This window comes from Vibrio sp. V09_P4A23P171, assembly GCF_963875615.1.
GTDB classification, from domain to species: Bacteria; Pseudomonadota; Gammaproteobacteria; order Enterobacterales; family Vibrionaceae; genus Vibrio; species Vibrio anguillarum.
Window position 1 is genome coordinate 1 of record NZ_CAWNMR010000005.1, and the last position, 57671, is coordinate 57671.

Here is a 57671-nt window from a genome sequence, read left to right on the forward strand (position 1 = left end):
CCATTGATGGTGATGGTCACTTGTTGCTCTGTGCCGTCTTCCGATTTCACCGTGAAGGTTTCAGTCAGAGTCTGGTTCTCGTTCAACGCGTCGACCTTCTCGTTGCTGTTATCCAGCACGTAGGTCCACTTGCCGTTCGCATCCACACTGAACGTGCCGTACTGGCCCGGCGCATCGGTTTGCGCCTGGAACTCGTTGTCGGTGTTGTCCACGTCTTTTGAGGTCAAGGTGCCCGTCGCGGTGTTATCCGCCGCGTCTTCGGTCACGCTGCCGCTATCATCGCCTGTGATTTTCGCGCCGTCGTTCGCACCATTGATGCCCGTCACAATTGACCCTAAAGCACTTTGAGAATAGCTTTCTAATAGCGTTAAACTCTGTGTTTCAGAGAGGCCTAGCGCGGTGAGTGCTGACGTGGAGAATTCTGTTGCGGCTATGGTTTCCGAAGCGTCGCGAGCGATGCTGACTGAGCCCGTCGGGCTTGAACCGTTCGATTCACCCGCTGCAGTTGCAAGATCTTCGCCTAGCTGTGTTGGGTCTTGGCCTTGCTCTAATGCTGCGAAAATTTCATTGATGTCATTAGTTATATCTACGTTGCGACCATCGGCGTTAACTCTTGATATTTGTACATCATTATTATTGCCTACATCGTCTTGGGTAGCGTTACTGGCACTGATGATTATTTCACCAGGCAAGGTTTTTTCTCCTGGCTGAAGCACCCGTACATTGCCATTTGCATCCACAACGATCATCTGACCGAAAGTTAATGTTGTACCTAAAGAAAAAGAACCAAGTTCCATATAATGCCTCTAATAACTTCCGAATTCACAACGATGCGACTGTTTACATTCCTACATCTTTGCTACGTAATTTGTCATTTCTAATGGTAATAAATTAGCATTTAACACCTGTAATACAAAGGAAAAACCATTTTTACACCTTCTTATGTGACGTAGGTGGAGACTTAAGTCACACATTTATAGTTTGAATCAATATCACACTAAAGATGTACTTTATTATAAGAACAATCAACAATGTTTAATAAATGTTAATTGATGATTTGGTGTATGATTCTTTGCTAAAATCACGAATGTAATGAATATGTTGCTGTTTACTGATGAGAATTTAATGTTATTTTGTTGCGTTTTTCCATCAAGCGTCTCGATAATGCAACAGCTAATGCCGTACTATTGCGGCTTAAAAGAAGTAGAAGTCCCTAGAGGAGTGCCCAAGTGAATTGGATGAACATGAAAACGTTGAGCTACGCCATCGCACTCAGCTTCCCGATCTCTGTATATAGCCAGACTCTTGAGCAAGCGGTGTCAATAACGCTTGCAACCAATCCAAATATTAAAAGTGCATATAACGAATATGTGAGTAAGCGCTATAATAGCGAAGCCTCTTCTGGTGCTTACCTTCCAAGGATCGATCTCGATGCTGGTATTGGCTACGAAGCGGTTGATTTAGCCTCTGGTACTGAAAATGAACTTACTCGTAAAGAAGCCACCATTACCTTAACCCAACTGATTTGGGATGGTTCTTCGACTTTAAACGATATTGATCGTACTTCGGCTGATGCCGAATCGGTTCGTTTCCAACTCTTAGCTGACGCTCAAGATATCGCATTAGAGGTCACTAAGGTGTATCTCGATGCAACGAAAGCGTTTGAAATACTGACACTTTCTGAAAGCAACCTCTCAGTACATAAGAAAATATATCGTGATATACAAAAGCGTGTGGAATCAGGCATTGGTTCAACCGCTGATCTTTCTCAGGTTGAAGCTCGTTTAGCTAAAGCCCATGGCAATCTTTTAGCTGCACAGAATAATCTGTTTGATATACATACCCAGTTTAAACGGTTGGTAGGTCAACCTCCTCAAGATTTAATTTTCCCTAGAGCAGACCATTCTGCTTTGCCTTTTACCGTTGATGACGCTTTAGAAAAGGCCTACCAAGATCACCCGGTCATCAAAGTAGCGCAAGCCGATGTTGATTCTGCAAAGTTTCAATATAAACAAACTCAGGGAACAAATTACCCAACATTATCTTTCGAAGCTGCACAAACATGGCGTGATGATGCCGGTGGGATAGAAGGTAGCAGCGATGAATTCTCGGCCATGATTAGGATGCGTTACAACCTGTACAATGGTGGTTCAGATTCTGCGCGCACCGACAGTGCTGCCTACCAAATGAACAAAGCGAAAGATTTAAGAGATCGGACTTATCGTAGTGTTGAAGAGGGGTTGCGTTTATCTTGGAGCGCTCTCGATTTGACATTACAACAGAAAGAATTTTTAGCCGATCATGTTGATTCTGCTTCAGATACGGTTATTGCTTATGAAAAACAATATAAGCTCGGCAAGCGAACACTATTGGATGTGTTGAATACTGAAAATGAGCTTTTCGAAGCAAGAAAAGGTTATCTCGATGCCAAATACGATGAACAGTATGCAAAATACCGTGTTATGAATGCAACTGGGTCATTGTTGAGTTCGTTGAGAGTGGATACACCCAAAGAGTGGCATGATGCGGTGGAGTACTAACATGTTGAAATACTTATGGCCAATGATAGCGAGCTTACTCTTTATCACCTCGACGGCTTCATCTGCTAGAGATGATTATCCATATATTGATATGCCACTCGCTGATCAAATAGACGATTTACGTGACGATGATTTTGACGGCGTGATTAATGCCAGAGATTTGTGCCCCGAAACACCATTGAAGTCAGAGATCGATAATGATGGTTGTGGCACTTTCATTAAAACCGAAGAGCAACTCCAGCTTAGAATTCTGTTTGCGAATGATTCAGCAATAGTCAACCCTGTGTTTCTAAGTCAAATACGGTCAATGGCCAATTTTCTCAAGCAATACCCTTCAGCTTCGATTGAATTACAAGGTTATGCCAGTAAGGTTGGGAATCCAGGTTATAACTTAGAGTTATCGAAAAACCGAGCTTATAATGTCGAGAAGGCGCTTGTTAGTTACGGCATTAGCCATACTCGTGTCCGTATTGTTGGTTTTGGTGATACTGAACTGACAGAAAATGGTGATGATGATATTAGCCATGCGATGAATAGAAAAGTTGTCGCCACTGTCGTCGGCCACAAAGGTTCGGTGAAAGAAGAGTGGACCATTTTCACCAAACGCGAGCGTTGAAATCGATATTTATCGAGGATTGGGGCGTTTTCGCCCCTTTTTTCTGTCTAAAATTGTAATGAGTTTACTAGCACAAAATGCTATCCTTGCGCGTCATCACCTTATGAGATAAAGATAATGAGCAAATTAACTGCTGACCTTCAAGCAAACTTAGAATTGTTTATTGAACAAACAAAAGAGACCCAACTAGTATGGGGCTTAAAAAATGAAGATGGTTGGCTGGCATGCGACTCGACAGAATTTGAAAGTAGTGAAGTTATGCCCTTTTGGTCAACCAAAGAAGATGCACAAACTCACAACGTTGAAGAGTGGTCTGACTTCGAAGTGTTAGAAATCCCTCTCGATATTTTCGTAGAAGATTGGTTGATTACCCTTGATGAAGATGGTGTATTAATTGGCACCAACTGGAATGCAAGCTTAGAAGGTAAAGAAGTAGAACCTGCAGATTTGGCCAAAATGTATCTTTAGTACCTTGAACTATTTAGTACCTTGAGCTAAATAATGGGTGTTCTATTTGCACGCTATTCCATTCGCAAACACTAGAACACCCGTTTAAATTTCACTTGATCTATACGTTGATTATTAGATACATCATAAAGTTACAGATTGCTTTTGGTGAAGCGCATTCATCACCAACGCTTTGTTTACTAAATAATCGTTTAAACCCGCTTTACGTAGCTCACATGATGGGCAATCGCCACAACCATCACCAATAATACCGTTATAACAAGTCAGTGTTTCGTGTCTTATGAGTTCGAGAGCATCATGTTGATCCGCCAATGCCCAAGTTTCTGCTTTGTTTAGCCACATTAAAGGAGTACGAATGTTGAATGGGCGATCCATCCCTTGCACCAAAGCACTGTTCATCGCTTTAACAAAGTCATTTCGGCAATCCGGATAACCAGAAAAATCGGTTTCACAAACACCGGTAATTACCTCATCTGCACCTATTTGATACGCGTAAATACCCGCAAGGGTCAAAAACAGAATGTTACGCCCCGGCACAAACGAGTTCGGTAACCCATTCTCTTGTAACTCGTTTGATACTGGAATATCGTCACGAGTGAGTGAACTGATCGCCAACTCATTGAGTAAGCTTACATCCATGACTTTATGTGCAGCTACACCTAACTTTTTCACTAAGGTGCTGGCAACCTCAATCTCGAGTTTATGGCGTTGGCCATAATCAAAGGTGATGGCGTGCACTTCATCAAACTCTTTTAATGCCTGAACCAAACAGGTTGTTGAATCTTGGCCACCACTAAATACCACAACGGCTTTTTTCATTTTCCTCTCCTCAGGCAATACTTAAATATTTATGCGTTTGAATCGATAAACGCCAGTTCCTCGCAATGCATGTTTCAATGCACAATTGGGTTGCCCGCTCTTTCTGACTAATAGGCTGTAAAGCAATCACTGTTGAATCAGGAACTTGCGCTCGCAGCAATAACGTATCTAGCTGTTCAATATCTTTAGCCGTTGCGACGGGGTGCTTGATCTCATTTGCTCTTAACAGAGCTGAATCGAGTACAGGCAGTTTGCCCTTCATTGCAATTTTTGGTGACACTGTCACCCATGTATTTACCGAGGTTTGAACCGGGAATGTGCCGCTGGTTTCAATTTGAATGTGACATCCCATTGCCTCAAATGCTTGCGCAAGTGGACGCAGATCATAAATACACGGTTCACCACCCGTAATTACAATATGTTTAGCATGATAACCCTGTGTTTTATAGATCGACACCATCTCTTCTGCACTGACTGAGCACCAAGTTGGGCTATCTTGGGTTTTGGCTAGCACGTCATTGATTGGGCGTTCATCTTGCGGCGTTGCATCCCACGTCTGCTTTGTATCGCACCAAGCGCATCCCACTGGGCATTCTTGCAAACGAATAAAAACCGCAGGAACGCCGGTATGCACGCCTTCACCTTGAATGGTCTCAAACATTTCATTAATTTTGTACAACGTAAACTCAGCCTAACTCAATATCAAAAAATGCAGGTCGCTGACCTTAATAGATGCCTTGCCTTAGGTCAAACTAAACCCATCACGTGCGTAAAAATTTGACTAAATCAGTGGCGATCACATCTCAACTTGCATAAGCTGCTGGCTTTCTTCTTCACTTAATTTAGGTAAGTCATGTATAAACTCATCGCTTTAGATATGGACGGTACTCTTCTCAATAGCCAAAAACAGATCACAGCCAGAACAAAACAGGCTATAGCCAAAGCTCGTGAAAAAGGAGTTAGAGTTGTGCTGGCGTCTGGACGTCCCATTGATGGCATGCGCGATAAGTTGCAAGAACTGCATTTAAACTCAAATGAGGATTTTGTCCTTTACTACAACGGCTCAATGGTTCAAAACATTGGCAGTGGTGAAATTATTCATCACAAAATTATCGATGGCCGCTCTGCAAAATTAGTCGCTAACCTTGCTAACCAACTTAACGTGAATACACACGCCTTTAGCCAAGTTCATGGTCTGATCACGCCTAAAATCAGTGAATATACCGAGCTTGAAGCAAGAATCAACGGACTGCCGATCACGGAAATGGATTTTGAACAGCTTGAAGATGATCATCCCATCATCAAAGCAATGATTGTGGCAGAGCCGAGCTTGCTACAAAAAGCCATTGAACAACTTCCTCCGGAACTCTATCAGCAGTTTACTATTGTACAAAGTGCACCATTTTTTCTGGAATTCCTAAACACACAGAGTAATAAAGGCGTCGGTGTCAAAGCGATTGCTGAGCACTTGGGGATCGAGGCTAAACACATTATTTGTATGGGAGATGCTGAAAATGATCATCACATGCTGCAATACGCAGGACTTGGAATTGCAATGGCAAATGCGATGGAACAAACGAAGCAGCTAGCCGACTATATTACACTCAGTAACGACGACGATGGTGTGGCAGTTGCTATAGAAAAATTTGTACTCGGTGAGTCTCACAAATAGGCATTAAAGACGCCTCAGTCGAGGCGTCTTTAATCGGGATGTGGACTAAACAACCAGGTTAAGCACGGCATTTTCTCATGAACCATGCAAAGATGAGCATGAGTAGTGGCAAGCGGAGCGTCTCAACCATTAAAGAGAAAATACTGCTGTATGAAACGAGCGTGGCACCAAATAACACCACTTGATTGAGTGCTAATAACAAAATGATCAGCAGCCACATTCGTTGAAAAGTGATGTGTAGTGGTTCAGTGCTCTTTGTCATAACTAAAGCCGATGCCGTCAGCAAAATGGCTAACCAAGCGGTGAAACTAGGCAAGGGCCAGATCATAACCAGCAGTGCAACCGTGATCGTTAAACCCCACCATACCCCACGCGAACCCAGCAGTGTTCTGACGTCGGTATAAGATTGTTCATCTAAACGAACAATATGCCACGCAACCAGAGCGCCCAACAATCCACCTATCACCATATCGCTGATGAAGGCTTCCCCAATATAGAATTTGGCCAACATTAATAGCCCCATCAACACGATAAAACCCACAAACATTCGGTTGAAATCGAGATGATCAAAAGCTCGCAATAGTGATATCCCTACACCAAACCAAACTGCAATCGGTAAACTTGGAAAACCGTACCCGTAACTTTGGCAAAGTTCCAACAGTGGTATATAGGCATGAGGTCTTGGTAATGCAAATCCTTGCTGAGCCACCAATGACAATAATGAACTCACGGTAACCACAAAAAATATCTTATAAACAGACTCTTTACCCAGATAACAGGCAATCACTGGAAACAAAACTATCAGCAATAAAGGATCCGTCAGTTTGGTGATCCATACTGCGATTTGATAAATCGACGAACTCAGCGTATACGGCCATTCCGCGACCGTATTCTGCAATTTCATCATCCAGCCTAATTCGATTTGGTGAAACCGAGGCGCAGCAGAAACCAGATTCTCTACATAAATCACGGGTTGGCTATCCGCTTCTTGATACATGGTTTTGATCCGATCCCATTGCTCAGGGTAACGATACTGACTTGCATCAATACGATACGGATCGATCAGCATTGCGCTAGCAACCTCGACACCATAATGAGGAGCAAACCAAATAGGCAACTCATGTCCATTACGGCTATTTTTTGACTTAAAAGCAATCACATCGGAATCACTGCGACAGCTGTAAACGACAGCCGTATCCGTATACCCCAACGTGCGCCCTACCGTTACAACAAGGCCCGTTTCTTCCCATGTTTCTCTTTGCGCGGCCAATTCTGGAGATTCACCGGGAGATATCGTCCCTCCTGGCAATGAAATCTGCTTGGTGATCACCTCGTTAACGAGCACGATCTTATGATCGGCTTTAACTAGGCATAGGGCACCACGAATATTATCTGGTAGCGTTACCGGTTGTTGAGCAACACCAACACTTGACCAGAACAACGACAGCAAACAGACACTCAACAATGAAAACTGTTTTAACACATTAAAAATCCATGATTATTATTATCGAATTACTTGCTATCGATTGACTTTCTTAACCAATGTATATGCGATGAAAAACCAGAACGTTGATAAAAAGACTGCGCTCCTTGGTTAAAATCCCACACTTCGACAAAGACTTGGGTAATACCGTACTCTTTTAATGTCTGTTCCATTTTTTGAAACAGCTGCTGTGCGATATGCTGCTGACGATATTGTGGCTCAACGTAAAGCTCATCAATACTGCCCATTGGTACCGCTTTGCTCACGCTTGAAATTAACTCGCAAAAGTGACCCGATATAAATCCCACAATTTGACTGTCTATTTTGGCAACGTAAACCAAACATTCCGGATCATCTAAATAACGAGCAATACTTTTTTCTTGTTCAATCTCTTCTGCTGTTTTGAAATGCTCAGGGCAAGCAAGGTGATGCTCATGATGAAGGTCATACATCAACTGATTCAGTTGCGGTAAATCACGATCACAAGCAGGAGTTATGATAACTAACGACATATTTCGCGCTCTGAATGAATAAAGCTTTGGCCGTGATTCTATAAGATAGTGATTAAAAAATATATCTTCATGCGTAGTGTTTTTGGTCGATTGAGCGCTAATCTCGTCTTAGAACTAAGACAGATGAACTAAGAGAAACAAATAAAATGCGGATTGCAAATTGGCAATAAAAACGCCTCATTCATCTGAGGCGCCTCAATTAATCGTCAACTATAGGTAGCCGCTAGTGATGGAGCGCTTTTTCTAACTCACTCAAGCTCATTGGGTCATCAATTGTTGAAGGGACAGCATACTCTTCGCCATCGGCAATTTGTCGAATGACTCGACGCAGAATTTTACCAGAGCGCGTTTTGGGTAAACGATCAACAATTAACGCATGCTTAAAGCACGCTACCGCACCAATTTCACTGCGCACTTTGTTAACAAGTTCTTGTTCCAACTCGCGCTCATCCACCTTAACGCCATCTTTGAGTACCACCAACCCTAGCGGCAACTGCCCTTTCAGCTCGTCATACACTCCGACTACAGCACATTCGGCAACCGCAGGATGAGCACCGACGATTTCTTCCATCTCCCCCGTAGATAAACGATGGCCTGCAACGTTTATCACATCATCAATTCGCCCCATGATGAAGAGATAACCCTCTTCATCTAAATAGCCACCATCACCAGAAACATAGTAACCGTCAAATTGAGCAAGGTAACCGGACTCAAATCGTTCGTGATCACGCCATACCGTCGCTAAACAACTTGGTGGTAAGGGGCGTTTCAACGCCACAAACCCTTGTTGATTGGCGGGCATCACTTCACCTAGCTCATTGAGAATCTCGACCTGATAACCGGGAATCGGTTTCGTTGCTGACCCCGCTTTAATTGGCATTGACTCAAGCCCTATCGGATTTCCAGCAATCGCCCAACCGGTTTCGGTTTGCCACCAATGGTCAACTACTGGCTTTTGAGTGTGCTGTTCTACCCATTCAAGTGTCGGCGGGTCAAGACGTTCTCCGGCCATAAAAATAGTGGTTAAAGTGGATAAATCATAATGTTTGAGTAGATCGCCATTGGGATCTTCTTTTTTGATGGCGCGAAAGGCGGTAGGCGCAGAAAAAAGTACGTCCACCTTATACTCTTGGCACACTCGCCAAAATGCAGCCGGATCGGGTGTGCGTACCGGTTTACCTTCATACAAAATAGTGGTGCAACCGTGAATCAAGGGCGCATAAACAATGTAAGAGTGACCGACTACCCACCCCACGTCCGACGCAGCCCAAAAAACACCTTGTTGAGGCATATTGTAGATGGTTGACATGGAGTACTTCATCGCGACTGCATGACCACCGTTGTCGCGCACCACCCCTTTGGGTTTGCCTGTCGTACCTGATGTGTAAAGAATATAAAGCGGATCGGTCGCCAAAACCGGCACACAATCATGCGACGGTGCTTCTTTAACGGCTCGATTCCACTCTAGATCTCGCTCATTATTTAAGTCAGCCACATGCTCCGAGCGTTGTAACACCACCACTTTTTCCGGCTTCCATTTGCTGTCTAAAATGGCACGGTCAACTAAGGGTTTGTAGGGTAAAATCTTATTGATTTCGATACCGCAAGATGCCGTCATAATCACTTTCGGTTCAGCATCTTCAATACGTACCGCTAATTCATTGGGTGCAAAACCGCCAAAAACGACAGAGTGAATCGCGCCAAGCCGTGCACAAGCGAGCATCGCCATCACTGCTTCCGGGATCATTGGCATATAAATGATCACCCGATCGCCTTTAGCAACACCTTGCATTGCCAGCATTCCCGCCACTTTCGCTACCTGATCTCGTAATTGTGTATAGCTGTATTGACGCTTTCTTCCGGTCACTGGGGAATCATAAATCAGCGCGGTTTGTTCACCTCGCCCCTCTTCACAATGATAATCTAGCGCCAACCAACAGGTATTGAGTACACCATCGGTAAACCAGCGTTCAATGCCATGCTCATCTTTTTGTAAGATAGTTTGGGGAAACTCAAACCACTCAATCTGCCGAGCTTGAGCCTGCCAAAATGATTCAGGTTCAGATTGAGCCCATTGATATTCCTTTAAATATGCCGACATAACATTTCCCTTAACATGATTTGAGGCTTAACGATGGACTCGCACCCAACCTTCCATTAACACCCGCGCGCTGCGGCTCATACTGGCTTTCTCTATTCCCCAATGACCCTCTCGTAAAACGGCTTTAGCACCCACTTTCAGCGTACCGGATGGATGACCAAAAGTGACCGATTCTTTTGCTCCACCGCCCGCCAACATATTCACTAACGTCCCAGGGACACTGGCCGCTGAAGCGATGGCCACGGCGGCCGTTCCCATCATCGCATGATGCAGTTTTCCCATAGACAGCGCGCGCACCACAATATCGACATCGTTCGCCGATACCGCTTTACCACTGGATGACAAATAGGATTGCGCTTTTGCTACAAACGCTACTTTAGGCGTATGTTGGCGCAGTTGGGCTTGTTCAATATGCTCAATCAAACCCATTTTCACAGCGCCATAAGCGCGAATTGCTTCAAACATCGCCAAGGCATGATCATCATTGTTGATCGCCTCTTGCAGCTCAGTACCTTGATAACCGATGTCGTGAGCATCGATAAAAATCGTCGGAATGCCCGCATTAATGAGCGTTGCATTCAAGGTTCCCATGCCAGGGATTTGCAGTTGGTCGAGCACATTTCCGGTTGGGAACATCACACCGCTATCATCGGCAGGATCGAGAAAATCAACCGCAATTTCAGCAGCGGGAAAAGTCACCCCATCGAGTTCGAAATCACCACACTCTTGCACTTCACCCTGCTCAATTGGCACATGGATGAGAATGGTTTTGCCAATGTTGGCTTGCCAAACGCGAACCGTCACTACACCGTTATTAGGGATCCGTTCTGGGTCGATAAAACCGCTGTGAATCGCAAATGGCCCTACCGCCGCAGAAAGGTTACCGCAGTTGCCGCTCCAGTCTACGAACGCTTTGTCTATCGAAACTTGGCCGAACAAATAATCCACATCGTGATCGGCTTGCTCACTTTTGGATAGAATCACGGCTTTGCTGGTGCTAGAACTTGCGCCGCCCATGCCATCAATTTGTTTGCCATAAGGATCGGGGCTACCAATGACACGCAACAGCAGTTGATCTCGCGCCTCTCCCGCTTGCTGAGCCTCTTTGGGTAAATCTTCAAGCCGAAAAAACACGCCCTTACTGGTGCCGCCGCGCATATACATCGCCGGAATTTTTAATGAGTTACTCACCTGATACTCCTTTATCCTTAGCGTCATTGAGCCAGAAAATCTTGCGCAAAACGCTGCAATACGCCACCGGCCTGATACACACTGACTTCATCAGCCGTGTCTAAACGACAAGTCACCGTAACCTTCTGCTGTTCGCCCTTATTTGCGCCTTGCGTACGCGTGATCACCAAGGTTAAGTCGACGCCCGGCTTAATATCTCCCACCACATCATAAAGCTCAGTACCATCGAGTTGCAGTGTGTGGCGGTCTGTTCCCGTTTTAAATTGCAGTGGCAGAACACCCATCCCGACTAAATTCGTGCGATGGATCCGTTCAAACCCCTCGGCAACAATGGCTTCAACTCCCGCCAAACGTACACCTTTCGCCGCCCAATCACGTGACGAACCTTGCCCATAATCGGCCCCAGCAATAATGATCAATGGCTGCTTACGATCCATATAAGTCTCTATCACTTCCCACATGCGGGTAACCAAGCCTTCAGGTTCAATACGCGCTAATGAACCTTGCTTTACTTTGCCCTCCTCTTGCACCATCTCATTGAACAGTTTGGGGTTAGCAAAAGTGGCGCGTTGCGCGGTCAGATGGTCACCACGATGCGTGGCATAGGAGTTAAAATCTTGCTCCGGAACGCCCATTTTGAGCAAATATTCCCCAGCAGCACTGGTCGCTAAAATTGCGTTCGATGGCGATAAATGATCCGTAGTGATGTTGTCACCTAAAATCGCCAAAGGTCGCATGGCTGACAACCGACGTTCACCCGCTAACGCACCTTCCCAATAAGGCGGACGACGGATATAAGTGCTCATGGGGCGCCAATCATAAAGTGGCTTTTGTTTGGCCATGTGCTCATCTAATTTAAACATCTGAATGTAGATTTGTTTGAACTGTTCGGGCTTAACATGGCGCGCCACCACATCATCGATCTCTTCATCGGTTGGCCATAAGTCATTGAGGTAAATCGGCTTGCCTTGCGAATCTATTCCCAACGCGTCTTTTTCAATATCAAAACGAATCGTACCCGCAAGTGCATACGCCACCACCAATGGCGGAGAGGCAAGAAAAGCCTGTTTCGCATAGGGATGAATGCGGCCATCAAAGTTTCGGTTACCTGATAGCACAGCCGTAGTATAGAGATCGCGTTCAATGATTTGCTGCTCAATCATAGGATCAAGCGCGCCACTCATACCATTACAGGTGGTGCATGCATAAGCGACGATGCCAAAACCGAGCTGTTCTAGCTCAGGCAGCAGGCCAGCTTCCTCTAAATAAAGTTTGGCTACTTTTGAGCCCGGTGCAAAGGAGGTTTTGACCCAAGGTTTGCGAACCAAACCCAATTGATTAGCCTTTTTCGCCAGCAACGCGGCGGCCATGACATTGCGCGGATTACTGGTATTGGTGCACGAAGTAATGGCGGCGATGATCACTGCGCCATCAGGTAATTCGCCTTCTTTGGTTTGCCACGCCCCCGCAATACCGCGCTCGGTCAGTTCGCTTGTCGGCAAACGGCGATGAGGATTTGAAGGCCCGGCTAAATTGCGCTGTACACTTGAGAGATCAAACTCCAGCACCCGTTCGTATTGCGCTTCAATCAAATCATCGGCCCATAAGCCCGTTTGCTTAGCGTACTGTTCAACCAAGGCTACTTGCTGTGCGTCTCGACCCGTGAGTTTGAGATAGTTGATGGTTTGCTCATCAATATAGAACATGCCTGCGGTTGCACCATATTCAGGTGTCATATTGGAAAGCGTTGCGCGATCGCCAATCGTCAATGCGCGAGCGCCTTCTCCGAAAAACTCTAGATAACAAGACACCACGCGCTGATTTCGCAAGAACTCCGTAATGGCAAGCACAATGTCGGTCGCGGTGATCCCCGCTTGGCGTTGACCGGTTAGTTTAACGCCGACAATATCGGGCAGACGCATCATCGAAGGGCGACCTAACATCACTGTTTCGGCTTCTAACCCACCGACGCCAATCGCCAGCACGCCTAATGAATCGACATGAGGAGTATGGCTGTCAGTACCGACACAAGTATCTGGAAATGCTAAGCCGTTTTTCACTTGGATGACGGGCGACATTTTTTCTAAGTTAATCTGGTGCATGATGCCATTACCCGCCGGAATAACGCTGACATTTTCAAAGGCGGTTTTGCACCATTCGATGAAGTGAAAGCGATCTTCATTGCGGCGATCTTCAATCGCACGGTTTTTTTCAAACGCGTCAGCTTCGAAGCCAGCATGTTCAACCGCGAGTGAGTGATCGACAATCAGTTGCGTTTCCACCACAGGGTTTACTTTGGATGGATCACCGCCTTGCTGAGCAATCGCGTCTCTTAACCCCGCCAAGTCCACTAAAGCGGTTTGTCCTAAAATGTCGTGGCACACCACACGCGCCGGATACCACGGGAAGTCGAGATCGCGCTTACGCTCAATCAGCTGTTTCAGCGAATCAACCAATGTGTGCGGCTCACAGCGGCGGACTAAGTTTTCCGCCAGTATCCGTGAGGTATAAGGCAGCCGATCATACGCTCCGGCTTGGATATCATTGACCGCTTCTCGTGCATCAAAATACTCCAGCGCGGTCACTGGTAATACTTTTTTGTATTGGCTGTTGATCGTTTGATGACTCATCAATTCCACCCATAAAACTGTCTATTCGAAACATTGTCTATTCAAAACATCGTCTAGCGAGCTAGGTTTTACCTGCCATCAAACCATACACCAAAGGAGCATGGCTTGATTTCATCCCATTAACGCTGCTCTATTGGTATCCACTCTTGATGTTCAGGACCGTCATAATCGGCACTTGGGCGAATAATTCGGTTATTAGCGCGCTGCTCAAACACATGAGCGGCCCAGCCGGTTAATCGACTCATCACAAAAATAGGGGTAAATAATGGCGTAGGAATACCCATAAAATGGTAGGCCGAAGCGTGGAAGAAATCCGCATTACAAAATAGGTCTTTCTCACGTTTCATCACCGCTTCAACACGTTCTGATACCGCGTACAAATGCGTATCACCCACCGCTTCAGATAACGCTTTTGACCAACGTTTGATCAATGCGTTACGCGGGTCACTTTCACGATAAATAGCATGACCAAAACCCATTATTTTGTCTTTATTAGCCAACATTTGCAGAATATTGGCCTCAGCTTCGTCCGGTGTTTGCCAGCGTTCGATCATCGCCATCGCCGCTTCATTGGCTCCACCATGCAACGGGCCACGCAGTGTGCCAATCGCCCCGGTTACGCAAGAGTGAATATCTGACAGCGTAGAAGCACAGACGCGCGCGGCAAACGTTGATGCATTAAACTCGTGCTCTGCGTACAGAATCAATGAGCAATGCATCACCTGCTTATGCAGCTCGCTCGGTGCTTTTCCTGTCAGCATTTTTAAGAAGTAGCCACCAATGCATGCTTCGCTTTGATCTTCAGTGTCAATCCGGATGCCTTGGTGGCTGAAACGATACCAATAACAGATAATAGCGGGGAAAAGTGCCAACATCCGTTCGGTCGCACTCAACTGCTCAGCAAAACTGTGCTCGGTTTCAAGGTTGCCTAAAACTGAACAGCCGGTGCGCATTACGTCCATTGGATGTGTACTGGCTGGTAGAAGCTCTAGCGCGGCTTTTAACGGCTGCGGTAAACCTCGTAATCCCATTAAGCGGGTTTTGTACTGGTCAAGTTCACTTTGATTAGGTAAATGGCCAATCAATAACAGATGAGCGACCTCTTCAAACTGTGCATGGTTGGCAAGATCGGTGATGTCATAACCTCGATAAGTTAGACCCGTCCCAGTTTTTCCGACAGTACATAAAGCGGTGACTCCCGCGCTTTGACCGCGCAGACCTGCGCCGCCCAGTGGTGCGTTTGACATGTTGAACTCCTTTTCCTTTGTTTTTATTATTCCTTTGATGAAAAAAGCTCGTCGAGCTTATCTTCGTAATCGTGGTAATTGAGATAGTCATACAGCTCGCTACGGGTTTGCATGCTATCGAGCAAAGCTTGTTGGTTGCCCTGCTCTAATAAATGACGATAGACATTCTCAGCCGCTTTATTCATCGCACGAAACGCACTCAATGGGTAAAGCACCATATCCACTTTCACTTGAGCAAGTTCTGCACATGGGTAGAGCGGCGTCTGCCCAAACTCAGTAATGTTGGCTAAAATCGGTACTGACTTACCACAAGCTGCGCTTAACGCGGTGGAGAAACGATCGTACTGCTCAAGAGTGGTCATCGCTTCGGGGAAAATCATATCGGCTCCGGCCTGCACGCAAGCAATGGCACGTTCAATGGCGCTATCAATGCCTTCCACCGCTAACGCATCGGTGCGCGCCATGATCACAAACTCTGGGTTCACTCGTGCATCTACCGCGGCTTTTACGCGATCAACCATCTCTTGCTGGCTGACGATCGCTTTATTAGGGCGGTGCCCGCAGCGTTTCTGCGCAACTTGATCTTCCATATGCACGGCAGCAGCGCCCGCTTTTTCCATCGCTTTGATAGTGCGAGCAATGCTAAATGCGCCGCCAAAACCGGTATCAATATCCACCAGCAAAGGCAAATCACACGCATTGGTGATGCGCTCAACATCCACCAGCACATCATTTAATGTGGTGATACCTAAATCGGGCAAACCATACGAAGCGTTAGCGATGCCACCACCCGACAGATAAATGGCTTGGTGGCCTAAACGTTTGGCCATCATTGCGCAATAGGGATTGATCGTGCCGACAATCTGCAGTGGATCATTTTGTTGAACAGCGAGTCTAAATTTCGCCCCCTGACTTAAGCTCATGAGATTCTCCTAATCAGTCGCTTGGTTATCGCCCTTATTCAAGGCCGCTCTATGCGTGGTTCTTGGTTTGCTTCATTGCAGGCATGATTATTTTCTACCCACAGCCCTGTGGCTTACTCTTTTACTATCTGCTGTTCAATCAAGATTCGACTGCCCGAAATATGGCGCCGCATCAACATCTCAGCCAGTTCTTCATCGCCGTTTTTGATCGCTTGTAGAATGTATTTGTGCTCATCCAACGCCTCCTTCGGGCGTGAATGTGAGCGTGGCGATTGATAACGATACATGCGCAGTAAGTGATAGAGCTCATCACACAATAAAGTCACTAATTTATGATTACGGCTGGCTTTGATGATGCGGTAATGAAAGTCAAAATCACCGTGTTGATGGAAATAGGAAGCCCCTTCGACTTGCTCAATATGATTCGAATGTGTCGACAATAATGCCTCTAGCCCTTGTAATTCAGAGGACGAAATGTTGCGCGCCGCTAACCTTGCCGCCATACCCTCTAACGCTTCGCGTACTGCATAAAGCTCTACCAACTTACCGGGTGACAACTCAATGACTCGCGCGCCCACATGTGAAACACGTTCGATCAACCCCAAGCCTTCCACACGCATTATCGCTTCACGCAGTGGCCCACGGCTGACTTGAAAACGTTTGGCGAGTTCGGGTTCTGAAATCTTGCTGCCCGGTGCTATACGCCCTTCAACAATCGCCTCAATCAGATACTCCGTAAGGTTTTCCGATTTGGTGTTCTCTTTTTCTCGTTCAACAGCGTGTGATTTTGTATCAGTACTGTTTAGTGTTAGTGCACTATTCATCTTGTTATCGCTCACAGGTTGGATTCATGCTGAGACGCAAAGCACTCACACACTTATATGTGTTAACAATTATTAAAATTTATTGTTAAAATAGACCATAAAACCATCAATAATCAATAAAATTGTCGACACATTAGACTAATGTATAAGAAACTTAATGATTAAATTTGAACCAGAAGAAGATAAAACTCTGTGAGCTTGAAAAGAGAAAAGTGTCGATTTCGCAGATAGAATAAGCAGTGCAACCCATTACCGATGACACGGCCGTCACTTATGAATCTTTGCAAGAGAATCACGCACTCTCCTTTTGGTTACGCTCTCGCCTGCTCGTTGCTCTTATCTGGATGCATTGCTTACAACAGTAAACCGAAAAATCCGCGCAGCTACCCACTACTGAGTGAGGCGATCTATTCTGAAGATGATCTTTCATTGGCAGACAACCCAAATATTATTCGCACGGCAATAGAGCAGAATCAATCGGTTACGATCAATGACCTCAACGCGCTAACAAGCCAGTTACCTATTGTTTTTCCTGAATTAAATTTACACCTTGAGCAAGAACACTCATTTGATGCTCGCTTATTTCAAAGCGCAGTACAGCAACTTGTTGCTCAATTTGCTTGTGAATTGTACAGCAGCCAGCAAATGCCCGATTCGGTTCAAATGTGTGCAAACGATGGCCGTGTAACACCGAACAACTTAGGTTATTTGCCTTTCCAGCAAGGCAAGTATTCGGGTGAGCGCTTAACGGTTCATCGACATTCTCTACCGCAAGGTTCTCAATCGCAAAGTGTAGCTGTTGATCTCTATCTTAAAAGCACATCGGAGCGACCACTGAGTTCAATATGGGGCTCGACGCATACTTTAGGGCGGTTCCATGGATCGCACTTTTCATCGGACAGTGTGGTACTCACCGTCTACTTCGAAGGGCATGTGTTAGATGAGCGTCATCAATGGCAAGCCCAATATCCCGAACCTTTGATCTTTTTCTTACTGCTGCCCAGTATCACGACCTTACTTCAACAAGGTAATGACACCTCAGCTGCGCAATTTGCAATGAATAACACCCGATTACTGCTCGTAGATAGTGAGACAAGACGCTAGCGAAGACTCGTCACACAACGCAGTAAAATAACGCCGTGAACTTTATGAACAAAAACGTTTTTATGCCCTATATTGTTTTTATCTACGCATTAGAGACAAACCTGTAACAGGTTATTAACTTAAAGTATCTGCATTAGATCATTGATGCAGTCATGATAACAACGATAAGCACCCTATCTCCGCCTGCAGCATTCAGTCACAAACGCTCCAAGGTAAAGATGAAGATGCGCCCTACATAAGGAACGTGAATATGTTTAAGCAGTTCAAACCAACCCTCACTGCATCCATACTGGCTGCAACCTTTTCTGTTAGCAGCTTCGCCGCTGATATTGAGAAACTTCACATTTTAGTACCCGGTGGCGCGGGGGGGGGTTGGGACATGACGGCTCGTGGTACAGGTGATGTACTGATGAAAACCGACATTGTCGGCAATGTGTCTTACCAAAACTTATCCGGTGGCGGTGGTGGTAAAGCGATTGCACACTTAATTGAAACCGCAGACCGCCAAGAAGATACCTTGATGGTCAACTCTACACCGATTGTTGTTCGTTCTTTATCCGGTGTTTTTCCACAATCCTTCCGCGATTTAACACCGATTGCCGCCACCGTTTCTGATTATGGCGCTATCGTTGCTGCAGGCGATTCAAAATACAAAACGTGGGAAGATGCGGTTGCCGATTTCAAAGACAACCCGCGGAAAGTGAAAGTCGCTGGCGGTTCTGCTCGTGGCAGTATGGATCACTTAGTCGCCGCAGCCGCTTTCAAAGGGCAAGGGTTGGATCCAAAAGAAGTTCGCTACATCGCCTATGACGCGGGTGGCAAAGCCATGGCGGCACTGCTTTCTGGTGAAACACAACTGCTTTCAACAGGCTTAGGTGAAGTGCTTGAAATGTCCAAGTCTGGCCAAGTGAAAATTTTGGCGATCACCGCCCCTAAACGTTTGGAATCTGCCCCGAATATTCCAACATTAACTGACTATGGCAACCCAACAGTCTTTGCTAACTGGCGCGGCTTCTTCGCAGCCCCTGGGATCAGCCAAGAGAAGATTGATCAGTGGAACGCAGCATTAGCGAAAATGTACACCACCGATGAATGGAAAATCGTCCGCGACCGTAATGGTTGGATCGATAACTATCAAGCGGATAAAGAGTTTTACGCCTTCTTAGAAGCCCAAGAGAAAGAGATGGGTGATCTGATGCGTGAGCTCGGTTTCCTGAAGTAAGGTCGCTAAGGGGACAGTTCCTTGCCTTGTCCCCGCTAGCAACACTTTTGCCGTGTGCAGTTATGCTCAATACTCTTTTGTTTATCAAGCAAAGATGGATAGGAAAACCTCCATACACCTATCCCTTTGCCCTTAGTTAATCAATTCATTAACTCGCTGCTACACGGCTCTTTTCTCCCCTATTTTTACCATGGAGTTGGATATGTCGGATCTGCCAACCAAATTTTTCAGCAAAGAATATTTACTGTGCCGCGATCGCGTTGGCGCGTTGATCTTCCTTGTTCTTAGCCTTTGCTACGGCTATCAAACGACTCAAATACCGATGTTTCCCGGTGATGAATATGAACCGTTTAACGCCCAAACCTTGCCGACTCTGCTGACTTACGCTGGAATTGGCCTCTCTTTGTTGATGCTGGTGTTAGGGCAGCCCGATAAACAAAGCGGCGCGGTATTGCACTTCAACTGGAAATTGTTGATTGGTTTTTTAGTGTTGATGGCGCTGTACGGACTTGGTCTAACCTATTTAGGCTTCGTACTGGCCACCAGTTTCTTTCTACTCGCTGGCTTTTATATTTTGGGTGAAAGACGCAAATCAGTGTTATTTGGTGCTTCTTTTCCCTTTGTCATCGCGTTTTATCTGCTGCTTACTCAAGGTTTGGACATCTACCTTGAGCCCGGCGTTATTTTCACACTCTGGTAGGAACTGATTATGTTAGATGGAATTTTACAAGGGCTTTCTACCGCCATGATGCCAATGAACATCTTCATGGTGATTGTGGGCTGTTTCGTCGGTACTTTTATCGGCATGTTACCCGGGCTTGGCCCGATTTCGGCCATCGCGTTGATGATACCGATCACCTATGGCCTTGAACCATCTTCAGGTTTGATTTTAATGGCCGGCGTTTATTACGGCGCTATTTTTGGCGGCTCCACTTCCTCCATTTTGATTAATGCTCCCGGATGCTCGGCAACCGTGGTCACCGCGTTTGACGGCTACCCCATGGCGCAAAAAGGCCAAGCTGGTAAAGCGTTAGCCATCGCCGCTTACGCCTCTTTTACAGGCGGAACCTTGTCAGCGATTATGCTCTTGGTCGCAGCGCCTGCACTGGCCAGCGTGTCACTGAGTTTTCAATCCTCTGACTATTTTGCGTTGATGCTACTCGGTCTATCGGCGGTCGCCGCCTTTGCTGGAAAAGGACAAGTCCTTAAAGCATGGATGATGGTTGTTCTTGGCTTGATGCTCTCTACCGTTGGTATTGATAAAGGCGTAGGCGTTGAACGTTTTACCTTTGGCTTAACTGATTTAATGGACGGTTTTAGCTTCCTCTTGCTGGCGATGGCGACATTCGCTTTAGGCGAGACATTAATGGGTATTTTAAAACCAGAAAACGACACGCGTACAGATGAACAGAATAAAATCAGCAACTTGGGCAGTATGAAAATCACTAAAGCAGAATTTAAAGAAGCGGCTCCCGTTTCAATTCGTGCTTCCATTTTAGGTTTTTTCACCGGCGTGTTGCCCGGCGCTGGCGCAACCATCGCCGCATTTTTGAGTTATGGTATGGAGCGCAGCTTAGCGCCCAAAGATAAAAAAGAAGAGTTCGGTAAAGGGTCTTTGCGTGGGCTTGTTGCACCAGAGTCAGCCAATAACGCCGCCTCTAGCGGATCTTTTGTTCCGCTGTTGACACTCGGCATTCCCGGCTCTGGCACCACAGCGATCATGCTTGGAGCCCTGCTCTCTTACGGCATTCAACCTGGCCCTCGTTTATTTGTTGATCACCCTGATGTCTTTTGGTCTGTCATCATCTCAATGTATCTCGGTAATATTGTACTTATCATCCTTAACTTACCGCTTATTCCTTATATTTCAAGGCTATTGGCGGTACCGAGAACCGTATTGCTGCCGATGATTTTGTTCTTCTCAATCACCGGTGTTTATTTGGTTTCGTTTAACACTATGGATGTTTACGTAATGTTGATCGTCGCGATGGGGGCGATTGCTCTACGGTTAGCCAACTTCCCGCTGGCACCACTGCTGCTTGGCTTTATTTTGGGTGGATTAATGGAAGAGAACCTTCGCCGCGCGTTGATGATCAGCGATGGGGAGTTAAGCTTCTTATGGGAACGTCCGATCACTTTCGTGTTTACCGTGCTTGCAGTTGTGATGTTGACTAGCCCACTTGTGGTGATGCTGGCGAACAAACTTCGCTCTTCACCGACCAAAGCCGTTGAATAACAAGAGATTGTATCAATAGAAACTCATCCAACCATACAAAGACCTAGCGAAAATGCTGGGTCTTTGCTTTACTATGCACTTCAAATTTTTCCAATGTCAGCGATTGTCATGTCGTTCATCGTACCTATCTAGGAGCCTCCATGACGGATAGACACTCTTTAATCATCGTTGAAGATGATCTAAAACTCAGAGAAATGTTAACAGAATACTTTGAAAGTCAAGATATTAGCGTCATTGCCCTTGCTGAAGGTGCCAAAGCGAGCGCGGTCATTTTAGAGCAACAACCAGATATCGTGTTACTGGATTTAATGCTACCCGGTGAAGATGGGCTGACAATTTGTAGACAGATCCGTCCTATGTACAACGGTAAGATATTGATGCTGACCGCCAGTGATGACGATTTTGATCACGTTGCAGCACTGGAAATTGGTGCCGATGATTTTGTGACAAAGCCGATTAAACCACGCGTCTTGCTTGCAAGAATGCGTATGCTACTGCGCAGAGTCGACAACGAGCCAATTCAAACCGCGAAAACCGTGCTTGAATTTGGGGCCTTGTCTCTCAATCAATCTCGACATCTGTGTGAAATGAATGGTGAGGCCGTAGCGATGACCGACAGCGAATTCGACTTGCTGTGGCTACTGGCATCAACACCAGATCAAGTCCTATCACGGGATGTATTAACCAAAGCGTTACGCGGGATTGAATACGATGGGCTTGATAGAACCGTCGATAACAAGATTGTCATTTTGCGTAAAAAACTCGGTGATGATTCTTCCACACCGAAACGCATTATTACGGTCCGAGGGAAAGGATACCTTTTTGTACCAGACACGTGGTAATGACCACGTATTTTAGAAGAAACCTGTATGCGTCGTATCTACGTTGAATCTTTTGTTGGTTTATTGCTCTTTTTTTTAGCGACACTCATTACCATTGAACTGGTCGTTTACCAGCTTGGTACTGACTACGATTACGTACTTGAAGATTATCAAGCTGAAGCATTTCATGACTTGGTCACTCGTATTTATCAGCATGAAGGTGAAGCCAACACCTTAAATGTACTAAAAGAATATGCCGATAAAACACGACAACTGATAGAGACGCATACTGAAAAGACCTTACCCTCGGATGTGCGAGCGTTTTTCTTTACCACCGCCCCCAATGCCTACACCTACTACGATGATGATCGTTTTTTATGGTTGCGCCTTACGTCCACCTCACCAATTTACAGCTTTAAACCCGATGAAGAATCACCACTGAGGCAAGCCATTTTCTTCGCAGATAATCTCTCACTTTTGCTGCTTGTCGTCGGCTTTGCACTGTACTGTGTGTTGCTGATCTGGTTCATCAGTCGGCGAGTGCGTGAATTGGAAAAAGTGACCTTAGCCTTTGCCGCTGGTGATCTGACCGCTCGCGCCTCCATCAAAAGCGGCGATAAAGTCGGCTCTTTAAACAAAAGCTTTAACTACATGGCGAGCAAAATTTCCGCTTTGGTGCTCAGCAATAAAGCGCTGAGTAATGCCGTAGCTCATGAGTTACGCACCCCTATCTTTCGGATCCAATGGCAAGCAGAAATGTTGGCCGATGAATCTCTGACACCAAAACAAGCGGCGAAAGTCGCCAGTATCATCGAAGATACCGAAGAGATGGAAACGATGGTCGATGAACTTCTTTACTACGCGAAAGTTGAAAGGCCAGAAAACGAACTCAATATGCAGACAATTCAGCTCAATTACTGGCTAGAACCGATACTAGATAAATGGCGCAGCAACAGCATAGTCGAGATCCAGTTGCTACCATTAGCACAAGTCGCCACTTTACAGGTCGATCCATACCTTCTCAAAAGAGCTCTGGATAATTTATTAGGTAATGCTCAGAAATACGCCAAAAGCAAAATAGCCGTTGAAACCTCCGTGATCAACGCAGGTCAAGCAGTGCAAATTGATATCCATGATGATGGAGAAGGGATTGACCCGCAGCACTGGCCATTCATTTTTGATGCTTTTTACAGCGCGGATCTCTCACGTGGAGCGCGACAATCAGGCTTCGGATTAGGCTTGGCCATCGTCAAACAGATCGTTTTACGCCACAACGGCCAAGTATCGGTGGCTAAAAGTGTGTTCGGAGGCGCTTGCTTTACTCTTGTACTACCCGTGGTGGGCGTTTAATATCGGGCCACTTAAGAGAATCAGTGAACTGACGTCATTGATTCTCTTTTTTAACATGAAGGTGCGGGGCGAAGGCTATTTTGCGTCTACACGTAATTCACTCATGCCCATTGTCATAGTTATTCATTATTAGGTTGTTCATTTTATGAAACCAGGTCGTACGGGTATAAAGCGTCTGTTTTATGCCACAGGTTATTCAATACAAGGGCTGAAAGCCGCGTGGCTAAACAAAGCCGCTATTCGACAAGAAACTGTCACTTCAATTTTGTTGATTACCATTACTTTCTTTTTGCCTGTCACTAAAATTGAGCAAATCATGATGATTGGTTGCTTAGTCTTAGTTGTGATTGTGGAGTTGATGAATTCCGCCGTAGAAGCCGTGGTTGACCGCGTCGGTAGCGAATGGCACGAACTCAGTGGCCGCGCCAAAGACATCGGTTCAGCTGCCGTACTGATCGCGTTGATATTTTCAGCATTCACATGGATGTTTATTCTGTGGCCTTATTACTTTTAGCGTATCATTTTGGTGCGCGTTAATGGCTCATTGCTTTATAACGGCCAACCAGTTGTAAAAAAGCCAGCAGAATCATAGAACAAACGACTGCTGGCTATGTCGATTTAGGAATGGTTTGGATAATCTGTATATCCCTTAGTACCTCCACCAAATAAGCAACTTGGATCAAATGCCGATAATGTACGGTTCATTTTCAAACGCTCGACTAAGTCTGGATTCGCAATAAAGGGACGCCCAAATGCGACTAAGTCAGCGTAGCCATTTTCCAAGATTTGGTTTGCTCGCTCAACGTCATATCGGCCTGCAACAATAATGGTATTGGTGAACAGCTCACGTAAATGTCGGCGAAAATCTTCAGGGATTTGTGGAGCATCATCCCAATCAGCTTCTGACAAATGCAGATACGCAATACCGAGTTTCTGTAATTGCTCCGCCGCTTGTAAAATCGTTGGGACGATATCTGGGCAGTTCATATCTTTAAATGTGATGTAAGGCGCCAAGCGAACTCCAACTTTGTCAGCGCCAACCTTATCAATGATTGCACTCACAACTTCCATAAGAAAACGTAAGCGGTTTTCTCTGCTGCCACCATATTGATCAGTGCGATGATTCGAATTGGTTCGCAAAAACTGATCAATCAAATAGCCATTACCACCATGAATTTCGACGCCATCAAAGCCAGCCGCAATCGCATTGTGTGCAGCATTAGCAAAATCGCGTACCACTTGGTTAATCTCTTGCAATGTCATTGCTCTTGGTTCAACGCATTCCATCATCTCACCGGCACTCCCCGGCTGTGCAATCCAGACTTTGGTATCGACTGGAGCAATAGCTGAAGGAGCCATCGGCTTTTGACCTTGTTGAAAAACAGGATGCGATACTCGCCCTACATGCCATAGCTGATTCACTATTTTTCCTCCGCGATCATGCACGGCTTGAGTGACCTGCTGCCAACCCACTATTTGTTCTGGCGTGTATATGCCAGGAGTAAATGAGTATCCTTGGCTATCGTCTGATATTTGTGTTGCTTCAGTAATAATCAGACCAGCACTCGCTCGCTGAGCATAATATTGCGCCATGATGTCGTTGGGAACATTACCCGGTTGACTTGTCCGAGCACGCGTCATCGGGGCCATTACCAGCCGGTTATTCAAAGAAAGTGGACCGATTTGTATCGGGGAAAATAAGCTACTCATCATTCAATCGCTCTGTATTGGGTTGTTATCCATAGGCTATAACAAAAGAATCACTAAATAATCTAGCTATAATTAAAAAGAGTATTTAGGATTACTTAACAATAACTGCGATATAGAATCTTAATGAACAAATTATTGAACATGGAGGTCTTTGTTGCCATTGTTGAGCAACAAGGGTTGGCGGCCGCCGCAAAAGCCATCAATATGTCCGCCGCTTCAGTCACACTAAAACTGCAAGAGCTTGAACGCCACTATGGCGTGAAATTGCTGCAAAGAACCACACGTAAAATTGCATTGACGGAAGCCGGCGAACGTTTCTATCCATTATGTTTACAAACCTTAGCCAACATCACTGAAGTCGAGTCTTCGCTATTCGCCGAGAAAACACACTTGGAAGGCAATATAAAAATTTCAGCACCCAAAGATCTCGGGCGACAACATTTGCTGCCACTGCTCGACTCCTTCTTAGCAAGACATCCTAAAATTGTGCCTCAGATTACCTTTAGTGACAGTGTGTTAGGGATATATGAAACAAAACTTGATTTGGTATTGCGTTACGGCACACTCAAAGATAGTCAATTGGTTTCCAGAAAATTAGCAACAAGTCGCCGCGTTCTTTGTGCCTCACCCGCATATTTAGCGTGTCATGGTCAACCGACGCACCCAGAGGATCTCAAACAGCATGCTTGCTTGGGTATGCTACGCAAAAGTGAATCATTAACGCGTTGGTCTTTTCTTAAAGGAGATGTCGTTCAAGATATTCTGATCAAACCATCACGTTTGTCTAATGATGGCGAAGTGATTCGTCAGTGGGCACTCGAAGGCGCAGGTATTGCACTCAAATCACAACTCGATATTCAACCCGACCTCAATGCTGGGAAACTCGTTCTTCTCTTGGAAGATTATCGGCAAAGTTTTAGTTCACACGATTTGGCCACAGGATCGGACTTGCATCTGCTCTATCCCAATCGTGATCACCAACCGTCACGTATCAAAATATTGATCGAGGAGATTGTGCGCTATTTTGAAAAACGTACGCTTCCTAATGAGAAATAGTAAAAGAGCGCCGATAAAAGCGCTCTTTGTTTATTTTATTTCGACAATTTTCGGCGATTAAATGTCGAAAATTGTATTTTTGCTCTTAGGCGGTTATTTCTTATTCGCGTACTTCATTGAGTCCAACGCGACAGCGAAAATAATAATGCCGCCTTTAATGATGTACTGCCAGTAAGGGCTCACGCCAATGTAGGTCATACCATAGTTGATCACAGTGAAGATAAGCACACCCGTGACCACACCCGCAATACTTCCGACACCGCCAGCAAATGACACGCCACCCACAACACAGGCTGCAATCGCATCCAACTCGTACAGGAAGCCAAGGTTATTGGTCGCACTGCCGATACGGCCAGCTTCCAACATACCGCCAAACGCATAGAACACACCCGATAAAGCATACACTTTCAGTAGCGTCAGTGGCACATTAACACCAGAAACTTTTGCGGCTTCTGGGTTACCGCCGACCGCGAAAATGTTCTTACCAAAAACGGTCTTATTCCACAAAATCCATGTAAAGATAATCGCGATAATGGCGTAGAAGGTTATGTACGAAAACCTAAAATCCCCGAATCGAATAAAACCTTGAGTGAATGAAGAGAAACGCTCATCAAAACCTGCAATTGGAGATGCACCCACCGAATCGTAGTAGAGAGAGTTAATCCCGTAGACGATGATCATGGTGCCTAATGTGGCGATAAACGGCGTTACTTTTAAATAAGCAACAATCACACCGTTCACTAAGCCGATGATCGCGCCGATCGCGCACACACAAAGAATCACAGCCACAATCGGCACGTCACCAATGCTGGGGAATACTTTGTTGACGTTATCAATTGATTGTAAAAGTGTTGCCGAAATTACAGCGGCTAAACCCACTTGACGTCCAGCAGAAAGGTCGGTTCCTTGCGTTACAATCAGCCCCGCCACACCCAATGCAATAATAACGCGCACTGAAGATTGCGTTAATATATTACTAAAGTTGCGTAAACTTAAAAATGATGGCTCCTGAATAATAATAATTGCCAGAAGAATAAATAGAACCGCATAGATCGCACCTTCCTTTAGGTGCTTCATTGCAAATGTTTTAACTGAATCCATAATAATTTCCCTAGAGGTAACGAGAGGCCAGCTCTAATATTTCATTCTGTGAAGTGTCTTTAGTATTAACGATTCCCGCAGCTCGGCCATTACTCATCACCAATATTCTATCGGTAATGCCTAACAACTCTGGCATTTCGGAAGAGATAATAATAATCCCTTTATTCTTTTTCGCTAATTCCAATATCAATTGATAAATTTCAAACTTTGCTCCGACATCAATACCCCGAGTCGGCTCATCAAGCATTAATATTTCTGGCTGAGTTAACAACCAACGGCCAATAATGACTTTCTGCTGATTACCACCAGACAAAGAACCGATTGATGTTTCATGAGAAGGTGTTTTTACACTCATGGAGTCGATTACCCACTGTGTATCACTCCTCATTTTTTTATTACTCAGTAAACCTAATTTGGTTTTGTATTCATCCACATTGGCAACCAAAGAGTTAAAGGTAATATCTAAATTACTGTAAATGCCGGTTGAACGACGCTCTTCTGTCACCAACGCAAAACCACTATTGATCGCTTCATGTGCATCACGGTTTTTCATCTCTCGACCATGTAAGATAATGTGGCCGTTACTACGCTCACGAACCCCAAAAATGGTTTCCACAATATCAGTGCGTCTTGAACCGACGAGCCCAGCCACACCTAAGATTTCACCTTCTCTGAGATCAAACGAAATATCCTGAATAGAGGGTTGGTTCAGTGCTGTTAAATTTTTGATTTCGAGGATAATTTCTTTTGGCACATTGGTCTTTGTGGGAAAGCGCTGTGTTAATTCACGGCCAACCATCATCGAAATGATTTTGTCCATATCGAGCCCTTTCAACGGCCTCGTATCAACCCATTGCCCATCACGCAAGATGGTTATCTCATCACAAATAGTAAATATTTCTTCCATTTTGTGAGAGATGTACACCACGCCACAGCCTTTTTCTTTCAACTTGTTAATGATAGTAAAAAGATGCGATACCTCTTTTTCAGTCAAAGAGGACGTGGGTTCATCCATGATCACAATGCGCGCGTTATAAGAAAACGCTTTCGCTATTTCGACCATCTGCCTTTGTGATACCGATAATTTAGCCACTTTAATTTTCGGGTCTATATCAATATCGAGTTCATCAAAGATCTCTTTGGTATCGCGATACATTTTATCGTGATCGACAAAGAGTCCTTTCTTTGGGTAACGCCCTAGCCAAATATTATCCATTACAGAACATTGTAATACTTGGTTAAGCTCTTGGTGGACCATGGAAACACCCGCTTCCAAAGCTTGCTTAGACGATTGAAAATTCACATGTTCGCCTAAAAATATAATATCACCTTCGTTTTTATCATAAATTCCAAAAAGGCATTTTAATAGCGTCGACTTACCTGCACCATTCTCTCCCATTAACGCATGAATAGAGTGTGGTCGAACTTTCAAATTAACTTTATCTAATGCCTTAACCCCGGGAAACTCTTTACTCACTCCTGTCATTTCTAACAGAAATTCATGCTCTTGATTTACCATGGCATCACTTATTTATTCTTTGATTAATACCATTCAATATTAAATAAAATTTAATCAGCAATTATTTATTATTGATTGTATAAACACCCTATAAGTTAGGGAGTAAAGGGGGAATGACTTCCCCCTTGAACTTTAGGTTACTCGAGTGTCGATTTATCCACACCAACATAAGGAACACGAACAATCTTATTGGCCATTTCCCATTGAGTGCCTTCGGTTGCAGCTTTGCCGTTGGCTAAATTACGTGCAAGTTCAAATGTCGCTTTCGCTTGTGAATCTGCATCATTAAGCACAGTGCCTGCCATGTCGCCAGATTTAACTAATGCTAATGCTTCTGCTAACGCATCAACACCGAATACTGGTACTTTCGCACCCGCACCACGTAACGCTTCAATCGCACCCATCGCCATACCATCATTATTGGCAATCACGACTTCGATTTTGCTACCGTTGGGGCCAGATAACCAAGCATCCATTTTATCTTTCGCCATGGCGGTATCCCACATACCTGTATCCATGTGTAGCTCTTCTGTTTTGATGCCATTTTCGTTAATGGTTTTCACAGAATAAGAAGTACGAGCTTCCGCATCTGGGTGACCTGGTTCGCCTTTCAGCATTACATACTGCAGTACACCGTCACCGTTTTTATCCCAAGCAGGATTGGCTTTCCAGTGTTGCGCAATGAGATCGCCTTGGATGATGCCCGACTCTTTTGAATCTGTACCCACATAATAGGCTTTGTCATATGAAGCGAGCGCTTTAGCACTCGGTTCTTTGTTGTAAAAAACGATAGGAACATCATCCATTTTCGCTTTTTGAATAATACTTGGTGCAGCTGCAGGGTCGACAAGGTTGATCGCCAGTGCTTTCACGCCACGAGCCAACATGACATCCACTTGGTCATTTTGCATTGATTGGCTGTTTTGTGAGTCATTCATCAAAACCTTGGTGTTGCCGTCATTATTTGCCTGTTTTTCAATCGCTTGGCGAACAACTGACATAAAGTTATCATCGTACTTATAAACGGTCACACCGATCGTTGTGTCAGCCATGACTTGAGTGCCGAAACTCATACCAGCCGCAAGCATGGCTAAAGTAGTTAACTTTCTCATTGAACAAGTCCTATTTGTTAGTGTTGTTATTACGTTGTGTAGGGGGAGAAACGTTAACTCTGAGAAACAGCAGTGAAAACGTTTACCTTTCAAAGTATAGTAGTAAAACAAACAATTAATGTGAACCAGTTAAAATTTCAGTTTTGAAATCGCATTTTCATGCAGTTTCTTGTGAATAGTTTGATAACTATTGCAAAACTAAGTAATCATACGTAACGCAATGTAACATCGAGACCTATTTCTCTTTTTAAAAGTGCGATCCACCACGAAAGAGATCATACCTCTCAAAACACCAAGTGTTAACGTTTACACTTACGAGTTTCCAATATGCAATAGATTTAATTTTCATTTGACCGCTCACAAAGTGTAGGTGAGGCTTGTTACATACGCCTGCAATTTATTCGCGTATTTTTACGCCATATCGGGTCTCGATTTACCAAACAGCACCACGACTTTTAATTAATGAACTCTTAAATTGTCATTTTTATTATTGGCATATGCCAATAATAGGGTGTATTTTAAATACAAGAACCCGATAAACTTTAGGAGCCATGATGATTTATGCCATCCCTTGTGATCAAAACTCGCCTTTTAATCACTTTGCCAAAGCGCCTCAATTGATGATTGTGGACGATACCGCCGCCACTAGCCAGCGTATTGACGTTACGAAAACCGAGGGCAGTTGTGGCCACAAAAAACAGCTACTTGCACTGCTAAGAGAGAATAGAGTGGACGCTGTTATCGTCCGCAATATCGGACAAAATATGTTAGCAGCAATTTTAGAAAAGAAGATTGAGGTATATTACGCACCAAGAGGCAGCCAATTAACATCACTTCATCCAAACCATCTTCTGCCCGTCACCGACGTCTCTTTTGGCAAGCCTTCAGCCAATAAATCGAAGAAACGTTGTGCTAGTCAATGTGGATCGAAGAAAGTGGATAAACATAACAAACTGGCACCCAGAATGCTGTCACCAACTACCATAGAAGCGTTGAAGAAAGTGCTGAAAGTAAAAGCGATTGTCGAGGGAAAATAATGACTTATGTTATAACCTTTGCGTTTTTTATTGGCATTATTGTCTTGATGGCGATCGGTGTTTTGTTTCGCCGCCGCTCGCTGCAAGGCAGTTGTGGTGGGTTAGCAAATATCGATATTGAAAGAGAATGTAACTGCGTAGACGTTTGTGATGAGCATCAGAAGGTGTTGTATCAAATTCAAGAACCTGATCACGAGCGTTAGCGCTCAACCAACATCAACGCATGACCTTCCACCAAGCAAGTCGCGACTTTCGCTCTTGCTTGGTTAACGATATTACCAAAGGTTTGTCGCGATATGCCCATCTGCGTAGCCGCTTGTAATTGGCTAAGCCCCTCTTTATCAGCCAAACGCAACGCTTCAAGTTCTTCTAGCAGTAAATCTACTGTGTTCAATTCAGATAATTTGACACCGTTGGGTTTGAAGCATGCATACGCCACTTGACCACAAACACGACGAATTTTTTTGGGTCTTGCCATTTTCTTCTCCTAATCATTTAAAAACAGTTTGGTGAACTTATGAACATTCAGCCTCCCCTACAACATTGCCACTGCGCGGTGTGTTGTGCCCCGTTCTTTTCTGAAACGCACACACTGCAATTTAACCAAACAGAAACGGGGAGAGTATGCGCACAGATTGTAGCAACAGAAAAGATGCAAGGCTATCGAGGGGTCATGCAGGGTGGACTTATCAGCACCTTACATGATGCGGCCATGACACATTGTCTGTTTGCACAGTGCATTTATGCGATGACAGCAGAGCTAAACGTACGTTATCTGCACCCTATTCCACTGAATGTACCGTTGCAAGTCGAAGCGCATCTTATCAAACAAAAACGTCACATTTACTATCTGTGCAGCACCATTTTTTATGATGGGCTTCCCTATTCTACGGCCAGTGCAAAGTTTATGTGCAAAGCCGAGTAGCTTGAGTGCTACAGTCATTAGGGTGCTGGCTTAGCGTAAACTTCGGTTGAGTCACGCTTTCATCCTCCTTATACTCACTCATCATTTCTTTATTATCTTTCGTTATGAAAATTATCGCAGTAACTGCTTGTCCAACAGGCATCGCGCACACCTATATGGCCGCAGACGCACTCAAAAAAGAAGCGAATAAGCGTAATGTCTCAATTAAAGTCGAAACCCAAGGCGCAATGGGTGTCGAGAACCCACTGACAGTGGCAGATATTGTCAACGCGGATCTGATCCTCATCGCTTCAGATATCGACATTGAACAGCGTGAACGTTTTGTTGGTTGCAAAACGGTTCAGGTGTCCATTGAAGAAGTGTTGACGAACGTGCAATCTGTTTTAGATCGTTATTTGTAACCGCCGATGATCACAACGCGCATCACCTTTGTTTTAAAAGCAGGCGGTCTGGTCAGCTGGCAATTAAATGAATTGAAAGATCTCAACCGCCATTTTCGCTCGGTGGTGGTGCTGTTTAACATCACGCGTGACAACAAGGCAATGCTCAACCATACACTGCAAGTGTTAAGCCTTGGTTCAAACCCGGGAGATGTATGCCAAATTGCCATTGAAGGGCTCGACGCCGAGTTGGCCTGCATGGTGATGACAGAGTATTTACGCGAGCACACACTGCTTATTTCAACATCACACAAACAAAATGCCAAAGCGGAATTGGCGTTTGCCACCCACTCTGCTTTTCAACTGCCCTTTTCGCTACAGTGGCATTACGCCACATTAGGCCCTGAGCTTAGCAAATCAGAGGCACTCGACACGATTGCTAAGCAGATCATGCCCACGTATTGTCATGATATTTTGCATGCGCTGGAAAAAAGAGAAGCCATCTCCCCGACCATTATTGGCCGTGGAATAGCGCTCCCCCATGTCATTCACGCACGAGTTGCCCAGCCAACACTGGCGGTTCACTGGTTAGCAAACCCGCTATCATGGTCAGAAAAATCCGGCGATGTGTCGCTGATCATCACCTTATTACTGCCGACATCAGCGCCGCGAACCGTGATTAAACCGGTCACGCAGTTAACTCGTTGGTTGCTGGAAGAGGAACATCGTCAATGGCTACTTACGGCAAAAAGAGAAGAAACCCTTAAAGCCATTTTGCTGCACGTGATGGCTAAGCCGGACGACCCAATACAAAATGAATAGCTTTATTGCGACAGAGTTCGATATTCAGATGGAGTCATACCCGCTTTGCTTTTAAATACGCGGAAAAAATAATTCACATCTTGAAATCCACAGCGCGTGGCCACTTCGGCTAAACGAAAGGTGTATTTCTTCAACATAAATTTTGCCCGTTCAATTCTTACCCAAGTGATGTAATCAGCAAGAGTCATGTGTCCTTGTTGGCGAAACATGCGCGATAAATGGTTGGCAGAGATATTAAACCGCTGTGCGATGCTGTCACGGCAAATATTGCGATGAAAATTTTCTTGGATATAAATGCAGATACCTTGATATAAATCTTCACTGCGCTTTTTAGGAGAAGCGGTCGGTTGATCGAGCATTGTGGCGCTGTAACTCAACAGAGCCAGCAACAAATGTTCGTCCATTGGACTTTTCTGAGGCTCACGTGCTAATGCATTTAGCCCTTCGAGCATGTGATCAATCGCGTGCCCAGTACGCGTTGGGATACTGTGTTTCTGAACATCATAAAAACCACTCTCGCCTTTGTGTTTACTGACCAAACTAAACCCCATTTGACGACGGCCAAATAGCAAACTCAAGACCGAACAGCTCTCTTGCCAATCAGGTTTATTCCAGCAGTTCGGAGGTATATAAAGCGCATCACCAGATAAGATGTTGACCTTACTGATACCGTGTTCAATCTCTTCGATTTCGTTGCTATACACGCCGCTTAAAACCAATTCTAGACGAGGAAAATTGACTTGGTAACTGAACGCTGGCGGCGTTATTTTGTCCCCAGCAAACCATATTCGATTAAAACTTTCTCGCTCCGAGAGCAGCACTTCAATCACATTTTTAAATACTGGGATCACAAAATTCACCCTATACCCATCAATAAACGAGGCAACTATAATCCAACACCTCATGAATCACCAATCATTACGCATTCGATAACTCCGATCGAAAAAGCAAAATAATCAATTTATCCAATTGAATTAAAATAAAAAATTAATCATAAATTAAAATTATCACCCTAAAACCAAAATAAGAGCCTGATCACGTTTGCAGCCACAGGTTACAATAATCCAGTAAATGCCAGTTTCGTACACTACCACTGTTCACCCGAGGCGCTCACAATATCTCCAACAAAAAGCGCGGTGCGCAATAACAATATCCCCAAACAGTTTGAAGTTTCAGCCAACATGGCTCAGCTCTAAGTGCGAAGGGGATAAAAACCATATAGGGGACGAAACATGATCACTCAACTTATTAATGAGAACTTGATCCGGCTTGATTTGAAAGCAACATCAAAAGATGGCGTTTTCTCAGAGCTGGTCGATGTACTGTTAGAACAAGGACGCATCAGCGATAAATCGCAGTTTTTAGCCGATATCTATGCTCGTGAAGAGCTTGGTAACACTGGATTTGAAGATGGTGTCGCGCTGCCTCATGCCAAAAGTTCCGCCGTTATCTCGCCTGCAGTTGTGATAGGCATCAGCAAAAGTGGTATCGAATATGGCGCGGAAGATGGCTTGCCTTCTAAATTATTTTTCATGATAGCCTCACCTGATGGTGGTTCAAATCATCATATTGAAGTGCTGGCAGAGCTCTCTTCCAAGCTGATTGAAGAAGGGTTCATTGAACGTTTCTTAGACGCAAAAACAGAGCAAGCAGCGCTAGATTTGTTGCTACAAAAAACCGAAAAAGCAACCGATGTTGAAGCCAATAAAGGCTTTTTGATTGGCGTAACGGGCTGCCCAGCCGGTGTTGCACACACTTATCTTGCCGCTGAAGCGCTGGAAAAAGGGGCCGCCGCGATGGGTTATCAAATTAAAGTCGAAACCAACGGTTCGATTGGGGTGAAAAATAGCCCAACGGATGAAGAGATAGCCAAAGCTGATGCGATCATCGTGGCTTGCGACAAGCAAGTTGACATGGTGCGCTTTGCGGGTAAAAAACTGATTGAAACTGGCGTTAAAGCGCCGATTCGTGATGCAAAAGGGTTGATTGAAAAAGCCCTCAGCGCACCAAAATATCAAGCCGATGCCAGTACCAAGACTTTAGATGGGAAAGGCAAAGCGGCGCAAGCTCGCTCCGATTTATACCGCTATTTGATGAATGGTGTATCGCATATGATCCCATTCGTTGTTACTGGCGGTTTGTTGATTGCTTTAGCACTCGCTATTGGCGGCGAGCCAACCGAAGCTGGTATGGCCATTCCTGACGGCAGTATGTGGAACCAAGTGCTGAACGTCGGTGTGGTTGCTTTTACGTTGATGATCCCCATTCTTGCAGGTTACATCGCGTATGCGATCGCCGATCGCCCCGCTCTGACTCCTGGCTTAATTGGTGGTTGGATCGCTAACAACGGGTCATTCTACGGCGCAGATGCCGGTACAGGTTTTATCGGTGCCATTATTGCAGGCCTTTTAGTCGGTTATTTCATCAAATGGTTAACAAGCATCCATTTTCACAAGTTTATTCAACCACTTGTGCCAATCATGATTGCACCCATCGCAGGCTCACTCTTTATCTCTGGGCTCTTTATTTTTGTTATCGGCGCGCCGATTGCAAGCTTGATGGATGGCTTAACCGCACTACTTACGAGCATGAGCTCAGGTAACGTGATACTGCTCGGTATTGTGCTCGGCGGCATGGCTGGCTTTGATATGGGTGGCCCATTTAACAAAGTGGCATTCCTCTTCTCTGTTGGTATGATTGCCAGCGGTCAAACTCAATTTATGGGTGCAATGGCGTGTGCCATTCCAGTCGCGCCACTCGGTATGGCTTTAGCGACCGTTCTGGGCCGTAAACTGAACTTGTTTGAAGCCTCTGAAATTGAAGCAGGGAAAGCTTCCGGTGCAATGGGCTTGGTTGGTATCTCTGAAGGGGCGATTCCATTTGCCGCGCAAGATCCGATGTCAGTCATTCCAGCAAACATCTTGGGGTCGATGGTTGCAGCGGTTATGGCGTTCACTTTTGGCATTACAAACAGTGTTGCCCACGGCGGTCCTGTAGTAGCATTGCTCGGTGCCATGAATAAGCCTTTGCTAGCTTTGCTTTGCATGGCAACCGGTGCTGTAGTGACAGGTGTTGTTTGTATCACTCTGAAAAAAATGCGCCAAGCGAAATTACAACAAGCAACGGCTTAATGATCAAGCACTCTCCCCCGAGAGTGCTTGATGTTCATCAACGCTGAGCTTCTGACTTTATGTTGTACTCCCGCTTTAACTCGGGAGTTTTTTATTTCGCTTACTCTATGTACTGCTGCTTTGTTTTTATTTTGATTTTTTGTGAGATGTACTATGACCAATAACAAACAACCTTTCTTTTTGATGGACAATGTCATCCAAAACTATGCGTGGGGAAGCACGACTTCGATTCAGCACTTGTTTGATATTGCTAACCCAAACAACGCTCCACAAGCAGAAATTTGGATGGGAGCACACCCAAATGGATGCTCACAAATTCATGTGAATGGAGAACCTGTTTCGTTGCTTGAGATGATCAACCAAGATAAAACAGCGTTTCTTTCTGCTGCTACTGCAACAACCTTTGGTGAGTTACCTTATCTTTTCAAAGTACTTGCCGCAGCGAACGCCCTTTCGATTCAAGTTCACCCAAGTAAGCAAGAAGCGGAAATTGGCTTTGAGAAAGAAAACCAAGCGGGGATCCCACTCAATGCAGGACATCGCAACTATAAAGATCCTAACCACAAGCCGGAATTGGTTTACGCCCTTACCCTTTATCAAGCGATGAATGGGTTTCGCCCAATCACAGAGATTGTTGAACAATTTCAAACGCTGAATATCAATGCGATTTCAACCCTGGTCGATGCTTTTGCACACAACCCAACATCACAAGGTTTAAAAACCTTTTTTAGTGCATTGCTATCATTAACTGGCGAGCAAAAAGAACATGCGGTGAATGCATTATTGGCGTATGCCCATCATCATTCAGATGATGATCTTTTTGAGCTCATTTTAGAGCTGGCACAACAGTACCCCGGTGATATCGGTCTATTTTCTCCATTAATGCTCAATGTACTCACTTTAGCTCCGGGTGAGGCCATGTTTTTAGACGCCAGAACGCCACACGCCTACTTGAAAGGTACCGGGCTTGAAATCATGGCCAATTCAGACAACGTGTTGCGCGCTGGCCTAACACCCAAACACATGGATATTGAAGAGCTCGCATCATGCACGCTATTTGAAGAAAAACCCGCTTCAAGCCTGTTATTGAAACCAATCGAAGAAAATGGAGCATTATTGTTCCCTGTCCCAGTCCGCGATTTTAAGTTTGCGATTTACCTCAATGCCGCGCAAGTTAACGTGAAAATCAACAGTGCCGAAATTATCTTTGCCATTGATGCTGATGCGACCTTAACCCATGACAATGGTGAGTCTCTAACCGTGAAAAAAGGTCACTCAATCTTCATCCCCGCATACGCTGAACATTATCAACTGTCATCACTTGGACGTGTCGCACGCGCGTATAATTAACAGCCGACGTGATAAACAAAAAAGCCAGCATCTGTTCTGCTGGCTTTTTATTTGGGATTATTACGAAAATTTGCGCTAATCAATTTGTGGGCAGTTAGATATTCTGCGACTGCTTCCAAACCGCCAGTTCAACCCACATTTGTTCGAGTTGTTGCAACTCTTCTTCTGTGAGCAGTGCTAAGGTCGTTTGAGATTCAGATGTCGGACCGTCTTTGAGAGAGCGAATCTGCGCATAAAAATCCTTCTTTAATTGCGATATCACAGGGTCCACAACCGATTCCTATAAAAATACTAAAATTCTCAAAAATAATACCATTTTTCATAGACATGTCTTATGTCGTGTTAAGTTATGGAATAGTTATCACATTTCTAATATCTAAGCCTAAAGTATCAAAATTACAATTTAAAATTGTTCACTAGACTATCGAGTTGCTTAGAAACTTTTTTCAAATGTTCGCTACTGACAGTGAGCTCCTCAGCTACTGTTGTTGTTTCCATGGTGAGATGATTAATATCTTCAACGGTGCGGTTGATTTCACTGACCACACTTGATTGCTCTTCCGTTGCCGTCGCCACTTGAATGTTCTGATCACTAATATTCTCTATATAAAAGCGGATCTGTTTTAGCGAGCTATTGGCATTTTCAGCTTGTTCAACCACCAACAAACTCTGCTCTCGGCCTTGGGACATTGCCCCAACCGCCCGTTTCGATTCTTCCTGTAAGTTATTAATGACTCTTTGAATTTCTTCGGTTGATGCAGCAGAACGGCTTGCTAAATTTCGCACCTCATCGGCAACGACCGCAAAACCTCGACCTTGCTCTCCCGCTCGCGCCGCCTCAATCGCTGCGTTCAATGCAAGTAAGTTCGTTTGCTCGGAAATGCTACGAATAGTCTCAAGTATCGAGCTGATGTTAACCACTTGACCAGCTAAAGAGCCTACGACTTGTGCAGCTTGCTCTAATTCAGTGATCAAATCTGCAATTTGCACTTGTGCTTTCTCTACTACAGTGGTGCCATTTTCCGCCTGATGAGTGGCCTGTTTCGCAACGTCGGCAGCTTGAGCTGCGTTGTTTGCAATTTCGCCTACCGTTGCGCCTAACTCATGAATGGCAGTGGCCACTTGAACTGTTCTATCACGTTGCGAAGTGCAGTTGTTTTTGGTTAATAGTGCCCGAGCTGAAACTTGGTTAGCCGTATTCGCTAATTCATAAGAACTCGAAGCCACTTGCTTGATCGCTACATGTACTTTCTCAATGAAGTCGTTAAAACTGTCGCTAATTTTCGATAACTCATCTTGGCCACCTAAATCAATGCGAGCATCTAGCGCCATGTTTTCAGCTGCCAAAGCAATCGATTTTTGTAGGCTGGCCACTCGCGTTTTTAGGCCGATAACAATAAAGAATGAAGTGACAAACGAAATTAGCACGCCAATACCAATAATGATAAACATGTGATTTTGCCCTTGGGCATAACTCTTTTGGCTATTGACGTTCTGCTGTTTGGCCTGCTCTAGTAGCGAATCGAGGATCACATTGGCTTTTTTACGCAGTTCACCATAGGTAACCGCATATTGATCTCGGTATATGTTGCGCGCCGTATCTAGATCGCCCTTTTCAAATGCCGCCAACATAGGATTAAGTTGAGTACTGACCATTTTTTCAAAGTCAGTCAACAGCTGCTGAACTTGTCTACGCTGTTCTGGATCCACTTGTGACTGAACTGCGTGCTCGACAGACTGCCTCATTTCAGGGATATCTTCGTCACGTGTCTCTTTCACGCGTGTGAGGACACCCTTTTTATCTCTTAACGACGTCTCTTGAAGTAACATCATATCGATACCAACCCGCATACGGGGAATTCGAGAGGCAACTTCAGCCATTGAACGCATTGGCGCGGCCGTATTGAGATAGAGCTGTTCTGCCTGTCGTTGAATCGTCGACATGCTATTGAAGCTCGCCATTCCAACAATAATCAACGCAACGCAAGGTAATAACACCGCAAAAATTAATCGCGATTGTAAGGTAAACCGATTAGCAAACATCTTTTATATCCTTTTTAGTTGTAGCGCCATTATGTTATGGGGACAGATCTTAACCAATGAATGGTTTCTTATTTATTAAAAAGTTATCTTTTCTAGAACGTTTAAAATTAAATTAATGACTTTTATGACGTTAACTCAATAGCTAAGTATAGGCAATTTTAGGTTGAATGAGAGATGTGGAGTCAGCCGTATTTGTGGCACAGATGATCTTTTCAAAAAGACCACCACGATTTCAACGCTGAATGGAAATCCTTCACTTGTTGGATGGGCTGCTCGCTAGAAGTAAAAAGCCGAAGCAATCAATGCTCCGGCTTTTATTCTTTATCACCTTAGAATAAAGGTGGATACGTGAAACGATTACTCGTCTTCAGAATCGCTGCTCGGTTCTGAGTCAGTCTCTTCTGCGTCACTTTGTACTTCTAAAATTGCAACGCTCGCTTCACCTTCTGGCAATTCCTCACCTTCTGGTAACTCAACATCTTCAATTTCTTCAATTTCTTCAATACGTTGTAAACCTACGACGTTTTCATCTTCAGCGGTGCGAATCAAGGTCACACCTTGAGTATTGCGTCCCACTTGGCTCACTTCCGCGACGCGAGTACGAACGAGCGTACCGGCATCGGTGATCATCATGAACTCATCGCCTTCTTCAGTTTGCACTGCGCCGACAACTTGACCATTACGCTCAGACACCTTGATTGAAACAACGCCTTGAGTTGCACGACCTTTAGTTGGGTATTCCCCTAAGGTTGTACGTTTACCATAGCCGTTTTGTGTCACTGTTAAGATGTCGCCGTCATTTGAAGGAACAATCAGCGATACCACTTGGTCGCCTTCTGCTAGCTTCATACCACGAACACCGGACGCTGTGCGTCCCATGGCGCGAACACCTTTGAACTTAATTTCTGGCTGGCCATGTTCATCAAGAACAGGCTGACCGTTTTCATCCAATACTGGTGTTTCTTCTGATTCTTTAAAGCGAACCACTTTACCAAATTTAGAAAACAGCATAATTTCACTGTTGCCATCGGTAATGTCCACACCAATCAAAGAGTCATCTTCACGCAAGTTAACCGCGATCAAACCGTTAGAACGCACGTTGGCAAAGCTTGAAAGTGATGTTTTCTTCACTGTACCGTCACCGGTCGCCATAAAGATAAACTTATCATCACTAAACTCAGTGACTGGCAAAATCGCAGTAATACGTTCCCCTTCTTCCAGAGGAAGAATGTTAACGATAGGTTTACCACGCGCTGTACGGCTCGCTAGCGGTAATTGATAGACTTTCAAACGGTATGTCTTACCACGAGTCGAGAAGCAAAGAATATGGTCATGAGTATTCGCCACAAGAAGACGCTCAATGTAGTCTTCTTCTTTCATCTTCGTCGCGCTCTTACCTTTACCACCACGGCGTTGTGCTTCGTAATCGCTGAGGATCTGGTATTTCACATAACCTGCATGAGAAAGTGTAACGACCACATCTTCACGAGCAATCAGTTCTTCCATGTCGATATCGTGAGTTGCCGCGGTAATTTCAGTGCGTCGTGCGTCACCAAAAGCATCACGAACAGTTTCAAGCTCTTCGCGGATCACTTCCATCAAACGTTCAGTGCTAGCAAGGATATGCATCAGTTCAGCGATTTCTTCCAGAAGAGCTTTGTACTCATCAAGAATTTTTTCGTGCTCTAAACCTGTCAATCTGTGCAGACGAAGTTCAAGAATTGCTTGGGCTTGTTGCTCAGTTAAGAAATATTTGCCATCACGGATACCGTATTCTGGTTCAAGCCATTCAGGACGAGCGGCATCGGTTCCAGCACGTTCAAGCATTGACGCTACGTTGCCAAGATCCCAACCACGAGCAATCAAGCCTTCTTTTGCTTCTGCTGGCGTTGCCGCGCGGCGAATCAATTCGATGATTTCATCAATGTTGGCTAACGCGAGAGCCAGTGCTTCTAGAATGTGGGCACGATCACGAGCTTTACGCAGTTCAAAAATAGTACGACGCGTCACCACTTCACGGCGGTGATCAACAAAGCATTTCAACATTTCTTTCAAGTTGAATAGCTTAGGTTGACCATTATCCAGCGCAACCATGTTGATGCCGAATGTCGTTTGTAACTGTGTTTGAGCGTAAAGGTTGTTCAGTACCACTTCGCCAACCGCATCACGTTTACATTCGATAACAATACGCATACCGTCTTTATCAGACTCATCACGCAGTGCACTGATGCCTTCGACTTTTTTCTCTTTAACCAACTCAGCAATTTTTTCAATCAAGCGTGCTTTGTTCACTTGATAAGGGATTTCTCTGACGATAATGGTTTCTTTACCATTCTTCTCGACTTCGATATCCGCTTTAGAGCGCATGTAGACTTTACCGCGCCCTGTTTTATAAGCGTCGATAATTCCTTTGCGGCCACTGATTAATGCTGCTGTTGGGAAATCTGGGCCCGGAATGTAGTCCATCAACTCATCAATGGTGATGTCTTCATTATTTATATAGGCCAAGCAACCCTCAACCACTTCCGTTAGGTTATGGGGTGGAATGTTGGTTGCCATACCTACTGCAATACCGGATGAGCCATTCACCAGTAGGTTAGGAATTTTCGTAGGAAGAACCGCAGGGATCTGTTCTGTACCGTCATAGTTCGGTACATAATCGACCGTTTCTTTGTCGAGATCGGCAAGCAGTTCGTGGGCAATTTTTGACATGCGTACTTCGGTGTAACGCATTGCTGCCGCAGAGTCACCATCGATCGAGCCAAAGTTACCTTGGCCATCGACCAACATGTAACGCAATGAGAACGGCTGCGCCATACGAACAATCGTATCGTATACAGCACTATCACCATGCGGGTGATATTTACCAATCACATCGCCCACAACACGGGCAGATTTTTTATATGGTTTATTCCAATCGTTACCAAGCACATTCATCGCGAATAGAACGCGACGGTGTACTGGTTTTAGGCCATCACGCACATCTGGAAGAGCACGACCCACGATAACGGACATCGCGTAGTCTAGGTATGAACCTCTTAGCTCATCTTCAATGTTTACGGGCGTGATCTCTCTAGCTAGATCGCTCATAGAGCCATTATCCCTCTATCTTTTGATCGTATATTCGATACGTACAAGGCCGAAAAATATAACACATAATTCACTACTTCGGCATCCCTTTCCCTTTCCTTTTATCAGGTTGTGACCTTTGTTGTGTATCAAGTGCCGAGAAATTGCACATTCATTCCATACCCGGCTGATTAATGGCCAAATTTTAGCCAAAAATTAATGAAATAAAGATAACCTGTAGCCTGTGATAATCAACTGGTTATAATACCCCACACAACTAAAGATGCCTATTTTGACAGCAAGAGCGAATCTAACATGACTAAAGCACAAAACGTTGATCTTAATGAAATTAAAAAGTTTGAAGAGATGGCGTCACGCTGGTGGGATCTGGATGGTGAATTTAAGCCACTGCATCAAATTAACCCGTTAAGATTGAACTATGTGTTGGTCAATGCCAACGGCCTATTTGGCAAGAAGGTGCTCGATGTTGGATGTGGTGGCGGAATTTTAGCCGAAAGCATGGCGCGAGAAGGTGCGCAAGTGACTGGCTTAGACATGGGCAAAGAACCGCTTGAAGTCGCTCGTTTACATGCTTTAGAAACCGGAACAAAGCTCACTTATATTCAAAGTACGATTGAAGACCACGCCGCTGACAACCCACACACATATGATGTTGTCACCTGCATGGAAATGCTTGAGCATGTTCCAGACCCATTGTCCGTTGTTCAAGCCTGCTCTGCGTTGGTCAAACCCGGCGGTCATGTTTTCTTTTCTACGCTCAATCGTAATTTTAAGTCTTACCTGTTTGCCATCGTGGGCGCAGAAAAGTTGCTACGCATTGTTCCAGAAGGCACACATGATCATGAAAAATTCATCCGCCCATCGGAACTGATTAAGATGATTGATAAAACAAACCTGCAAGAGCAAGGAATAACAGGCCTACTTTATAACCCGTTAACCGATACTTACCGTTTAGGGCGCAATGTTGATGTCAATTACATCGTTCATACCCAGCTTTTTTAAAGTCAGTGGTCATCTAATATGCCATTATCGATAGCGTATTGCTCACGTTAAAAATTAAGCCGAATAGCGCATTTTTTCTCGGTTTCTAGGCTGTTTTTTGTGCTCTAGATTCCATTTTAACCACATCGAAAATCGCTCCCTTTTTTCCTCAAAGATCAAGAAGTTTTTTTTTGATTGTGGTTACATCTAAACCAAACTCAAAACGGTAATTTTCTACAATCAAATCGGCTCTTTGATCATCAGTAAGTGGGTACTAACTGTTTTTTTTATTTTTGCTAGTTATCCACAAGCTGTCCCAGATCTGTAACTTGAAATGAGCTTCAGATAGCACTATCTTGTAACTCGCAAAGCAAAGAACCCCTATATGTTGTGTTTGCACTACAATATATAGATAAATTCAGATCACAAAGCCGCGATGAAATTTACAACAATTCTACAAAAATACGGCCTTAATCAGTTTTGTTAGGGAAATGAAGCAGAATGAACCAAAAACTTACTGTCACCAAGCGTGATGGACGCAAAGAAACAATTGATCTTGAGAAAATCCACCGTGTAATCGCGTGGGCTGCGGAAGACCTGCACAATGTCTCTGTATCACAAGTAGAACTGAAAGCTCACATTCAGTTTTACGATGGTATTACCACCTCTGACATCCATGAGACTATCATCAAATCCGCTGCCGATTTGATTTCAGAAGAGACGCCAGATTACCAATATCTAGCGGCTCGTCTTTCGGTGTTCCATTTGCGTAAAAAAGCCTACGGACAATACGAGCCACCCACTTTGTACAACCATGTCTCTCGTTTGGTTGAAATGGGCAAATACGATAAGCACCTTATCGAAGATTATACTCGCGCAGAATTTGAAGAACTCGACACTTATATCGACCACGCACGTGACCTTAATTTTTCTTACGCCGCGGTAAAACAGCTTGAAGGTAAGTACTTCGTGCAAAACCGTGTGACGAAACAAATTTATGAGAGTGCCCAGTTCCTCTACATTTTGGTCGCCGCTTGCTTATTCGCGAAATATCCAAAAGAAAACCGTCTCGATTACATTAAGCGTTTTTACGACGCAACATCAATGTTCAAAATCTCGCTGCCAACGCCAATCATGTCGGGCGTGCGCACGCCTACCCGTCAATTTAGCTCATGTGTGTTGATTGAATGTGGTGACAGCTTAGATTCAATCAATGCCACAGCAAGCTCTATCGTACGTTATGTATCACAGCGTGCGGGGATTGGTATTAACGCGGGCCGCATTCGTGCATTAGGCTCGGAAATTCGCGGTGGTGAAGCATTCCACACGGGTTGTATTCCTTTTTATAAATATTTCCAAACCGCAGTGAAGTGCTGTTCTCAAGGTGGTGTTCGTGGTGGCGCAGCCACTGTCTTCTACCCTTTGTGGCACGGTGAAGTGCAGTCGCTACTGGTATTGAAAAATAACCGCGGCGTTGAAGAGAACCGTGTTCGTCATATGGACTATGGTGTTCAGCTCAATAAGTTGATGTATTCTCGCTTAGTTCAAGGCGGTAATATTACCCTATTCTCCCCTTCTGATGTGCCTGGATTGTATGACGCATTCTTCGAAAACCAAGACGAATTCGAACGTTTGTATGTTCAATATGAGAATGACACTTCGATTAAAAAAGAGACGGTGAAAGCGGTAGAACTGTTCTCCCTATTGATGCAAGAACGTGCCTCCACTGGCCGTATCTACATCCAGAACGTTGACCACTGCAATACGCACAGCCCGTTTGATGCGTCTGTAGCGCCTGTTCGCCAATCCAATCTCTGTTTGGAGATCGCACTGCCGACGAAACCGCTGTCTAACGTTGAAGATAATGAAGGTGAGATTGCGCTATGTACGCTTTCGGCATTCAACTTAGGTTCAATTCAATCTCTGGATGATTTCGAAGAGTTGTCTGATCTTGTGGTTCGTGCGCTAGATGCACTGTTGGATTATCAAGATTACCCACTGCCTGCCGCTTATAAGTCAACCATGAATCGCCGTACATTGGGTGTAGGCGTGATTAACTACGCTTACTATCTGGCGAAAAATGGCGTGAAATATTCGGACGGTAGTGCAAATGGTTTGACACACCGCACTTTTGAAGCGATGCAATATTACCTGTTGAAGGCTTCAGTCGCGTTAGCCAAAGAACAAGGCCGATGCCCTCTATTCCATGAAACAAATTATGCCAAAGGCTTGCTGCCTATCGACACCTATAAAAAAGATGTCGACCAAATTTGCGCAGAACCTTTGCATTATGATTGGGATGCGATGCGCGCAGAGATCATGGAATTTGGCTTACGTAACTCAACGTTAACAGCGTTAATGCCTTCAGAAACCTCTTCGCAAATTTCCAATGCCACCAACGGTATTGAGCCTCCTCGCGGTTATGTTTCAGTAAAAGCCTCAAAAGATGGCATCTTGAAACAAGTCGTGCCGGATTTCATTAATTTGAAAGAGAACTATGAGTTATTGTGGAATATTGGTTCTAACAACGGTTATCTGCACCTAGTCGGCATCATGCAGAAATTTGTTGACCAAGCGATTTCCGCTAATACCAACTACGACCCCAGCGCGTATGAAAGTGGCAAAGTGCCAATGAAACAGTTGCTGCAAGATCTGCTGACGGCATATAAATTTGGTGTGAAAACCTTGTACTATCACAACACTCGTGATGGCGCGAAGGATGATCAAAAAGACGCAGTACAGGCACAAGATGATGATTGTGCGGGCGGCGGTTGTAAGATCTAACTCTATTTCACTCAACGTATTCAATAATGCTCCCCACGCAGGGGAGCTTAAAAGGGATTGAGGCATTTATGGCTTACAGTACTTTTTCTCAAAAAAAGAATGATCAACTCAAAGAACCGATGTTTCTTGGCCAATCGGTTAACGTGGCTCGTTACGACCAGCAAAAGTTTGAAATTTTTGAAAAACTGATAGAAAAACAGCTCTCGTTCTTCTGGCGTCCAGAAGAAGTCGACGTATCGAGTGATCGCATTGATTACAACAAGCTTCCAGATCATGAAAAGCACATTTTCATCTCGAACTTAAAATATCAAACGCTACTGGATTCAATCCAAGGTCGCAGCCCTAACGTGGCACTGCTACCGCTGGTTTCGCTTCCTGAAGTGGAAACATGGATTGAAACCTGGTCATTTTCAGAAACGATCCACTCACGTTCATACACTCATATTATTCGTAATATTGTGAATGATCCGGGTATTGTGTTTGATGACATCGTCGAAAATGAACACATATTGAAACGCGCAAAAGACATTGCACACTATTACGATGATCTGATCCAACTGTCTAATGACTATCACCGTTTTGGTGAAGGAACACATCAGATTAATGGTGAGAGCGTCAAAATTAGCTTGGGTGACCTGAAACGCAAACTTTATCTTTGCTTGATGTCAGTCAATGCGTTGGAAGCGATTCGTTTCTATGTCAGCTTCGCCTGCTCATTTGCCTTTGCTGAGCGCGAATTGATGGAAGGTAACGCCAAAATTATCAAGTTGATTGCACGTGATGAAGCTTTGCACCTGACTGGTACACAGCATATGATCAACTTGCTGCGTAATGGACAAGACGATTTCGCTTTCTTACAAATCGCTGAAGAGTGCAAGCAAGAGTGTTTTGATTTGTTCAAAGCGGCTGCTGAACAAGAAAAAGAGTGGGCTGAATATCTGTTTAAAGATGGTTCGATGATTGGTTTAAACAAAGACATTCTGTGCCAATACGTTGAATACATCACCAACGTTCGTATGCAAGCGGTTGGTTTAGATATCGCCTACCCCGGCGCAACATCAAACCCAATTCCTTGGATTAATGCATGGTTGTCTTCAGACAACGTACAAGTTGCACCTCAAGAAGCAGAAATCAGCTCCTACCTTGTAGGCCAAATTGACAATGAAGTTCGTGCCAATGACTTCGAGGACTTTGAGCTGTAATGGCGACCATTAAAATCAACAAAGTTACAACCATAGAATCAAACTCTTCCAATACTTTATTGGAAAGTATGGAGAGTGCGGGGCTAGAGCCAGAGTACAACTGTCGCGATGGTCACTGCGGTGCCTGTCGCTGCACGCTCGTTAAAGGCGAAGTGGAATATGTTGGTTTTGCGATGGCTTACACGGAGCGCAACGAAATATTGCCCTGTATTTGTAAAGCCAAAAGCCACGTGGAACTTGCTGGTGTTAATTATCGACCCAAAGCAAGGCGAGCCTAATCTCGATCTGCCAATAGTGCACTGTTAACGCATCACACATTGGCGCGTTAAAAAGATAAAGCCAGAGCTATGCTCTGGCTTTATACATTCCTAGAAGAATGCCATCAGCCGTACCCATTGATACGGATTTGTTAGCGATTTCTCTGCCATCCCCATCAAACAATGAAAGTCTATATCCTTGATAGCTAGGCGTATCTAAGTCTGATGGAGCGTTGAGCCATAAAGAAACAACATCACTCATTTCATTACTCAATGCCTCACCTAAGATCACTTTTTGACTTGCAACTTTATACCAAACTAAAATTTTCGATTGGTTAAACATGTCAGCCTCCTGCTGAATTTCATCGAGCGGACTGACAGTGTACAGAGAAAAGGTGTGCAAAAAAGACCCAATTTTGAAACAATTTTATCTGATGCGTGAAATCATGAGCTTAGTCTTTAGACGAAATAATCATAAGCTAAGCACCTCACCGAACCTACGGAATAAGCTAAAAAATCATGCAGTTACCACCCGATACAATTTAAATACAAAGCATTTAATTATCAACAGCTTAGGTTTAAAAATACGCTAACACATTGAGTTAATTAGCCAATGGCGCTCGCAGGTAAAAACATCTCTTTGACGGAGATTAGTGCCCCATACTGAGCAAAAATAGGCTTATTCGATAAATAGCGGCGTAACATATCAGCCGCGATGGTCCCCATTAACTCCCTCTGCTCATCGGCGCTGTAACGACGCTTGAATTTGAGGATCTGTCCCCACTCTCCCTGCGGAGCCGATAAAGCTAGGCTAAATTGATCATCATTTAATACACCAGTCACGAGCGATAACGAAGTAGAACACTTTTCCTTCGTTGCGCCAGCAAGCGCTAATGACGCCGCGAGTGGATCTTGATCGCCTAAGCCCGATTCAACGTTGCGGCTCAAAATCCAGCAGTGACCGCTCAACGCTTCCACTTGCTCGTTACTTAACAACCAACTGGCGAGCCAACCTTTGGTCGCTTGTTCTGCAATAGAGATCGATAATCCTTTGTCTTGCATTAAATGACCGATATGCGTGAGCATAGGTTCATCGACACTCACAACATGTTGTTCCAAATGCTGGTAGATGATCTGTAGTAGTTTTACTCGGCGTTCTAAATCACTTTTCGGACCAAACAATTTCACCTCAATAAAAGGCAGATAAGAACGATACCCCAGCATATACCCTTCCGGTAAGACTAATTTATCCAACTTATCTGAAATGGCCGATTCCGATGAACCCAGAGTGAATAAACGGCTGCACTCTAATCCCGTTTGTTGTGGGTATGTTGCTAGCAAGTCGGGTAAAATCTGTTCAGAGACCATCAGCTTAAACTCTTTGGGTACTCCGGGGGTGAAATAACAAACACAATCATTAATCTGAACTTTAAAGCCGCAAGCCGTCCCTATTGGGTTATCAATGATGTCAGAGAACTCAGGTAACATCGCTTGTTTGAGGTTACTTTCTGGCATCACAACACCACGCTGCGCAAAAAATTCGTCCAGTTTTTGCTTCCACAGCACAGACAACACCAACTTTTGGTCCGCCGCTTGAGCCGCCGCCGCCGCACTTAAATCATCAGACGTTGGGCCGAGCCCACCATTCACGATCAATACATCATTATTGAAACTGAGCATCAGTAACTCTTCAACCAAGGCTTGCTGGCTATCGCCTACCGTTGACCGTTTTACTAACGAAAAACCGTGCTGGAAGAACTCACTGGATAACCAAGCAGCATTGGTATCGACAATATCGCCATGGAGCACTTCCTCACCCGTGCTTAACATTGCTATTTTCAACATATCATGGTGTCCTTTTGTGTACGCTTACAGGTGTGCTATCAATCAATACGGCAGAGAATAAAGTGCAATATATAACGCTTTGAATGCTATTTTTCTCATAAGTTTCCTTATTTACATAATTTGCTGTTTTCATCACCGCCGCTTTAATAGATAATTGTGATTCTGATCATTAAAAACAAAACTTTGGAGCCCTCCGTGTCAAAGAAAAGCATCATACCATTGATGTTATCGTTTTCGGCTTGTGCTAGTGCCACTGCATACGATTTCAACCAACACATTGAGTTTTCCTATACGGTCGACTGCAATCAAATTTCTTGTTTTAATGACGATCCGAATATTTACCAATCGAACTCTCCATTTTTAGCAAGCTTAGCAGAGTCGCAACCGCTAAACCTTGAAGAGCCCGCGCTACCTAAATATCTTACCGTGCAAGATACAAAAGACTGGGACTATCTCAAAGGCCAAACCTACACCATCTTAGGATTAAGCGTAGCAACCGTTGGTTTAATGACATTTTTGCCTGCATCCATTACCAAATGGGATGAAGAGGATCGCAGCATAAGCGGCATAGGCAGCAAATGGAAAGATAACGTATCATCCGGCCCCACTTGGGATAGAGATGAGCATTATCTCAACTACATTATGCACCCCTACTTTGGCGGCGTTTACTACACAGCCGCAAGACATGCTGGATTTAATGAGTTTGAATCTTTTCTTTACTCCGGTGTTATGTCGACTTTCTTTTGGGAATATGGCGTAGAATCGTTTGCCGAGATACCGTCATGGCAAGACTTATTTATTACGCCCTTTTTTGGTGCGGTTGTCGGTGAGCTGATGTTTGAAGCGGAACAAGATATTGTTACCACAGGTGGTGAAGTGTTGGGTTCATCGACTCTGGGTGATGTCACACTTTTCTTCCTCAACCCTGTTGGACATATCCATGGCTGGGTATCAAATGCTTGGGGAGGCGATGCCGAAGTAGAATTTAATGGCACGCCTTGGTTTGGCAACCAAGATGCCGCAAAGTTTGCTTTGGACTCAGGCGCTAGCTATGATTCGCAATTTTATGGCCTTAATCTCAAAGTCAGTTTCTAAAAAACAGGGCTAAACACAAGGCCAATGCCTAAAGCCAAGGCTATTTTTGTGGCCCAAGTATGAATACTGACAAGCAAGAGACTGCGTAAATGTAAAAAATTGACTCTCATCAAGTCTTATCTAAGATAGGCCTCTACACTGAAGTGAAAGGAATTCAAGATCAACGATTTATCTTTCGTTAGCTTGCTATGGGAGGCCTATTATGAACAGTACTTTTATCGTCAATTTCGTCGGCAGTGCAACACCAGCCACAATTAAACATCTTGCCGCTATCACTCATGAAAATGGTGGAAAATGGTTAATAAGTAAAGTGAACTTTATTGAAAACCAAGTAGCTGCCGTCATTAAAATAGAGTTACCGACCTCAAATGCTGTTATCGTTCAACAAGCATTTAGAGAACAACCCGATCTTCTGGTGCAGATTGTTGATTCTGACGTACATCAACACGAAAAAGAAACGATTTACCAACTGCGGATTGATGCAAACGACCGTGCAGGCATCGTCAACGAAATCACCCACCTTCTTGATAATCAAGGTATCAATATTTTAGATATGGATTGCCAACGCGTTTTTATTGCGGGTGGCGGTGGTGTCAGCTCAAGTTTATTTACCGCCAACCTAGCCATCAAGCTCCCAGCTGCGATACAAATTGAAGACGTAGCCGATGAGCTTGAAGCGCTCAGTGAAGATACGCGCGTGATATTAGAAGTGTAATCTCGTTTACGCCCCCGAAAAAAGGAAGCTGATGCTTCCTTTTTTATCGACCTCACTATCTATTAAGTAAGATTAAAGTTGTGATTCAGTTAACAAAATCAACTAATTGCATTCGCGAAATGACGACCATATTCCAATATTAGAGAGCGGGTAACCATAATTAATCTAAGCCTGCAAATCCTAGATGCCGAATAACTTGAAGACGCCGTCAGATGGATAAACGGATGATTACTAATGAGCATTAACAAACCTTGTGACTCTGGCAATCAACGTAACCAACATCACGGTAACCTCAAGTACAACAGGTAAACCAATATGCCCAGCAATAAGGTTGGGTTGTTTTAATGGTGGTAACGTCATGTTGAAGCTTGAAAATATTAAGGTCAGCTACAAGCTGACCGCTATTATCGCGGTTGCAATTGTTGGCTTATTGAGCTTACTGTTCATTGCAACTAGCGCGCTGAGAAGTAACTTAGTCGTAGAGCGTGAAGCGAGGTTGAACGCAGTTATCGATACTCTCCTCTCACAAATCTCACACCTTCAGAAAACACTCCCCGAAGACGAAGCTAAATCACAGGCGAAGATACTCATCAACAACACACGTTTTGACAGCAACAACTATCTTTTTGCTATCGATGAGTCTCGTTACACCATTGCCCATCCGATTCGCACTGATTTGGTTGGCAAACAGATGGGAAGCCCAGGAAAAGATACGCAAGGCGAGTTTTGGTTCACTATGGTTGAACTTGGCAAAAATGGTCAACAAGGCACATTGACATATCCTTGGCAGACTAACAGTGGAACACCCGCAGAGAAATTATCGGCAGTCCACGGGTTTGCGCCGTGGCATTGGATTATCGGCTCAGGTATGCTCATCAATGACATTGAAGAGGCAATCAACAAGCAGATCCTCAAGATGGGAGGAGCGACATTGGCAGTTGTGTTTGTGATGGCAACGCTTGGGGTGGTCATCAGCCGAGCCATCATTATGCCGTTAGAGTCAATTAAAGAAGTCATGAAAAAAGTGGCAAGCGGCGATTTAACCGCACAAGTCCCAGTAATGGGAGAAGATGAGATTGGCATTGTGGCATGTCGTATCAATGACAGTGTAAGCGCAGTGCGTTTAGCATTAATCGAGTCGGTCACCTCAGCAAACCTGCTTGCAGAGGCCGCCATTCGCATCGCTTCTTCTGCGGAAGAAACTAGCCAAGCGGTGACCAGCCAACGTGACCAATTAAGTCAGCTCGCAACCGCGATGAATGAAATGAGTGCGACAGTTGCCGATGTTGCAGGCCATGCAGAAGAGACAGCAAGAGACACATTGGATGCCAGCAAAGAAGCCGGCTTAGGCGATAAAGACGTACATTCCAGTGTGGACAGCATTAAAGCGCTCTCAAAAGAGCTGGAAGTGGCTACTGAGCAAGTGCACAAACTCAAAGAAGGCGTGATGCAAATCAGTGAAGTTACCACAGTGATCAGCGGCATTTCTGAACAAACCAATTTACTTGCACTAAATGCAGCGATTGAAGCCGCACGTGCTGGAGAACAAGGTAGAGGATTCGCAGTGGTCGCCGACGAGGTCAGAAATTTAGCTAGCCGTACCCATCATTCCACTGACCAAATCCAAACCACCATTAACCGCTTACAGCAACTGGCCGTTAGTACATCAAACGCGATGCAAAAAAGCCAAGATCTCGCTTATAACAGTGTGGAGCGGGCAGAAAATGCAGGCAGCGATCTTTCCTTGATCGTCAGTCATATTCAGCATGTGAGTGACAAAGCAATTCAAATCGCCACTGCGGCAGAAGAACAAAGTGCAGTGGCCGAAGAAATGAACCGTAACGTCAGTGGCATTAACGATTCAGCATTGGAGATGTCACAATCGGCAAACTATTTGGCAGAAGAGAGTGAAACCTTGGCCGCTCTTTCACGCCAATTAGACGAAAGAATGAAAAGCTTTAAACTCTAAGGTGTGATTTTACAAAAATAGGCCTCACCCACTGTATGGTGAGGCCTATTGTCATCAGTTTACCGACCATTGAGATAATGAACGTTTAAAGTCTTCATAGCCAAATTCATTCAGTTTCTGAAGCTCTCCTGTACTGCGTTGACAATACACGGAAGGCATTTTAAGGCCATTAAACCAATTCAATTTCACCATGGTATAGCCCGCGCTATCCATGATATGCAACCGCTGGCCAATCGATAATGGCTGTTCAAATGAAGCCACACAAAATTGATCACCCGCTAAGCAAGAGCACGAGCCAATGACATACTCATGTTCACCGTTCGCACTCGCTTCTAAGATAGCCGCAGGCTCTTTGTAAATCAGTGTGTCTAAACGATGCGCTTCAGTTGCCGAATCAACAATCGCTGTTTTCATGCCATTTTCAACGATATCGACGACAGTCACCACTAAATCAGCCGTTTTCGTGATGATCGCCTCACCCGGTTCAAGATAAAGCTGAACCTGATGCTTTTCTGAAAAGGCCTTAAGCGCTAATGCTAATTTTTCTAGCGGATAACCAGGCCAAGTGAAGAACACACCACCGCCTAGGCTGACCCAATCTAACTTATCCAGATATTGGCCAAAACGCTCAGAGATCGAATCTAATAACGCAATGAACGCATCAGCATCTTTGTTCTCACAGTTCATATGGAACATCACGCCATTGATAGTATCGAACACTGAGTTATCAATATGGTCTGTTTGAACACCTAAACGAGAAAACTGACGTGCGGGATTGGCAAGATCTTGCCCAGCGTAACTCACGCCGGGGTTTAAACGTAAACCCAATGACGCCTTGCCTTCAACTAAATGACGGTAAGCGGCCAACTGGGATTGCGAATTAAAAATCATTTTGTCGCAAATATCGGCCACTTCTTTAACATCAGCTTCACTGTAGCCAACGCTATAGGCGTGAGTTTCACCACCAAACGTTTCGTAACCTAATTTTACTTCAAATGGGCCACTGCTGGTGGTGCCATCTAAGTAAGGTTTGATGATGTCAAACACTCCCCAAGTAGAGAAGCATTTTAAAGCTAAGACGAGTTTGACGCCCGACATCTCTTTGAGCTGCCTCGCGATTTCTAGGTTCGCGATCAACTGTGATTCATCAATCATAAAATAGGGCGTTTGGAGTTCGCTTTTTTGCATCTATTTATCACTCTCAAATTGAAGAAAGCCGACACATCTGCATCGGCTTAACTATCGAAAACTCTTATTTTAGAATTTTAATCTCTGGTTGCCCGATATCGAGCTCTTGAACATGCCAATCCAAACCTAATTTAGGCATCGTTTCTAAAAACAGATCAGGGTCAAGCTGCTCTAAGTTAAACACGCCCGCTTGTGCCCAATGCCCTTGGAAATACTGCAATGCCGCAGTAATGGCAGGAACGCCCGTGGTGTAAGCGATGGCTTGGTGCTCTACATCATGGTATGCCACTTCATGGTCTGCATTATTGTAGATAAAGACACTGCGCTGTTTACCATCCTTCCAACCTTGCACCCAAGTACCAATACAAGTCAGGCCTTTGTAGCCAGGAGCCAAAGAGGTTGGGTCTGGCAGCATCGCTTTAAGCACTTGAAGTGGTTGAACCACAGTACCATCTTGCAGCGTCAATGGGTTTGGGCTCAATAAACCAATATCACGCATGCAATTGAAATAGTTGAGATAACGATCGCCAAAACCCATCCAAAATTCAATTCGTTTGGCCGGAATAAACTCTTTCATCGAACGTACTTCATCGTGCGACATGGAGTACACCTTGTGCTGGCCGCACTGAGGAAAATCAAATTCTAGCATTCGTGAATGGCAAGGAACACGCTGCCATTGCCCTTCTTCCCAATAGAAAGAGTCGCCTTGAATCTCTAACATATTTGTTTCTGGATCAAAGTTAGTCGCAAATTTCTTGCCGTGATCGCCTGCATTAATGTCCATCACATCAATACTGTCGATTTCGTCAAAGAGGTGCTTCACCGCATACGCGGCAAACACGCTAACCACGCCCGGATCAAAACCAGCACCGAGAATAGCGGTAATGCCTGCTTGCTTAAATTTTTCACGAAATGCCCATTGAGGATCATACGCTTCAGGCACTTGTTGACCTTCAGAGCAAAGGTCAACAGCAACCGATGTATCTAGATAGGAAACCTTGGCTTGATAACATGCTTCCATGATTGGCACGTTTACCCAAGGAGGGCCAGCGTTGATCACAAGATCAGGCTGGACTTCTTTAATTAATGCAACTAACGAGGCTACGTCATCCGCCTTGACGGTGCGTGCCTCAAGTTTTTTAGTTGGATCTTTAAGGTTATTTTTTCCTTTGATCGATTCAATGATCTTCTCGCACTTTTCAAGAGTACGAGAAGCAAGAACAATATCACCGAGTATGTCGTTGTTTTGGGCCGCCTTATGTGCGACAACCCAGCCAACGCCTCCCGCGCCAATTTGTAAAATAGACATGGTTGTTTGTATTCCTTTATGCCTTGGCTAGCTCAGAGGCTAGTACTTCAATCTTATTAAGTAATGCTTTGAAATCTGACAGTTGTAAGCATGGGTTTAAAATGGTGAATTTAAGCGCTGTTTTGCCATCCACAATCGTCTCGCCCAACACCGCGACACCACGTGTCAATGCTTCTAAACGCAACGCTTTGTTCAACTCGTCAAAATCTACCGCTTGTTTATCCACGGAACGGAATAACACGGTGGAGAGAGCAGGCTCAGCCAAGAGTTCAAAAGCATCGTGATGCTGAACTAAATCTGCCACTTGCAGTGTTTGTTCTAGCAGATGATCGTACATTTCACCCAAAGCCTTAGGGCCTACGTTTTGCATTGTCATAAACACTTTCAATGCATCAAAACGCTTGGTCGTAGAAATAGATTTATCCACCAAGTTTGGCAGTTCATCATGTTCACGGTTAAGGTAATCCGCATGATGCAGTAGATACTTGAAGTGACTTTTATCTTTGAGCAACACCGCGCCACAACTGATCGTTTGGAAGAACAATTTATGGAAGTCGACGCTGACCGAGTGCGCACGCTCAACGCCCTGCAAACGTGCTTTATGGCTACTTAGAACCAATGCGCCGCCGTATGCTCCATCCACATGCATCCATAGATCATGTTGCTGTGCTACATCCGCGATCGTCGACAGATCATCAATCGCACCGTGATCCGTTGTGCCTGCCGTTCCAACAATAGCAAAAGGAATAAGACCTTCCGCTTTCGCTTGTGCAACAACCGCTTCCAGTTTGGTGACATCCATTGTGCCGTTTGGATTCGCATCAACCGCCAAAATGGCTTTCTCGCCCAACCCCATCCAAGAGGCCGATTTTTGCACGGTGAAATGCGATTTTTTCGAGCACACAATACGCAGCTTATCGGCATACTCAGGTAAGCCCAGCTTTTGAATAGAATGACCACTTAATTTATCGGCAATCCAGTCACGAGCTAACATTAAACCCATTTGGTTACTTTGCGTGCCACCACTGGTGAAAATACCATCCGACTGAGCGCCGAGTTCGTATTTCTCACACATCCAATCAATCACTTTCTGTTCAACATAGGTAGCAGAAGACGATTGATCCCATGAGTCCATAGACTGGTTTAATGCACCAATCATCGCTTCAGCCACTACTGATGGCATCAAGGGTGGCGTGTGCAGGTGAGCAATACAATCTGGGTGTTGAACGATAATGGAATTTTTGGCTACCAGATCTGCCATTTCAGAGATCACATCCTTCAATGGCGCATT

The 57671-nt window shown here is 44.7% G+C and carries 51 protein-coding genes (1 of these 51 running past the window's edge); 26 read left to right on the forward strand and 25 right to left on the reverse strand.

All coding sequences use genetic code 11. The features are described from left to right. Nucleotides 1-797: retention module-containing protein (locus AACT23_RS02175; RefSeq protein WP_141195538.1), on the reverse strand; the 797-nt coding region annotated here is incomplete at its 3' end. Between the two features lie 432 nt (nt 798-1229). On the opposite strand from AACT23_RS02175, the gene AACT23_RS02180 reads away from it, so the two are divergent. The 3 genes from AACT23_RS02180 to AACT23_RS02190 all read left to right on the forward strand — a co-directional run bounded on the left by AACT23_RS02180 (nt 1230) and on the right by AACT23_RS02190 (nt 3624). Then, a complete protein-coding gene (locus AACT23_RS02180) occupies nt 1230-2540 on the forward strand; it encodes a TolC family outer membrane protein (RefSeq protein WP_013856940.1) in 1311 nt (436 codons plus the stop codon). Beyond that, complete coding sequence (locus AACT23_RS02185) at nt 2521-3156, forward strand: OmpA family protein (RefSeq protein ID WP_017042438.1); 636 nt, start codon at nt 2521-2523, stop codon at nt 3154-3156. The genes AACT23_RS02180 and AACT23_RS02185 overlap by 20 nt, the downstream gene beginning before the upstream one ends. Nucleotides 3157-3273: 117 nt before the next feature. After that, a complete protein-coding gene (locus AACT23_RS02190; RefSeq protein WP_013856942.1) occupies nt 3274-3624 on the forward strand; it encodes a DUF2750 domain-containing protein in 351 nt (116 codons plus the stop codon). Between the two features lie 123 nt (nt 3625-3747). On the opposite strand, the gene queC is transcribed toward AACT23_RS02190, so the two are convergent. Next, nucleotides 3748-4443, reverse strand: a complete 696-nt coding sequence (gene queC, locus AACT23_RS02195) for a 7-cyano-7-deazaguanine synthase QueC (protein ID WP_176428612.1) — start codon at nt 4441-4443, stop codon at nt 3748-3750. Between the two features lie 10 nt (nt 4444-4453). Then, nucleotides 4454-5104: a 7-carboxy-7-deazaguanine synthase QueE gene (gene queE / locus AACT23_RS02200; protein WP_176428614.1), complete on the reverse strand. Its 651-nt coding sequence runs from the start codon at nt 5102-5104 to the stop codon at nt 4454-4456. 192 nt (nt 5105-5296) lie between these two features. Between queE and yidA the strand changes: the two genes are divergently transcribed. Then, nucleotides 5297-6115 (forward strand): sugar-phosphatase, encoded by an 819-nt coding sequence (gene yidA / locus AACT23_RS02205; RefSeq protein ID WP_094126983.1) that lies wholly within the window; start codon nt 5297-5299, stop codon nt 6113-6115. 58 nt (nt 6116-6173) lie between these two features. Here the strand turns inward: yidA and AACT23_RS02210 are convergent, their stop codons facing one another. The 8 genes from AACT23_RS02210 to AACT23_RS02245 all read right to left on the reverse strand — a co-directional run bounded on the left by AACT23_RS02210 (nt 6174) and on the right by AACT23_RS02245 (nt 17026). Then, complete coding sequence (locus tag AACT23_RS02210; RefSeq protein ID WP_094126985.1) at nt 6174-7598, reverse strand: bifunctional NUDIX hydrolase/phosphatase PAP2 family protein; 1425 nt, start codon at nt 7596-7598, stop codon at nt 6174-6176. Between the two features lie 29 nt (nt 7599-7627). Further along, nucleotides 7628-8110, reverse strand: coding sequence for a GNAT family N-acetyltransferase (locus tag AACT23_RS02215; protein WP_017046144.1), 483 nt, complete (start codon nt 8108-8110; stop codon nt 7628-7630). A 223-nt stretch (nt 8111-8333) separates the two neighbouring features. Then, on the reverse strand, nt 8334-10211 hold the full coding sequence (locus AACT23_RS02220) for a propionyl-CoA synthetase (protein ID WP_094126987.1): 1878 nt from the start codon (nt 10209-10211) through the stop codon (nt 8334-8336). A gap of 27 nt (nt 10212-10238) precedes the next feature. Continuing rightward, a complete protein-coding gene (prpF, locus tag AACT23_RS02225) occupies nt 10239-11429 on the reverse strand; it encodes a 2-methylaconitate cis-trans isomerase PrpF (protein WP_017046146.1) in 1191 nt (396 codons plus the stop codon). Continuing rightward, a complete protein-coding gene (gene acnD, locus AACT23_RS02230; protein WP_094126989.1) occupies nt 11426-14032 on the reverse strand; it encodes a Fe/S-dependent 2-methylisocitrate dehydratase AcnD in 2607 nt (868 codons plus the stop codon). Before acnD ends, prpF begins: the two co-directional genes overlap by 4 nt. A gap of 119 nt (nt 14033-14151) precedes the next feature. Continuing rightward, entirely contained in the window at nt 14152-15279 is a 1128-nt protein-coding gene (prpC, locus tag AACT23_RS02235) for a bifunctional 2-methylcitrate synthase/citrate synthase (RefSeq protein ID WP_094125326.1), read from the reverse strand. Between the two features lie 26 nt (nt 15280-15305). Further along, complete coding sequence (gene prpB, locus AACT23_RS02240; RefSeq protein WP_017046149.1) at nt 15306-16202, reverse strand: methylisocitrate lyase; 897 nt, start codon at nt 16200-16202, stop codon at nt 15306-15308. A gap of 113 nt (nt 16203-16315) precedes the next feature. Beyond that, complete coding sequence (locus tag AACT23_RS02245) at nt 16316-17026, reverse strand: GntR family transcriptional regulator (RefSeq protein ID WP_094126991.1); 711 nt, start codon at nt 17024-17026, stop codon at nt 16316-16318. A gap of 273 nt (nt 17027-17299) precedes the next feature. Between AACT23_RS02245 and AACT23_RS02250 the strand changes: the two genes are divergently transcribed. The 7 genes from AACT23_RS02250 (at nt 17300) to AACT23_RS02280 (ending at nt 24273) form a co-directional block, all read left to right on the forward strand. After that, complete coding sequence (locus tag AACT23_RS02250; RefSeq protein WP_094126993.1) at nt 17300-18130, forward strand: hypothetical protein; 831 nt, start codon at nt 17300-17302, stop codon at nt 18128-18130. A gap of 250 nt (nt 18131-18380) precedes the next feature. After that, nucleotides 18381-19352 carry a tripartite tricarboxylate transporter substrate binding protein gene (locus AACT23_RS02255; protein WP_094125328.1) on the forward strand — a complete coding sequence of 324 codons (972 nt, stop codon included), beginning with the start codon at nt 18381-18383 and terminating at the stop codon, nt 19350-19352. Nucleotides 19353-19554: 202 nt separating this feature from the next. Beyond that, complete coding sequence (locus AACT23_RS02260) at nt 19555-20052, forward strand: tripartite tricarboxylate transporter TctB family protein (protein WP_010318351.1); 498 nt, start codon at nt 19555-19557, stop codon at nt 20050-20052. A gap of 9 nt (nt 20053-20061) precedes the next feature. Then, a complete protein-coding gene (locus AACT23_RS02265) occupies nt 20062-21588 on the forward strand; it encodes a tripartite tricarboxylate transporter permease (protein ID WP_017046152.1) in 1527 nt (508 codons plus the stop codon). Nucleotides 21589-21728: 140 nt separating this feature from the next. Continuing rightward, nucleotides 21729-22430, forward strand: a complete 702-nt coding sequence (locus AACT23_RS02270) for a response regulator (protein ID WP_013856957.1) — start codon at nt 21729-21731, stop codon at nt 22428-22430. Nucleotides 22431-22457: 27 nt separating this feature from the next. Beyond that, the gene (locus tag AACT23_RS02275; protein WP_088728827.1) at nt 22458-23759 is read left to right on the forward strand and encodes an ATP-binding protein; all 1302 of its coding nucleotides are present in this window, start codon (nt 22458-22460) and stop codon (nt 23757-23759) included. Between the two features lie 145 nt (nt 23760-23904). Beyond that, a complete protein-coding gene (locus AACT23_RS02280; protein ID WP_094126995.1) occupies nt 23905-24273 on the forward strand; it encodes a diacylglycerol kinase in 369 nt (122 codons plus the stop codon). Between the two features lie 104 nt (nt 24274-24377). Here AACT23_RS02280 and AACT23_RS02285 read toward each other — a convergent pair whose 3' ends face one another. Next, a complete protein-coding gene (locus AACT23_RS02285) occupies nt 24378-25469 on the reverse strand; it encodes an alkene reductase (protein WP_198300489.1) in 1092 nt (363 codons plus the stop codon). Between the two features lie 123 nt (nt 25470-25592). Between AACT23_RS02285 and AACT23_RS02290 the strand changes: the two genes are divergently transcribed. Next, on the forward strand, nt 25593-26525 hold the full coding sequence (locus tag AACT23_RS02290; protein WP_094126997.1) for a LysR family transcriptional regulator: 933 nt from the start codon (nt 25593-25595) through the stop codon (nt 26523-26525). Nucleotides 26526-26618: 93 nt separating this feature from the next. Here the strand turns inward: AACT23_RS02290 and mglC are convergent, their stop codons facing one another. The 3 genes from mglC to mglB form a co-directional block, all read right to left on the reverse strand. Beyond that, nucleotides 26619-27626 carry a galactose/methyl galactoside ABC transporter permease MglC gene (gene mglC, locus AACT23_RS02295; RefSeq protein ID WP_013856962.1) on the reverse strand — a complete coding sequence of 336 codons (1008 nt, stop codon included), beginning with the start codon at nt 27624-27626 and terminating at the stop codon, nt 26619-26621. Between the two features lie 10 nt (nt 27627-27636). Further along, a complete protein-coding gene (gene mglA, locus AACT23_RS02300; protein ID WP_017046157.1) occupies nt 27637-29145 on the reverse strand; it encodes a galactose/methyl galactoside ABC transporter ATP-binding protein MglA in 1509 nt (502 codons plus the stop codon). Nucleotides 29146-29282: 137 nt separating this feature from the next. Then, nucleotides 29283-30257 (reverse strand): galactose/glucose ABC transporter substrate-binding protein MglB, encoded by a 975-nt coding sequence (gene mglB / locus AACT23_RS02305; protein ID WP_026027227.1) that lies wholly within the window; start codon nt 30255-30257, stop codon nt 29283-29285. A gap of 551 nt (nt 30258-30808) precedes the next feature. Here mglB and AACT23_RS02310 point away from each other — a divergent pair. Continuing rightward, a complete protein-coding gene (locus AACT23_RS02310) occupies nt 30809-31294 on the forward strand; it encodes a NifB/NifX family molybdenum-iron cluster-binding protein (RefSeq protein ID WP_255211866.1) in 486 nt (161 codons plus the stop codon). Beyond that, nucleotides 31294-31497, forward strand: coding sequence for a (Na+)-NQR maturation NqrM (gene nqrM / locus AACT23_RS02315; RefSeq protein ID WP_013856966.1), 204 nt, complete (start codon nt 31294-31296; stop codon nt 31495-31497). The genes AACT23_RS02310 and nqrM overlap by 1 nt, the downstream gene beginning before the upstream one ends. Here nqrM and AACT23_RS02320 read toward each other — a convergent pair. After that, nucleotides 31494-31772 carry a DUF134 domain-containing protein gene (locus AACT23_RS02320; RefSeq protein ID WP_141138076.1) on the reverse strand — a complete coding sequence of 93 codons (279 nt, stop codon included), beginning with the start codon at nt 31770-31772 and terminating at the stop codon, nt 31494-31496. The genes nqrM and AACT23_RS02320 overlap by 4 nt on opposite strands. 39 nt (nt 31773-31811) lie before the next feature. On the opposite strand from AACT23_RS02320, the gene AACT23_RS02325 reads away from it, so the two are divergent. The 3 genes from AACT23_RS02325 (at nt 31812) to AACT23_RS02335 (ending at nt 33421) form a co-directional block, all read left to right on the forward strand. Beyond that, nucleotides 31812-32219, forward strand: coding sequence for a PaaI family thioesterase (locus AACT23_RS02325; RefSeq protein ID WP_094127001.1), 408 nt, complete (start codon nt 31812-31814; stop codon nt 32217-32219). A 104-nt stretch (nt 32220-32323) separates the two neighbouring features. Beyond that, on the forward strand, nt 32324-32620 hold the full coding sequence (locus AACT23_RS02330; protein ID WP_047689178.1) for a PTS fructose transporter subunit IIB: 297 nt from the start codon (nt 32324-32326) through the stop codon (nt 32618-32620). A 6-nt stretch (nt 32621-32626) separates the two neighbouring features. Further along, on the forward strand, nt 32627-33421 hold the full coding sequence (locus AACT23_RS02335) for a PTS sugar transporter subunit IIA (protein WP_088728822.1): 795 nt from the start codon (nt 32627-32629) through the stop codon (nt 33419-33421). Between the two features lie 2 nt (nt 33422-33423). Here AACT23_RS02335 and AACT23_RS02340 read toward each other — a convergent pair whose 3' ends face one another. After that, a complete protein-coding gene (locus AACT23_RS02340; RefSeq protein ID WP_176428613.1) occupies nt 33424-34326 on the reverse strand; it encodes a helix-turn-helix transcriptional regulator in 903 nt (300 codons plus the stop codon). A gap of 327 nt (nt 34327-34653) precedes the next feature. Here AACT23_RS02340 and AACT23_RS02345 point away from each other — a divergent pair, with 327 nt between their 5' ends. Together AACT23_RS02345 and manA are read left to right on the forward strand one after the other, a co-directional pair. After that, on the forward strand, nt 34654-36552 hold the full coding sequence (locus tag AACT23_RS02345; protein WP_094127003.1) for a PTS fructose transporter subunit IIABC: 1899 nt from the start codon (nt 34654-34656) through the stop codon (nt 36550-36552). A gap of 153 nt (nt 36553-36705) precedes the next feature. Then, entirely contained in the window at nt 36706-37902 is a 1197-nt protein-coding gene (manA, locus tag AACT23_RS02350) for a mannose-6-phosphate isomerase, class I (protein WP_339373559.1), read from the forward strand. 94 nt (nt 37903-37996) lie between these two features. Here the strand turns inward: manA and AACT23_RS02355 are convergent, their stop codons facing one another. From AACT23_RS02355 to gyrA, 3 genes are all read right to left on the reverse strand, one after another. Continuing rightward, on the reverse strand, nt 37997-38173 hold the full coding sequence (locus AACT23_RS02355) for a hypothetical protein (protein ID WP_017042466.1): 177 nt from the start codon (nt 38171-38173) through the stop codon (nt 37997-37999). 125 nt (nt 38174-38298) lie between these two features. Then, nucleotides 38299-39945: a methyl-accepting chemotaxis protein gene (locus AACT23_RS02360; RefSeq protein ID WP_094127007.1), complete on the reverse strand. Its 1647-nt coding sequence runs from the start codon at nt 39943-39945 to the stop codon at nt 38299-38301. Between the two features lie 357 nt (nt 39946-40302). Next, nucleotides 40303-43035: a DNA topoisomerase (ATP-hydrolyzing) subunit A gene (gene gyrA, locus AACT23_RS02365; protein WP_094127009.1), complete on the reverse strand. Its 2733-nt coding sequence runs from the start codon at nt 43033-43035 to the stop codon at nt 40303-40305. A gap of 294 nt (nt 43036-43329) precedes the next feature. Here gyrA and ubiG point away from each other — a divergent pair, with 294 nt between their 5' ends. The 4 genes from ubiG to yfaE all read left to right on the forward strand — a co-directional run bounded on the left by ubiG (nt 43330) and on the right by yfaE (nt 48280). Continuing rightward, a complete protein-coding gene (gene ubiG / locus AACT23_RS02370) occupies nt 43330-44037 on the forward strand; it encodes a bifunctional 2-polyprenyl-6-hydroxyphenol methylase/3-demethylubiquinol 3-O-methyltransferase UbiG (RefSeq protein WP_017044298.1) in 708 nt (235 codons plus the stop codon). Between the two features lie 480 nt (nt 44038-44517). Continuing rightward, complete coding sequence (gene nrdA, locus AACT23_RS02375; RefSeq protein ID WP_094127011.1) at nt 44518-46800, forward strand: class 1a ribonucleoside-diphosphate reductase subunit alpha; 2283 nt, start codon at nt 44518-44520, stop codon at nt 46798-46800. A gap of 68 nt (nt 46801-46868) precedes the next feature. Continuing rightward, nucleotides 46869-48002, forward strand: coding sequence for a class Ia ribonucleoside-diphosphate reductase subunit beta (gene nrdB / locus AACT23_RS02380; protein ID WP_010318364.1), 1134 nt, complete (start codon nt 46869-46871; stop codon nt 48000-48002). Then, complete coding sequence (gene yfaE / locus AACT23_RS02385; protein WP_013857000.1) at nt 48002-48280, forward strand: class I ribonucleotide reductase maintenance protein YfaE; 279 nt, start codon at nt 48002-48004, stop codon at nt 48278-48280. The genes nrdB and yfaE overlap by 1 nt, the downstream gene beginning before the upstream one ends. A gap of 67 nt (nt 48281-48347) precedes the next feature. Here yfaE and AACT23_RS02390 read toward each other — a convergent pair whose 3' ends face one another. Both AACT23_RS02390 and AACT23_RS02395 read right to left on the reverse strand, forming a co-directional pair. Then, nucleotides 48348-48602, reverse strand: coding sequence for a hypothetical protein (locus tag AACT23_RS02390; protein WP_013857001.1), 255 nt, complete (start codon nt 48600-48602; stop codon nt 48348-48350). Between the two features lie 263 nt (nt 48603-48865). After that, nucleotides 48866-50104, reverse strand: coding sequence for a CinA family nicotinamide mononucleotide deamidase-related protein (locus tag AACT23_RS02395; RefSeq protein WP_094127013.1), 1239 nt, complete (start codon nt 50102-50104; stop codon nt 48866-48868). 156 nt (nt 50105-50260) lie between these two features. Here AACT23_RS02395 and AACT23_RS02400 point away from each other — a divergent pair, with 156 nt between their 5' ends. The 3 genes from AACT23_RS02400 to AACT23_RS02410 all read left to right on the forward strand — a co-directional run bounded on the left by AACT23_RS02400 (nt 50261) and on the right by AACT23_RS02410 (nt 53883). Further along, nucleotides 50261-51199 carry a DUF3943 domain-containing protein gene (locus AACT23_RS02400; protein ID WP_017044301.1) on the forward strand — a complete coding sequence of 313 codons (939 nt, stop codon included), beginning with the start codon at nt 50261-50263 and terminating at the stop codon, nt 51197-51199. Between the two features lie 202 nt (nt 51200-51401). Beyond that, nucleotides 51402-51914 carry a glycine cleavage system protein R gene (locus AACT23_RS02405; RefSeq protein ID WP_013857004.1) on the forward strand — a complete coding sequence of 171 codons (513 nt, stop codon included), beginning with the start codon at nt 51402-51404 and terminating at the stop codon, nt 51912-51914. A gap of 358 nt (nt 51915-52272) precedes the next feature. Beyond that, complete coding sequence (locus tag AACT23_RS02410; protein ID WP_026028013.1) at nt 52273-53883, forward strand: methyl-accepting chemotaxis protein; 1611 nt, start codon at nt 52273-52275, stop codon at nt 53881-53883. Nucleotides 53884-53937: 54 nt separating this feature from the next. Here the strand turns inward: AACT23_RS02410 and nspC are convergent, their stop codons facing one another. The 3 genes from nspC to AACT23_RS02425 all read right to left on the reverse strand — a co-directional run. Then, entirely contained in the window at nt 53938-55071 is a 1134-nt protein-coding gene (gene nspC, locus AACT23_RS02415; RefSeq protein WP_013857007.1) for a carboxynorspermidine decarboxylase, read from the reverse strand. Nucleotides 55072-55135: 64 nt separating this feature from the next. Next, a complete protein-coding gene (locus tag AACT23_RS02420; RefSeq protein WP_017044304.1) occupies nt 55136-56380 on the reverse strand; it encodes a carboxynorspermidine synthase in 1245 nt (414 codons plus the stop codon). A gap of 16 nt (nt 56381-56396) precedes the next feature. Beyond that, nucleotides 56397-57671, reverse strand: the end of a protein-coding gene (locus AACT23_RS02425; protein WP_094127015.1) for a pyridoxal phosphate-dependent class III aminotransferase. The gene runs 1614 nt beyond the window's last position; the window shows 1275 of its 2889 coding nt (coding positions 1615-2889); its start codon lies off the right edge, out of view; the stop codon is at nt 56397-56399.

What these genes read in the sequence shown, in the direction of transcription:
- AACT23_RS02185 (WP_017042438.1), top strand. Translation starts at nt 2,521, where the DNA reads ATGATGCGGTGGAGTACTAACATGTTGAAATACTTATGGCCAATGATA.
- AACT23_RS02190 (WP_013856942.1), top strand. Translation starts at nt 3,274, where the DNA reads ATGAGCAAATTAACTGCTGACCTTCAAGCAAACTTAGAATTGTTTATT.
- queC (WP_176428612.1), bottom strand. Translation starts at nt 4,443, where the DNA reads ATGAAAAAAGCCGTTGTGGTATTTAGTGGTGGCCAAGATTCAACAACC.
- queE (WP_176428614.1), bottom strand. Translation starts at nt 5,104, where the DNA reads ATGTTTGAGACCATTCAAGGTGAAGGCGTGCATACCGGCGTTCCTGCG.
- yidA (WP_094126983.1), top strand. Translation starts at nt 5,297, where the DNA reads ATGTATAAACTCATCGCTTTAGATATGGACGGTACTCTTCTCAATAGC.
- AACT23_RS02215 (WP_017046144.1), bottom strand. Translation starts at nt 8,110, where the DNA reads ATGTCGTTAGTTATCATAACTCCTGCTTGTGATCGTGATTTACCGCAA.
- AACT23_RS02220 (WP_094126987.1), bottom strand. Translation starts at nt 10,211, where the DNA reads ATGTCGGCATATTTAAAGGAATATCAATGGGCTCAATCTGAACCTGAA.
- prpF (WP_017046146.1), bottom strand. Translation starts at nt 11,429, where the DNA reads ATGACGCTAAGGATAAAGGAGTATCAGGTGAGTAACTCATTAAAAATT.
- acnD (WP_094126989.1), bottom strand. Translation starts at nt 14,032, where the DNA reads ATGAGTCATCAAACGATCAACAGCCAATACAAAAAAGTATTACCAGTG.
- prpC (WP_094125326.1), bottom strand. Translation starts at nt 15,279, where the DNA reads ATGTCAAACGCACCACTGGGCGGCGCAGGTCTGCGCGGTCAAAGCGCG.
- prpB (WP_017046149.1), bottom strand. Translation starts at nt 16,202, where the DNA reads ATGAGCTTAAGTCAGGGGGCGAAATTTAGACTCGCTGTTCAACAAAAT.
- AACT23_RS02245 (WP_094126991.1), bottom strand. Translation starts at nt 17,026, where the DNA reads ATGAATAGTGCACTAACACTAAACAGTACTGATACAAAATCACACGCT.
- AACT23_RS02250 (WP_094126993.1), top strand. Translation starts at nt 17,300, where the DNA reads ATGAATCTTTGCAAGAGAATCACGCACTCTCCTTTTGGTTACGCTCTC.
- AACT23_RS02255 (WP_094125328.1), top strand. Translation starts at nt 18,381, where the DNA reads ATGTTTAAGCAGTTCAAACCAACCCTCACTGCATCCATACTGGCTGCA.
- AACT23_RS02260 (WP_010318351.1), top strand. Translation starts at nt 19,555, where the DNA reads ATGTCGGATCTGCCAACCAAATTTTTCAGCAAAGAATATTTACTGTGC.
- AACT23_RS02265 (WP_017046152.1), top strand. Translation starts at nt 20,062, where the DNA reads ATGTTAGATGGAATTTTACAAGGGCTTTCTACCGCCATGATGCCAATG.
- AACT23_RS02270 (WP_013856957.1), top strand. Translation starts at nt 21,729, where the DNA reads ATGACGGATAGACACTCTTTAATCATCGTTGAAGATGATCTAAAACTC.
- AACT23_RS02275 (WP_088728827.1), top strand. Translation starts at nt 22,458, where the DNA reads ATGCGTCGTATCTACGTTGAATCTTTTGTTGGTTTATTGCTCTTTTTT.
- AACT23_RS02280 (WP_094126995.1), top strand. Translation starts at nt 23,905, where the DNA reads ATGAAACCAGGTCGTACGGGTATAAAGCGTCTGTTTTATGCCACAGGT.
- AACT23_RS02285 (WP_198300489.1), bottom strand. Translation starts at nt 25,469, where the DNA reads ATGAGTAGCTTATTTTCCCCGATACAAATCGGTCCACTTTCTTTGAAT.
- AACT23_RS02290 (WP_094126997.1), top strand. Translation starts at nt 25,593, where the DNA reads ATGAACAAATTATTGAACATGGAGGTCTTTGTTGCCATTGTTGAGCAA.
- mglC (WP_013856962.1), bottom strand. Translation starts at nt 27,626, where the DNA reads ATGGATTCAGTTAAAACATTTGCAATGAAGCACCTAAAGGAAGGTGCG.
- mglA (WP_017046157.1), bottom strand. Translation starts at nt 29,145, where the DNA reads ATGGTAAATCAAGAGCATGAATTTCTGTTAGAAATGACAGGAGTGAGT.
- mglB (WP_026027227.1), bottom strand. Translation starts at nt 30,257, where the DNA reads ATGAGAAAGTTAACTACTTTAGCCATGCTTGCGGCTGGTATGAGTTTC.
- AACT23_RS02310 (WP_255211866.1), top strand. Translation starts at nt 30,809, where the DNA reads ATGATGATTTATGCCATCCCTTGTGATCAAAACTCGCCTTTTAATCAC.
- nqrM (WP_013856966.1), top strand. Translation starts at nt 31,294, where the DNA reads ATGACTTATGTTATAACCTTTGCGTTTTTTATTGGCATTATTGTCTTG.
- AACT23_RS02320 (WP_141138076.1), bottom strand. Translation starts at nt 31,772, where the DNA reads ATGGCAAGACCCAAAAAAATTCGTCGTGTTTGTGGTCAAGTGGCGTAT.
- AACT23_RS02325 (WP_094127001.1), top strand. Translation starts at nt 31,812, where the DNA reads ATGAACATTCAGCCTCCCCTACAACATTGCCACTGCGCGGTGTGTTGT.
- AACT23_RS02330 (WP_047689178.1), top strand. Translation starts at nt 32,324, where the DNA reads ATGAAAATTATCGCAGTAACTGCTTGTCCAACAGGCATCGCGCACACC.
- AACT23_RS02335 (WP_088728822.1), top strand. Translation starts at nt 32,627, where the DNA reads ATGATCACAACGCGCATCACCTTTGTTTTAAAAGCAGGCGGTCTGGTC.
- AACT23_RS02340 (WP_176428613.1), bottom strand. Translation starts at nt 34,326, where the DNA reads ATGAGGTGTTGGATTATAGTTGCCTCGTTTATTGATGGGTATAGGGTG.
- AACT23_RS02345 (WP_094127003.1), top strand. Translation starts at nt 34,654, where the DNA reads ATGATCACTCAACTTATTAATGAGAACTTGATCCGGCTTGATTTGAAA.
- manA (WP_339373559.1), top strand. Translation starts at nt 36,706, where the DNA reads ATGACCAATAACAAACAACCTTTCTTTTTGATGGACAATGTCATCCAA.
- AACT23_RS02360 (WP_094127007.1), bottom strand. Translation starts at nt 39,945, where the DNA reads ATGTTTGCTAATCGGTTTACCTTACAATCGCGATTAATTTTTGCGGTG.
- gyrA (WP_094127009.1), bottom strand. Translation starts at nt 43,035, where the DNA reads ATGAGCGATCTAGCTAGAGAGATCACGCCCGTAAACATTGAAGATGAG.
- ubiG (WP_017044298.1), top strand. Translation starts at nt 43,330, where the DNA reads ATGACTAAAGCACAAAACGTTGATCTTAATGAAATTAAAAAGTTTGAA.
- nrdA (WP_094127011.1), top strand. Translation starts at nt 44,518, where the DNA reads ATGAACCAAAAACTTACTGTCACCAAGCGTGATGGACGCAAAGAAACA.
- nrdB (WP_010318364.1), top strand. Translation starts at nt 46,869, where the DNA reads ATGGCTTACAGTACTTTTTCTCAAAAAAAGAATGATCAACTCAAAGAA.
- yfaE (WP_013857000.1), top strand. Translation starts at nt 48,002, where the DNA reads ATGGCGACCATTAAAATCAACAAAGTTACAACCATAGAATCAAACTCT.
- AACT23_RS02390 (WP_013857001.1), bottom strand. Translation starts at nt 48,602, where the DNA reads ATGTTTAACCAATCGAAAATTTTAGTTTGGTATAAAGTTGCAAGTCAA.
- AACT23_RS02395 (WP_094127013.1), bottom strand. Translation starts at nt 50,104, where the DNA reads ATGTTGAAAATAGCAATGTTAAGCACGGGTGAGGAAGTGCTCCATGGC.
- AACT23_RS02405 (WP_013857004.1), top strand. Translation starts at nt 51,402, where the DNA reads ATGAACAGTACTTTTATCGTCAATTTCGTCGGCAGTGCAACACCAGCC.
- AACT23_RS02410 (WP_026028013.1), top strand. Translation starts at nt 52,273, where the DNA reads ATGTTGAAGCTTGAAAATATTAAGGTCAGCTACAAGCTGACCGCTATT.
- nspC (WP_013857007.1), bottom strand. Translation starts at nt 55,071, where the DNA reads ATGCAAAAAAGCGAACTCCAAACGCCCTATTTTATGATTGATGAATCA.
- AACT23_RS02420 (WP_017044304.1), bottom strand. Translation starts at nt 56,380, where the DNA reads ATGTCTATTTTACAAATTGGCGCGGGAGGCGTTGGCTGGGTTGTCGCA.